Below are 57,671 nucleotides of genomic sequence, written 5' to 3'. Positions count from 1 at the left end.
ATAGGAGGAAACAATAATACTACACCTAGACTCGAAACAATTCGCGTTCGGAATGATACAGATCAATCTATTCGTGCAGAGTTCACACTCGTCTACGCGCAAAGCAATACTAACCCGGACCAACCAATCCGTAGAATTCAGGAAATACCAAGTGGCGGAAAAATACTCACTATCGATGACTTTGAGGGAACCCCAGGATTCTATAGTCTGACAATCTCGCCCGAAGACAGTGACAAGACCGAGGTCATCGCATTTAATTCAGCTGGAAACAGCGTGGATGTAGAAAACGTTCAATTCGAGGTTGTCTTCCAACAAAATGGCGGTATTTTTGTGAATCTAGATCAGGCTGGATCAGATATTACACTCCCCTAACCCGGCTTTATCTTCACCCACTATAGTAGTTGCCCGTACGGTTCGCGAGCCAATATGGTGAGCAGGCTAAGAGCCGGACGAAGAGGCACCACCTGATTTTGGTCAAGCTTTTGCTATGGAGCGAACGCCACAGCAAGGTCGGTGTACAGCAGACTATCGATATGGGAATTCGTTCTCCTCATACTGTAAGTTACAAGTCAAGCCCATCTTCTGAGATTGTGCCGCTTCTCTGCAAAAAGCACACAATATACGACGCCATATTGTCATATAGAGATAGCACCAAACTGCTATCAAGCGAGAAACGTTCCGTAAACTCGAAAGGAACAAGCGGTTAGTGGTCGGGGCGCGGCGCGGTCCCGTATCGCTTGATGGTTTCAGTCTTCTCGAGCTGGCGTAGACCTCTGCTAAGGGAGCAAGCAACCCTCGTTGGTTCGCTATTGCTCCCCTACGGCTTTAATAGGTCCCACAACCAAATACGGGTACAACCAACACCATGACAGCCAACACCTCGAGTTCGAAGATACTCATGAACGAAGACCACTGGATCACGCTCGTCGCTGCGATCGTGACCGTGGGCGGACTTGGACTCCTATCCGATCTCCCGTGGTTCTGGCTATTGGTCGCTGGGATGGTCGTCTCAGGAGTAGTTGAATTCGTGATTCGAGAGATACCCCCTGATAGGGATAACTACGATCCAGCAAAGTACCGGCTGTGGGACGCTGGATTCGGCCAGGACTCCGAAACCAACAACGATAACAACTGAAAAAGTTCGCATTCTGCGATCCAGTCAAAGTGGGGTGCATCAAATCCAATACTCCATACGTCGAAATCCATGGGACGATAACGGCAACCACTCGGCTGATTCGAACTACAAGAAAGACTAAATTGCGAGCATCACACGTTTTAAATTGGCCAACGAGATCAGTTAGTCACCTTGTTCCACCCGTTGTCGTTGTCTTCGAAGTATCAAGAATGCATCAATGAATCCAAGTATCCACTGGAGTACGACGACAGTCACAATTCATTCTGGCTGGTGATGGACAGAAAATACTGCGGAGACGACAAAGTAGCCCTCGTCAGTACCGACAGATTCCTGAGCGCCGCTTAGTTCGTCGCTGGTCACATATTTGCCTTGGGAGATCGCGGTTCTGACGCCAAGTGAAGCCTTGGAGAATGGCATCGCAACATAGTCGACCACCTCCTCTTGTGGGACTGGCTCGAGTCCGTATCTCACGGTCCCGTCTTCCCCCTCCGTGGTAGTGGGCTGAAAGAAACCGGACTCCCAGATGTAGACGTAGGCATAGTCGTGACTCATGAAGTTTGTCGGAGGGCCGTCAAAGGCGATGGCACCATTTGCGTGTATCGCCCGTTCATAACTTCAGTCAGTCCCAAATTTCATTTTTGGAGCCGTACATTAGGTCAATATGGAATCGCGTCGGCAATATCTTGTTGGGCTAGTTGGAGTGATTTCAATAAGTGGTTGCTTGAGTACATCGTCTCCGTCAGCAGAAGTCACACGCATACAGTTAATCAATAAAACTGAGCGTGAGCATGATTTCACCGTTACCCTACGCGAAGACGGACAAAGAGTCTATCAAGAATCATTTACTGTCGCATCTGAGGAGGGGAATAGGACAGCTATGATAACCGAAATTCCCTCTAATAGGGGCCGGATTGAGGTTGAAGTTGCTGTCGCAAAAGAAGAAGTCAGTTCGTCGATTGAATATACAGAGAAAGAATGCTACGATATGATTATCACTTACTCACAAAGCGGGTTTGACTTCTATTCTAATTCATCTGGGGACTGCTGAAGAGAGATCAAGCAGAGTCTGGATGACCCTACCTTACTCACTCCCTTCTTTGGACGCTCCTTGAGTCTCCTTTGATTCAGAAACGTCAGCATTGATGTCACGCCGAACAATCAACGGTTCACCGTCAGCTAGTTCCTTTAGTACTTCGTGCTCAAGTTCTTCTGGTTGAACGGTTTCGGTATTAGAGGAATTTGGATCGAGTTCAGCTGGCGAGACATCCGCACTATCCCAATTAAAATCATATTGCCAAGCGGCGTCTGGACCCGCATTTTTAGCGCCTTCCGGTGTAGATGTAGCGCTCCCGATAGTAACATTTGGAAGCGTGGAACCATCAGATCGCACGAAGAAATCACACCAGAGTGCTTCGAACTTCGTGTATGTGGCTGGGTCCCATTTACCGTCGTGTGGCGACCACATATACTCGTTGTCTGTGTCCGTGGCTACGTTACTTCCACTAACTAGTTCATCTATAACAGTTGCTGCAGTGACCGCAACTGAGCCAGAGATGGACGTAGCTGAGAGGCCTGCTTTTGCGAGAGTGAAAGCAATATTTTCAGCAGTATCGTCGAAATCATGGTCAGAACCAATCTCTTTTGGATAGACGCCACGGCCACCTGGACCATCTGGGGGGTAAAGTGTTCCAGATTCTACTCCGATCTTCATCGTGCGAGCATCAGATGCGTTGGAATTATCGCCTAATTCACGCCCTATATCGCTACAAGAGAGATCTTCAGTATCAACAGTAGTGAGAGTGCGGAAATTGAATCGGGTTAAGACTGCACACTCGTATACACGGGTGTCTGTTCCTGGGCTTTCGTAGGCCTTCCTAATGGCGAAGGTTGTATCGATAAATAACTTACCGTCTATATCACCATAGCTGGAGAAGCAGCTCGTTTCTGTTTTTGTTTCGTGCCAAGCGTATTCGTCGATTTTATCGGTGTATGGAATCTGTTCTGGAGTTGTACTTATCGAGGTTGCTGAGGCCGTATTATTTGAGAAAACTCCTAGTAGACTTGATCCTGTAGCGAGACCACTTAGGCCTGCTAATACTGTTCGACGGCTAGTATGGTTATTATCCAATTCGGAATTGGATTTTTCGTCGTCGTTTTGCATTGTACTGCAAAAGTAGCAACTCTCGCAGGGAATTAGTATTTTTATACTAATCATAATAAAGAGGTTTTTATATTGCTATTTGCGGAATTAAGAATCAAGCAGTAATTGAGTGTTCACCAGTTGAACATCGATATCAATGTTGCACAGCCTAACTCGAAGTTGCTCGCTTCTCTTACCCGCCAACCGACTTCGGCGTCATCTAGGAGAATATAACTGGAAAAATATGTTCGCCGTCTCTTAGAGTCGAGGTCCGCGACAGCCGGTTCGCCACCGTAGCGTTTGGTAACTCCAGTCGTCGTTCTAGTAACTCTCCTCGACTATTTTCGTGTAAATAGCGTCCTCACGATAAACCGGTACATCTTCTTCTTCATCAGTCCACTCGGTTTCTCCGTCTGTACGTCAGCTACTACTACAAACAGCAGTCCACCGAAAGGAAACTACTTCCTGAATGGGAAATTCATCTGCATTATGCCCTTCACCCCATTCCACCTCGGTCCGCCCCTCCTTCTAGGAGTTATCCTCTACAAATGGCTTGACCTGCCAGCACTCTTAGTCGGAAGCGTTATCATCGACGTTCGTGCGGCGCTTGTCGTCTTCGGGCCACTCAAACCACCAATCCACGGCATCCTTACGACATTCATCGGCGGCACTATCATCGCAAGCCTACTCGCAGCCGCGTTCTCGGTACTCCCCAGCTCTATTGAAGACCTGCTTGTCCGCCTTCGGCTAACCGAAAACACGTCTTCCAGAGCGATTCTCGCAGGCAGTCTTATTGGCGTGTATTCGCACGTAATTCTCGACTCGATCCTGTATACTGACGCGCGTCCGTTCTCGCCAATCGCATGGAATCCATTCTTCGTCGACGGTGTCCGGTTCATCCCCGTCTACGCCGGCTGCACGCTCGCTGGTATTCTTGGCCTCCTCGCGCTCGCTGTGAAATGCCGATCCAAGCCCTGAATCCCACTCTCACAGCGGAAATAAGGTCAGCAGTGGTTCGTATGCCACCACTCGACGTAGGTCCCCCAGTTGAGTGTCGGCCAGACGTACCCAGCAATTTCGGGGTTCGGTTCGGGAATCTGCGGTCCCTCATAGGCTGTGAAGGACCTCGCAGACGTCTCCCACGACTACGTTGGGGGCAATCTTCGACACAATCAACAACAATCCCGACTCGTGGAAGGACGACGACGATGTCACCGATGCGACCGAGAAACGTCCTCGTGAAGACGGGGTACTACAACAAGGGGTTCCTCCAGGAGATCTTCTGAGGCCTCACATCGAACAGAAAGTATTTATCACACGCACGTCACTTTTTCGAGCATGAGTAACACAGCCACCTCCAACCGCAGACGTATCGACGCAGCAATCGCTGGGTCCGCCATCCTCGGTATCATCCTAGCCATCATCGAAGGGTTGGGAATGCTCGACTCCGGGAATATCGTGTTCGTCCTCACGATCGGGTTCCCGGCAGCCATCGCGACCCTCGCGTACCTCCACTACTATCCCAACGAAGAACTCGCCGTCGCTGGCGTCCTCGGAATCTGGGGCGCTATCGCGAGTGCAGTTGCCCTCTTCGGCACGTTCTTCATCGTCATGGACAACCCAGACCTCGTCTCTGATGCGTCATCAAGTTCGTTGCTGTTCGTGAGTTCAGTCACGAACTTCGCGTTCTCGGTGATTGCCCTCTCAGGACTGTACGCCATCGCAGGCCACTACAAGTCACGGGCAATCGCTGTGGTAGCTCCGATAACGCAGTTCATCGCGTTCGTCATCGCATCATACCTCACCCCGATGATCGCGTAACCGATGGCTCACTCACTCGCCAATTCGTTTTCTCGGCGACGGGTTATCACCGCAGTTATCGCAGGAGTAGGTGGCAGTCTGGCTGGCTGCCTGTCCGCCACTCCAGAAGGGTCCTCGGACCTCATCTTCCTCAACCACAACGAGAACCCGATAACTATCGACGTGACTGTGACTAACGAGGCCGGTGAAGCACTCGTCGAGAAGCAACTCGAGGTCCCCGTCGTAAAGCGGAATACGGAACCAAATGCGTCAATCGACGACGTCTTCGAGAGCGATGGTCAGTACACCGTCTCCGTCAACGTGACAGATGGGCCTTCAGCGACTGAACAATTAGACATTACTGGCACAGAAGACGACTCTGAGACGCACTCGGTATCCATCGATGGCGACGAAATCACGTTTTCTTAACCATCTCAGATTAGCAATTCAATAAGCACACCTAAGAGAAATCCCGAAACATGCCCTCCACCACGATCGCACGAACGGAATGCCGGCGGTATCTCCGTGGAAAGACCACGTGGCTTGCCGCCCTGGTGTTCATCGTCTTCAGTCGAATCGTGGCCCGACCCAGCCCAGAGGCCACCCGAATCATCGGCAACGCCGTCTCATTGGCTCACGCCCAGGCCGCAACTGTCCTTATCGTCCCGTTTGCTGCTGCCGCTCTCGGCTTCCGAGCCATCACCCGCGAACGCGAATCCGGCACAGCCCGTATCCTCCTCGGCACCAAAACAACCCGACCTCGCCTCGTTCTCGGAATGGTCCTCGGACGCGGGACAGCCCTCCTCGTCCCAATCCTCACCGCTACCGTCCTCGTCGTCGGATACGACATACTCCGGTACGGCCAATTCTCCCCGGTACTGTTCCTTGGGTTTCTCGCCTTCTCGACAGCGTACGTGTTCGCGTGGACTGGATTAATCGTCGGACTCTCGGCTGCCAGCTCGTCGACGACTCGCGCAGTCATCTTCGGGACCATCGTGACTATCGGCCTCACGCTCTGGAACGGCATCACGCTCCCACTCATATGGCAGTTCACGACTGGTACCACTCCCGGAAGCGAGCTCGCGCACCCCAAGCTGTTCGAGATAGCCGGCTGGCTCTCACCCAGGAGTGCGTTCCTCGTACTCACGAACTGGCTGTTCGGCGTCCCCATCGGCCCCAATGTCGCCATCACAGAGGTTGCCGATGCGCTACGCCAATCAGCAGAGTTCGCCCCAACACCCCCGCCAATTTCCTCATGGTGGGCGTTCGGGTTCCTGCTAGCGTGGCCGGCGCTCGCGCTCGCGGGTGGTATTACGACATTCCAGCGCGGCGACCTCGCCCCACATAGTCAGGGCGGGCTATTTCGCCGCCTCGTCGACGCGATACCATCCCTGCCCCCGCTCCCGCCGTGAATTCCATCGGCTCGCCCGCAGTCCACTCGTCTGGCTCGTCGGTGGACTCGTGTTCGTCGCTGCCGTCCTCAGTCTCTCACAACCAACGTACGTTCAGGAGGCGCTCGGCTCACGCGTCCCGCTAGCTGCCCTGCAGACACCGCTGAATATCATTGGCGGGTTCGGCGTGCTCTTCGGGACGTTCCGGGCCGTAATTCGCGATCGGGATACGGGCGCGATTCGCTTCACCGCTGGCACCGCAATTTCACGCACACAGACGCTCATCGGATTCACTCTCGGCCGCGCAGCCGCATTCGCTATTCCATTAGTTCTCGCGGTCGTCCTCACGTGTCTGGTCGCTGTTCCCCAACACGGCGTCGTTCCGCTCGATATGTTCGCGGTCTTTCTGGCGTACAGCCTGTTGTTCGTCGCTGTGATTGCTGGGATTGGCGTCTCGCTGTCGACGATTCTGCAGAGTCAAACGGTCGCCGGATTCACAGTCCTCGCCTTCGCCGCCGTTTACATCACGTGGTTCCAGATCTCGAACACGCTCTACGGGACGCTCTCAGGTACGACCGTCTCAGGGTTTTCTCCATCGACCAATCCACTCTACTTGGTCGTTCGCTGGCTTCCACCATTCCGACTCTCAACCGTCGTAACGAATGCAATTCTCGGCGTTCCGAACTCCGCAGCCTCCGCTACCAACGTTATCAGTGAACTACAGCCAAATCAAGTCTCCAATCTGGTCGTCGTCCGAATACAGTACGGATCTGACGTGCCCGTCTGGTATCTGCATCCGTCCGTCGCCCTGGTCGAATTGCTCCTGTGGGCGCTCGTCCCCTTCGCGGTTGCTGTCGCGCTCTACCGTCATCGAAGTATCGACTAGTCAGCTCGGGCGTCAGCCAGCTCGACGAAGGCGTCCTCGATCGTTCCTTGCTCGACGTCGAACGACCGAATGCTCATTCCAGCTCCTTCCAGCCTCCGTAGCACTTGGTAACAGGCGGTCCGTGGACACGTAACCACGAGTTCGCCGGCCTCGTAAGTGGCGTCCTCGACGCCGTCGAAATCACGGATACCTTCCTCCGCCAAATCCTCATCAGCCGTTTCTATGTGAAGCCGGGTTTTCACGCCAGCCACGTCTCTGAGCTCGGTCGGCGTGCCTTCGGCAATCAATTGGCCATCGGCGAGCAGGCCGACTCGGTCGCAAACTCGTTCGACTTGGTCGAGAACGTGACTGGAGAAGAAGACGGTCGCCCCCCGGTCACGTTCTGCCTCGACAACGTCTCTGACAAGTCGGACGCCGTAGGGGTCGAGGCCGGAGAACGGCTCATCGAGGATGAGAAGCTCGGGTTCGCCGGCGATCGCCATCGCAAGCCCGAGTCGTTGCTGCATCCCCTTCGAGTAGCCGCCGGCGCGCTGGTCGATTGCGTCGCCTAGGCCAACGCGGTCGAGAACCACTTCGGGGTCTCCGGTGGCGTCGTTGGCGTCAAGGACGTATTCGACGTGTTCGAGCCCGGTGAGAGTACTGTAGACGCCGAACCGATCAGGGAGGATGCCGGTTTGAGCGTGAATCTGGCCAGCGTCTTCTTGCGCGTCCAATCCGAGAACCCTAAGGCTGCCCGTGGACGGGCGCGTATAGTTCATTAGCATGTCGATGGTGGTGGACTTTCCCGCGCCGTTTGGTCCGAGGAAACCGTAGACGACACCGTCTTCGACTGTAAGGTCGAGATCCGCAACAGCCGGTTCACCACCGTAGCGTTTGGTAACTCCAGTCGTCTGAATCGCAGTCATCGATATACCGCCTCCTGTAGAGGGTCGAGACCACGAATCGAGTGGTGGACGTTTATTCGGAGGGCCATGCTCTCGAATACACCGGATTCGTGTAAAAATTTTGCCGTTCGATATACTACCAATAGCGAGTATTGTCTTGGAAACACCTCGAATAAAAATGACGCAGGGATACTTGACCTCCGGTGCAGTCAGCTGGTCGGCTTGTCCCTTTCGAGCACTTCGTACTCGCCGTTCTCCTTCCCTTCCGTGACGAGCGTGGCTTCGCCGCCACGTTTGGCACCGAATAGTTCGAAGGCGTACTTGGCCGACAAAGTTGCGGTGAACGACGAAGCGCCTTCGTTGATGTTGTCCTCGGTCTTCCCTTGGAACGTCGCGTACGGGCCGGGAAGCTTGTACTGGAGCTGCTGGGAGGCATTCTTGTAGTCGTCGCCACTGTAGTCCCAGTTGAGGATCTGCTTGTGGACGTAGACCGTGCCTTGGACCGGAACCTGCCCCTTGGCTTCGAGGGTCTCAGTCGCGGTGGTGTAGCTGTCGCTAGTCTGGAGACCTCCAGAGTTGGAGTACGTGGTGACTTCCAGATCAGCATTCATGTAGAGGTCGACGATCGCCTCTTTCTGAGCCTTGGAGAGGTCTTTGGCGTACTCCTTTTGCTTTTGCTCGGAGAGGTCGCTGACGTCGTTGAGGAATCCTCCGACTTCCTTGGGTTTGTCGGGGTTGAAATCCGTGTCGACGCCGTCGTCGGCTAGGGCTGAACCCGCACTCGCACCACCGATACCGACGGCAGTTGCGAGCGCGATACCGCTGGTCCTCAGGATGCTTCTCCGGGTGCTTTTCGGCCGCTCGTCTTGTCTGTTGGGACTTTCGTCCGTCATAGCTCTTTTCTTGTGTTCGGGGGACCCGAACACATCTCCCACCAAGGAGAGTAGTATCATATCGTTAACTTCTAGGATTTTATTCACAGTCTGAAACAGAGTAACTCACTTGAATATTGTTCAACCAATTATAAAATTAAACCCGATGAACAGAATGGAAACTTTTGAGCTTCCCTGTTTCTGGTGATTATTCTCAGAGCAAATTGAAAAGTAGCTAACCTAACAGTAGTTGCTAGCGCGGTTTCTTTATTCAGAACAGGTACTGAAACTGGGCGACTGAATCGGTGAGTGAGTTTTGCGGATCTAATGCACGGGCAAGCGAGGCATTCGTCTCTAGATGTATCCGCTTCATCCGTAGGCTTTTCAGTTATGTGACGAACGGGGTTTGCATATGGATTGGTCCTCCGTCACGCAATACTGGGGTGAAGCCGCAATCGTTGTTGGCTTCATCTTGCTTTTGAACCCGCTCATCGTGGGCGCGTTTGACATCGGTGACCCAGACAGGTATCGATACGAGGCCAGTGAAGTCTCGTTCTCCGCGAATGGGACCTACACGTTCTCGACCAATCCCGTTCCTCTCGACTCCGAGGTGGCGTGTTTTGGTGATGCCCCGAGTCGTTCTTGTGTGCTTGAGCGAGCCATCCACACCAAAGGAGGAATCACGTACGATGGCCCCACGGAGCTGTTCATCCACGACGAATACAGCTATGTCCACATCTGGGAGGAAGGATTCTTCCAGCCCGTCAGCGAGGAGCGGGAAAACGGGACTGTCTGGTACGGACTTGAGGCCGTCTCACAAGAGGAGGCGCTCAAATATATCGCAACTCCCGTAGAACGAACTAACAAAGGCATCCGAACTGCGATCGAAACTGGCTCCTACGAGACGTCTGACGAACTCGCCGGCGCTCACGATCTCGTTCAGGCCGACGACAGCTACTACGTCGTCTATCCAACCGTAGTTCAAGAACATGGGAGGAGAGAGCAGAGCCTCACAGTCATCGTCCTCCAGTGGCTGCTGGGAATTGCTGGTGCAATACTGATTCTCCGTGGACAACGTCACCGCCTCGAATGACAAACAGCCGGATACCAGCCGCCTGACGACCCGAAGTATTGGTCGTCTGGACTCCCCAAAGCTACTCCCCATCGGGATGGGTTCTCACCAGTTAATTCGAAGTGAAACAGCCGCTCAGTAGGTATGCGAACGTATCGTTCCGTAACTCAGTCTATCGCAAATTCGCCCCATTGTTGAAGGATAGCAATACCAATCAGTGTCAATGCGAGCCCACCAATCGCCCCAGCGAGATTGGCAATCCCAGAGAGTGTTCGAGTCAGCAACCACGCCGACGATTCTGCTCTCGTTGACCTATCCGGCAATATGGACCGTCCCTCAGCGAGGATATAAAATACTGGTTTTAATTATCAACATAGCTAATATAACCACAAACAATTGTGCATCTATGTCGGATAACCCGGCAAATAGTGTTAGTCGCCGTAGTGTACTCAGAACAACTGGGCTCAGCATCGCAAGCCTTCCTCTCATCGGTGCGTTTACCGACGAGGCAGCCGCGGCCGACGATCTACCATACGATAAAATTAACAACAAAGAGAATTCGACAACAATTCGATACACGAAAAATGCTCTTTGGCACAATTACATCAAAATCGGAGTGAGCTCTACCCTCCAGCATTTCGGTTCCGATTGGACGGATGGTGATGAACGGTGGAATCACAAATTCGGAATCAACACACAGGCCGTCGCGTACCACACGCAAGATGAAAAGCTCCGTCCGAACATCAAAAGCCAGTCAACAAAAGCGAAGAAGATTGGTGACTCTTCGCTGATTCTCAGCGGTCAACCTATCGGAAGCCCGTATGTTGGTGCGACACCCTCAAATAACAGTGAAGATCTTGAGCAAATATTCACGACTGCTCTCGAAGCAACTGCTGGACTGCTCAGCGCCAAGTTCGCGGTCGCAAGTGCCGCGACATCCATAGCGAACAGTCTCAAAGAAGCTGGATCACGCACCTGCAAGGAGGCCAGTGACTGTGAGCAGTATGAGTGGACCTATCTTCAGGACAAAAAGGAAGTCTCACATCAGGCCAAATGGTGGGCTACAACCGAGAAAGATGAGTGGGGAAACTTCGAGGTGGCAACACAGGCTGACTCTGAAACAGCCATTTCCTTTGTTGTTGCTGTCGGCCCAGACTATGGCGATGTTGCGCCTGGTGATCCGCCCTCGAGGACTGGAGCTCAGGACGTAAAATCAGCAGAAGAGCATCCATACTACATGACGCGGGACGAGCTGGATGATCTCTCCGGCAGTGACCGTCTTCCTAACTCAGGAATCCCCTCCCCTCAGAGTATGGATGGTACTACTGCCGACAAATTTGGCGTGCAAAAGTTAGATTCGCCGAAAATAATCACCGTTGATGGCGAAGAAAAGGAGGTAACGCACGTGGCGAAGAACATGCCAACACAGATCTTTGGCCTCGAACCCAAGAACGAATCTGAGTAACGAGCCACCACATTTTCATCTAACAGTGGATGAACAAAGTGAAAAACGACTACGTCATATAATCAGGTGATGGACCGTCGCACGTTCCTACAAGGTGGCTGTGGTGTACTCGTCGCAGCAAGTGGGTGTTTAGGGTTTACCAGGAGCACGCCACCAGTGACAGCCCGAGAAATCAGTATCGTTAATCAAGGTTGTGGCGATAAACAAAATACCGTTTCTTCCGATTACGATGCATCTGCTAACCAGCTCCATATTGATGGGACGCTCTCTGGAACACAACTATGTGGGGGTCTTGATATTACGTATGCTGGCAGCAATCCAGAGGATCGAATTATAGTCGAAATTATTATAACAGAAAGTGAGGCGTGTGACTGTACTCGGTACTACGACTACGAAGCAACTGTAACATTCCGAGAAACGCCTGGTGTCGTCGCGGTTGCTCATTCTGCTCCAGAAGAAGTCCTTGATATGCAAGCTATCGTACTGGACGAAGAAACCACAGTAGACTCTGCCTGAACTCAACCGCCAACTATGTTCGACTCAACCAATCCAACGCTCTCCCGGCGCACCCTCCTCAGTGGTACCGTTGTAGGCCTACTCGGTAGCGTAGCAGGCTGTATCGAGATGGGGGGGATCAGGAGCAACTGATGCGTACATTACCAACTACACCGATAGTACGCAGACGCTCTCGTTGTTGATTGAAACCGCTGAAAGCGGCCATACCGAGATCGATACGGAAGTGACGATTCCGTCGAATGAACACCGGAATCCGACTGCTCAAGACAAAATCACGTGGGGTGGGACGTACACAGTTTCAGTTAGCGCAGAAGACGGGCCAATGACGACATACACGTGGGAAGACCCACGGGACCCGCTCTATATCGCATTCCGTGCTGACGGATTCTCGTTCAAGACGATGAAGGGAACGCCAGAATCCTGGAACACCACCAGCAACTAACTTAGAGACTACTGCTAGAATCGCATCCGAACGTAGTATTCGATTGCAGCTACCACTCCGATAACGACGAGGAAGAACGGCCAGACGCCGAAATAGAAGCTAGTGAAGTCCTCCATTGAGCCGCCAGGTAATCTGTCTGCAAGACAGTACCCGGACAGCAGGATTGTTAGCAGGGGGCGCTGAGTAGGTTGTACTCCAAGTAGAGATAGATTGGGACTGCTCCAAGGAGGAACGGGCCGATAATCCAGTACGCCCACGCTCCAACCTGGGTTGCAAGAGTAGTTTGGGGGCCTGGTCCGCTTGCACCTAAAACAAAGGTGGACCACCAGTTGAGGAGTGTGGTGTTCAGTACTCCGGCGGCGATCGCGAGGGTGAGTCGATTGTTTGGGGGAGTCATCGGTGGAGTCTCACCGCAGCCGAACGTAGTACTCGATTGCAGCTATCACTCCGATGACGGCGAGGAAGACCGGCCAGGCGGCGAGATAGAAGACGGTAAATTCCCCCGCCGAGCCTCCTAGTCTGTCTGCGAAACAGTACGCGGTGAGCAAGATCGTCAGTAGGGGAGCGGTGAGTAGGTTGTACTCGAAGTAGAGATGGATTGGGATGGCTCCGATGAGGAAGCCACCAATGATCCAGAATGACCACGCTCCGATCTGGGTGGCGAGCGTGGTTCGTGGGCCAGGACCGTGCATACCTATCACGAAAATAGCCCACCAGTGGAGGGTTGCTGTGTTCAGCACTCCGGCGGCGGTTGTGAGGGCGAAACGCTTGTTTGGGGAGGGCATTGTTTACAGATTATTAGGTATCGGCATAAATGTATCCGATTTTGCCGTCGTGGGTGTCCCAGTTCGGATCGTTATCCCTCAATATCCACAAGAAGAACTTGCCCTCGTTAATGGCTACTCAGCGGAGTTCGTGTACGTGACGAAAGCATCCTCGATCGTCCCGGATTCGATATCAAATACTCCAATTGGCATGCCCTCCTCGATGCGTTCTAGGACGCGCCAGCGAGCCGTCGGGTCCGAACACACGACCACTAGCTCGTCCCCGTCGACTTCGACGCCAGCAACACCAGTCGTCTCCTGAGCGCGCATAACTGCTTCCTCTGGCGGAGCTTCTCCATCAGCAACCTGCACGTAGATACGTGAGACGACGCCGGCGTCCTCTCGGATCTCTGTTGGTGTTCCCTCTGCGACGAGTTGGCCATCTGCGAGCAGGCCAACACGGTCACAGACTCGTTCAACTTGGTCGAGAACATGGCTGGAGAAGAACACGGTTGCCCCACGTTGGGTTTCCGTCGCGACGAGCTCTCGGACGAGCCGGGTTCCGTGTGGGTCCAGCCCGGAGAATGGCTCATCCAGAATAAGGAGGTCTGGGTCCCCGACTAGCGCCATCGCGAGTCCGAGTCGCCGCTGCATCCCCTTCGAGTACGTTCGTGCCGGCTGGTCTGCCGCATCAGCAAGCCCAACACGAGACAAGAGTTCATCTGGGTCGTCGTCGACATCGTTAGCGTCAGTGATAAACGCGACATGCTGGCGGCCAGTCAGAGTCGCGTAGACACCGAATCGGTCCGGGAGGATTCCGACGCGGCTGTGGACTGCTTCCGTCTCGGTTTGTGCGTCGAACCCGAGAACGGTTGCCCTCCCATCAGTCGGACGGATATAGTCCATCAGGAGGTCGATTGTCGTTGATTTCCCCGCTCCGTTCGGCCCGAGGAACCCATACACTTCGCCGGTGTGAACGGTCAAATCGAGGCTGTCGAGTGCAGTCGTTGAACCATACGTCTTCGTGAGATTCGTGGTTTGAATTGCTGGCATCGTTCTGTTAGGTGAGGTCGATTGTCTGGAAGCGGTACATGCTGGCTGCGAGAACGACACTAATTCCCGCTACAAGTAGGAGGATTGCCACCCACGGTGCGAGTACAGCTGGAATCAGGTGGCCGTCAAAAGTAACGTCGACGACGAGACCCGGAGAGATTAAGAAGTGGTTGGGGTTGCTTGCAGCATCCTTGATGCGGAGCGCGTTCGCGTACGTAGTACTGGAGTTCCCGACGCCAAGCAGCCAGTTCGAGGCAACGTTGAACAGTTGGCGTGGGGAGAGCCGCCGAGTGAGGAAGTACAGTGTGTCCGGTGGGGGATTTTGGAGGGGGTACGAAGCGTCAACGAAGAGGCTATAGATCGACCGGTGGATGAGCTGCCAGAGACCGGTAACGGCGAGGTAAGCGAATCCCAGTGTCGCCGCGCGCGTGCTCGTAGACGCGAACGTGGACAAGCCGACGACGGCTGCTGCGTTGAACGCGAGGTACAGGAACGCTACAGCGAGCACGCCGACGAACACGACCGGAGAGAACGGCCCGTATCGGAAGATGCCGAGCGTGCCGCCGATGATGAGGCCGTAGCTGAGTGGTATCGCGACGGCGAAAGTGAGTGCGATGATTTTCCCAAGGATAATCTGTGAGCGGGAGATCGGGGTGCTGGTCGTATAGCGGATTGCACCGGTTTCCCGTTCGTGAACGATACTTCGAAACCCGATAAACACTGTCGCGAACAGACCGAGCAACGCGATGGGGACTTGGAATGCTGCAAGAGTCAGGTTCGCCCCGAGTGTTTCGTGGGCGATGGGAAGTGCGCCATTCAGTTGCCAGACGACCGCGAGAACGGTGAGAGCGAAGACAACGGGTGTTCCGAGTGACTGTGCTTTGACGGTGAATTCGCGGCGGGCGACCGGCGTCCACGCAAGCCAGCGGGATGGTAGATTCAGCTTCGAGAGTGCGGTGAGAACTATCGTGAACGGTGTATCGACGAGTTTCGTCCAGAGACGTCGGAGTTGAATCGGGAGCAAGTGTGCGAGTCGGTCGGAGAACGTTGAGACAGGTTTTGTAAGGTCGATTCGTTCGAAGTGAAGTGCAGCAAGGGCGAGGGGCGCGACCGCCCAGAGAAGTAACGTGAGGGCTGCAAACCAGGAGGTGAGGTAGAACGGGGGATTTGAGCCAAAGACTTGCTTGACCGCGAATCCAGTCGTCCCGTTGGAGGTCGCTTGTAGGGCGTTGAGGAAGTAGGTGTGCGTATTCGGGAGGTCGAGCAAGGCGTTCACGACAGCGCGGTATGCGTCCAGTGGGAACAACCGTTGACTGAGAAAGAGGAGTGGGTCGGCTGGTGGGTTGCCGGTGCTGACGGCTTGGCCAGTGAATTGCTCGTAGAGGTTGAGTGTGCGGCTACTAGCCTCGCCAAGCAGCCAGACGGTGAGGAGGCTGAGTACGGCACCTCGAAGCGTTGAGGAAACGGTGGCCGAGATCGCGGTGACGAGGTTACTATAGATTACCGCAAGCGCGAGAGACGCGAGGAGGAATCCAACGAAGGGAGCAATTGGTGGGTGGCCGTATCGTGTTCCTCCGAGAATTGTTAGAGCGAGGATTGCTAGTCCGAGTGGGAGTGCAAGGGCGAGTCCACGGCCAAGTGCTTTTCCGACGAGGATTTCGGTTCTGGAGAGTGGCGTGCCGGCTGTAATGCGGATACTCCCGGATTCGCGTTCACCGATAATCGAACGGAAGCAAACGATAATCGAAGCGAAGCTAAGTATTGTTGCAGCAGTAGAGGCAGCACCAATAGTAAGTCGTGGATCTGGAGCGGCGCTTGTCGTGAGGAAGTTATTGCCGACCCAGAAGAAAGGCAGAGTGAGAACCCAGAGCCATTTAGAGCGCGCAAGAAGAGCGAACTCACGACGGACGAGCGGAGTGACGTGCATCAGGAGATATCTCGCTACGTGAATATTTAATTGGATTGGGTTTTCTCAACACGAGTTCGTGAAAGACAGCCAGCGCGGGAAAACAAGCAGAAGCGTAGGATACCTTAACAGCAGGTTTCAGACCGATTCACCAAGATTCGAGGATGGTTTTGGACTCCTCAAACGTACCGTCAGCGTGCCCGACGAGGTTGATCTTGGGGTACTCGGTATCGATGTGTTGGCCAGCGACCGAGTGCGTGAATTTTGCGACAGCAGTGTACCCCATCGATGTTTCAGTATCTACACCTGATTCCCCGTGAACCAGTTCCTTGTAATGCCAGGTCGAAGACGGAGTGGAACGGTCGAAGTTCAGTCCACTAATGGTTACGCGCCAATTCTTCGAAGCAACACCAATTACCACTCCAACTCGCCCAAATCGAGAGCAGACACTCCTCAGAGCGTTATATCGTATTCGTTGTTCTTGTGGAACCAAGCGTGGCCCGCTGCTTTCCGCCCGATGTCGCGCTCTTCCCCGACACACGACTTGGAATCGTTGATATTCGTCGCGTGCGTCGTGTGCCCGACCAGGACCGCGTACTTCACCCCGTAGATATCCTCGATACGGTACATCGGGCCACCGGAATCGCCATCGCCGACATCGAGACCGTTCAAAACCACACCTCGACCTTCGAGGTTGGTGCAACCGTTCCCGACCGTCTGGTTCATCGCATCAATTGTCCCGGTAGTCTTCCCGGTCGTAACGCCCATCTTGTGGACGGGCTTCCCTTCTGCGACGAGTTCGCTGACCGCTTCTTCCGGGAACCACCCCGAGACATCTTGTATCTCGGACTCCTCGAGAATTTCCGAGGAGAGGTTCAGAGAGTCGTTTGTTTTCTCGACAAGCGCGAAGTCCGGCGCGACCTCCGATTGAGCAACCTCACCGAAGTCTTGCGTGTACTGGGTTGCTTTCTCGCCTTTGCTCGACGTACAGGATTTGTTCTCCCAGAGATGGTCAGCCGTGAGCAGACGCTCGTTCCCATCCCCGTCTTTAACTGGGTAGCCAGCGGTCCCCCAACCAGTGTAGGATTCGCCCCCATCTTCCCAGCGTGCTTCGATCGGGAGACCACCAACGACGTCGTCGCGAGTTTCGTAGTGGCAGGCATTCTGCCAGTCCTGTTCGTCGACAGTCTCAACTTCGACACCCTGGAACTCGGACGGCGTAACTGACTGCGTTCGTTCGTTAGCTGCGACCTGGATTTTGAGACCGGGTTTACCGCCGTAGGTGTCCGAGGAGCGGGCGATTCCAGCAGACTGACTGCCGGACGCCGGGGATGGTTGTTTTTCGAAGTCAGCCTTTGCTTGGAGGACGTTGCGGACGTGTTCGAGCCACGACTGGGGGACTTCCTTGTGCTTAAGGACCTCGTCGTCGGTGACGACGTACGGGATTTCTGTGGTGTCGCTGCCCTCGACGACAGCTGGAACGGTTGGAAGCGTTAGTGCAGCGCCGATGCTCGCGATGACGCCTCGGCGTGTCGAAGAGTACGTGTCTGTACGACGGTGGTCATCGTTGGACGCCATATCCATCTACGACTCGTCAAGGAATTGTACTTGCATTATCTAGTGAAGAATTGAAAACCGAGGATATTTTCTAAAAGTAGATGAGCGTATGTTAGGGAGTGATGCATTGTTCACATCGTGATTTAAAGTGGGAGGTGGAATGCTGGCGGGTCCGGGTAGGGGGTTGCGATTGTGCTAAGTAGGGAGAGTGTCTCGGGGGTGAATGAAACCGATGACTTCGATACGCGAACTCGCGCAAAACGAACGCCCTCCTGATGAAGACGGGACGCTCAGGGTCGTCGATATGAATGACGAACAAGCAGTCTCCCTGTTCAAGACACTTGGCGACGAGACGACACTGAAGATCTATACAGCCATCCAGCAGGAACCAAAGACGCCGCCTGAGTTACAGGAGCTGACAGAGACGACACTCCAGAATACGCACTACCATCTGAACAAGCTCGAGGACGCCGACCTCATCGAGCCGGTCGATACGTGGGTGTCCGACCGGGGGAAGGACATGAACGTCTACGGGCCGACGAACAGCCCGTTACTCATAAGTTTCGCTGCTGAACAGGATGCACCGGGTATTCGCTCACGAATTGTGAGTGTCTTGGGGATGGTCGGCGTTGTCTCACTCGTCAGTCTGTTCGTTGAGTACGCTGTTGATCTGTTGGTGGAGCCAGCTTCACAGTGGCGGCAGGTCGGCGCAGGGGGGTATGGCGAACAGGAGTCACTGACGGCGATTTTCCTCCAGTATCCTGGTCTCTGCGTGTTTGCATTTGGTCTGTTAGGGATTTTCGCGTACCTGATTTTCGTGTCCTCAACAGGTGTTAAGACGTTCAAGTCGTGAACATCAAATCAGGATTTGAGGTACCTCAGTGTTCATTTCGGTTCGCTCACAGACGTATGGTATGGCATCATCGGTTTCTGAAATCGCCGATGTTGTTCTGAAACGCCGGAACATCCTCGAGTATATCTGTGAGTATCAGCCGGACAAGCGAACGGTTGTTGAGAATCTCCCGGAATCCCGGCCAACAGTTGACCGAGCAATCCGGGAATTAGAAGACCACGACCTCGTTGAGCGCACTGATGGGGTCTGCAAGCCGACGTATACTGGGATTATTGCGTGCGAGCTCTGCGAAGACTTCCAGGATTCATTCAAGATGTTAACGGAGACGGGCGCTGAGCTTGCCTCTCTCCCCCTTGACGCTGAGTTAGACACATCGGTTTTTCTCGACGGCGACGTGTTCCATCCGCCCGATTACGCTCCCTACGAGACGATAGAGCCAATGGATGAAGAAATCCGGGGCGGGGAAGAGCTCGTGGCCGTTTCGGAGGTGCTGATTCCGCATATCAATACAATTCTCGAGCAAGGGATGATTGACGATGTTGATGTTACCCTTCTCGTGAATGATGAGGTGTTAGACGTCCTTCTTGAGAACCAACCGGATAGTATCATTCCACATATCGAATCGGGGGATGCGGTCTACCGGGGAATCGACGTGTCCCGGTACAGCCTCTTTCTGATTGACGGTGAGGTGCTGTATACGGGGATTTATTCGCAGACGAATCACCTCTCATCGGTTATTCGAAATACGAACAGTCAGGCGATTCAGTGGGCGAAAGACCACATTTCGGGGCTAAGGGAGGGAGCCACACTACTGACAGTATAACACACTACACCGCATGCCACATGGCGGACACAATGAGGAGAACTGGACTCGTATACCAATGGTTGCATGTTATTTCCATATTTTCCATTTGGTGCAGGAGTGTCTAACTTCTATCGCAGTTTTATTTCGACGTGTGTCACCGTCCGGGGAAACTAGAGTAACGGTAAATGATACAGTTGCCTGATTCGGGTGTGTTTGGTTCTCTTGGATGTTGGTAAGGCGATACTGGAAGTTTTCGAGGGCCGAGATCTCCGCGGGCGTGTGTTCAGATATTGGACTGTGTCTGTGTAGAAGTGCATTTGCTGTATCAGCGTCTCCATCATACACCGCCTCATAGTATGATCGAACGACTGTAGTGGGAGTCTCTGTTGGCTGGTTCGTCGCAAGAGTTTGAGAGCTAATTTGGTTGGGAGTGGCTGTGGAGCAAGCGGCGGTAGAACGGGAAGATTCGGAGATTCGTGTCTCTGTTGCTACCAGATCGCGTGATGTAGAGTTACCATCAACCATCAAACAGCCGCTCAAGGTCGCCACCAAACCTAGGCCACCAGAAAGATAGCCACGCCGCTTCATTGTTTCAAAGATAGGGTGAATTCAATATAAGTTCCGGGGAGATTTCGCTGGGAGTGAGATTACACACATAGAAATGTAAAGGGGTGTTAGAGACCATTGGCCGAACAGATAGGGACACAGCCAAGTAATAACCCATGAATAGCACAATATAACCAGAATGTCTAAATGCCACAAAGACTTGGTTATCTCATCAAAAATAACAAATTATGGCTATATACACAAATATTTCTAGTTCAAATAGGTTTATTTAATATATAAGTATAAAATAAGCTTTTATTTTTATCAGATAGAACATACTATATCGTTTTTCAATAGATTAGAATTGTCCTAACACCCCAATTCTATTTAGTGTCCATCTTAGATTGGTCCAAACAAGATCGCTTGGAGTTGTCCCACGAGACGATCGCTTGGAGCGGCTACTCCTGAGTCTTGACATCCTCCCACCCCTTCAGGGGTGGGATGAAGCCGACAACTGAGAATCTGTCTACGCTCGTAGGCACGGTTGCGGTTGGATACCTGCATAACATCTTTAGGTGAATAGTTTCTATATACTGACGATGCCTCGTGGGTTCGACAGGGAACGTACCAACATCCACAAACTCCAGTACCACTTCATCTGGTGTCCGAAGTACCGCAAATCGGTACTTGAGGGCGAGGTACGTGACCGTCTCGAAGAACTCATCGAGGAGAAAGCCGACGAACTCGGCCTCGAAATCTTGGAGTTGGCGATTCGCCCCGACCACGTACACTTGTTCATCACGGGCGACCCGACACTCGCCCCGAACAAAATAATGCAACAGGTCAAGGGCTACTCCTCGCGCCACCTCCGTGACGAGTTCGACTTCGGCCTCCCGTCGCTGTGGACGCGCTCGTACTTCGTCTCAAGCGCGGGCGACGTATCCAGCGAAGTCATCAAGGAGTACATCGACGCGCAAGCAGGTGAGTAGTATGCAACGGAACGTCTCAACCACGGTGCGGGTCAAACTCCACTCGCTGACCAACAGGAAAGCCGACCTGCTCGCCCGTGAGTATGAGGCGTTCCAGACCGAAGTTCACGGCGGAGACGCCGACCTCTACTCCGCGACCGACCAACAGGCGTCGAAGGTGCAACGGCAGAAAGACCCTAATCCCGACACCGAACAGCCTGTCGTTCTCCGTAACGACGTATTCGACGTGACCTACGACGAAGATACCGTCCTCTCCTCGTGGTGGGTGAAAGTTCCCGTCTACGACCCCGAGCGTGGACGGGGCAACTCCATCTGGTGCCCCGCCCACGTCCCACAGAAAGACGAACAACTCGTCTGTGAGGGTGATATTCGGGACAGTGAACTGGTGCGCCGTGACGGTGAGTGGTACGTACATCTCGTCGTGAAGCGGTCTGTGACCGTCCAAGACGAGTACGACGACGTGCTGGCTATCGACATGGGCGCACGGTGGGTCGCCACCTGCACGTTCCTCTCCGACCGAAAGACCACATTCTACGGCGAGGAAGTGCGCCGTATCCGCGAACACTACAAGCAACTGCGGAAGTTCATCGGGAAAGCGAAACCCCGACAGGGACAACAGGTGGTTGAGCGCATCGGTGACGCTGAGACACGGAAGGTGGACGACCGACTCCACAAGATTGCCCGACAAATCGTAGAGAATGCCGAGGAACGGAATGCGGTTATCGTCGTGGGCGACCTCGGCAGGATTCGTAAAGACAACGACAAGGGGCGGTACATCAACGACAAGACCCACAAGATGCCGTTCGCCCGCCTGCTGAACTACATTGAGTACAAGGCCCACGACGCAGGCATCGAGGTGCAGTTGGTCGAAGAATACGACACGTCGAAGACATGCAATCGGTGTGCCTGCGAGGGTGTTCGGGCAACACAGGGACGCTTTGAGTGTCCTGAGTGTGGGCTGGACGACAACGCAGACAAGAACGGTGCGCTGAACATCGGCAAACGAGCCTTGGGCAAGTTCTCGAAACCGCTGTCTGAGGCGGGGGCTGTACTGGCACAGCCCGAAACGCAGGTCATCGTCGACCGTGACGACGAACCTGCGAACCTCTCCGTTTCCGTGGGTTCAACCCCCAGTGGAGGAACCCCACGGCGTTAGCTGTGGGAGGATGTCAGGCTGGTCCGGCAGTGGTACCAACGTGAGAGGGCGCGCGTACAGGGCGGTGCTGGTCGCCGCCGTGTTGGCCGCAGGCGTGGTCCGCTTCGAGTGGGGGCCTCACCTCCTGCTGTTCGTGTATTGGATGGAAGCAGGCGTCGCGGCCACTCGTGGAGCCGTCCAATCCCTGTTCGCCGCACTGCCGCCGTCAGCGGCGTACAGGCCGACGGCGACGAGGATGCCGTTCCCGCTGGAATCGCTCGCAGACGTCCGTGGGAGTATCCGGCTCAGCAGCCGGCTCCCGCCCGTGTACCCACGGAGCGTGCCGTACGTGCTGTTGGCGGTGATTCCGCTCGCTGCGTTCTGGCCGCTGGGCGGGCTGCTACTGACGGGAGCCGTCGCGCCGTTCGTCGAGACGTTCGCTCCACCCGCGACGCTCGCGCTGGCCGTCCTCGTCGTCGTGGTCGATCAAGCGTCGCGATTCGTGGGCTGGCTGCGCTCCGGAGCGTACGAGTCGACGGCCGCCACCGGTGGCGACTCCCGGAAGTACCTGGTGCTCGTGTTCGTGCTCGTAGTCGTCGCCCCGCTCGCGGTCGACGGCGCCCAGGCCGCGGGCGTCGGTCGCCTCGGTCTCGGGCTCGCGGCCGTCGGCGCGCGAGCCGGATACGACCTCGTCGAACTCCGGTACCCCGGATGGCTCGAATCGATGGTGTTCAGCGACGAGACCGTCGGAACGGAGCGGGCGGTCGAAACCCCCGACGGCGAACCGGTCGAAACGTTTGACAGCGACCGCCGCGGCACGCTCGCGGCCGCGGCAATCAGTGGAGTCCTCGCCTCGGTGCTGGGGCTGATGCTGTTCCCGGTTCTGTTCGGTGGACTGGTCGGGTCGCTGGTCGGCGGAGAGGTACTTGGAGCCCCGTACGGCCACGTTGTCGGCGCCGCGGCCGGCGCCGCGGCGGTCGTGGGCTGCCGGGTGCTCGTCGAGCTCGTGGTCGGATGGGTCGTCAGCGGGCACGTCGTCTATCGCATCTACCCGGACGCGGTCGTCGCCTACAACGAGTTGACCGGTGCGGCGCAGTGGTCGGTTCGGCGGGACGAGATAGCGGAGGTGACCACGTCCTCGGACCTCTTCGCCGCGGTGCTGCCCGAGTGGTACGACACGCTGAAACTCAGAACCGTCGGGGGCGAGACCCACAGGCTGGGGTACTTCGAGGATGTCGACTCGGCCGCGAGGCTGCTCGACTGCGAGCGCACCCGCTGACTCCGCGCGCGTCGGTTCAGTTCAGGTACCAGTTCGTGACTGCGGCACCGAACCCGATGGCGTCGTCGGTCACACGCGACAGGTGAGGTGCTCGCGGACGGTGCGTTGGGCGTCAGCGCACAGGGTCTCCACGCGGACGCCGGCCGCAAGAACGGGGAAGACGACGGGGAGGTCGGCGTAGAGGTACCGGACGAGCATTCGATGTTGCATCCCGGCTTGGCCCGCGTGCTTCGTCGACCGGTGAAGGAACGCCTGTCGTTCGGCGAGCAGTTGCGCGCAGCGCTCGCGGTGGGCGGCGAGTTTCGCGTGGCGGGCGCGCAGTTGGTCGAAGCCGAGGTCGGTGAGCGGCGTCTCGTCGGCGTCGTACAGCCACGTCAGAATCGGTTCGAGGGTCTCGGAGGCGGCAGCCAGTTCGTCGAGTTCGGCATCGAGTCCGGCCTGCATCACGTGGGCTTCGACGCGTCGAGACTCCACGGCGGCGACGATGGCGTCCCGGAGGCTGCTCGTGAACCCGGCGTCGGTCGTCGGCGCGAGCGCGACCGCAATCGAGTCCGAGAGCTCGGAGCGAATCGTCTCCAGCAGCGGCTCGTCGTTGTCGATGTCTTCGACGCTGTACGGCCGGATTGTGTCCCGGAACGCCGCGCGGACGCTCGCACAGCCGGTTTCCGTGCTGGCCGCCGACCCGGAGGACTGGGCGCCGCCCGCGGGGAGCGCGGGCGCTCGCTGTCCGGGGTGGCTGGACTCCAGCGGGAGGTCTTGCACGCGGGCGACGAACTGGTCGTAGGCGTCGAGTTTCCCGCGGACGGACTCCCGTTCGGCGCGGGCGAGGTCGCGCGCGGCGTCGAGGTGGGTGTCACTCGGCATGGTTCGTGATTGGAGCGGTGGTGAGGCCGGCGGGCTCGGCGGCGGCGGCGAGCGTCAGTTCGAACGTGTCGTCGCCGACGCGGGTGACCTCGGCCACGGTGAGCGAACGGCCGCTGTGGTGTCGCAGCATCGTGACGGTAATCGGGAGCGTCGGGAGGTGTGTCTCGACGGGCGCGAGCGCGTAGTCCGTCACGGAGACGCGACACCGGCGTTCGTCGTCGTCGAAGTCGACGCGCCACGGGGAGAGCGCGTACTCCCCGATGAGGTCGTTGGCGGCGAGCCGGTCGAACGCCGTCGCCAGCGAGGGGTCGGCTGTCGATTCGTCGGGGAGGTGGGTGGTAGCGTCAGCGAGCACGGCCGCCTGCTCGGCGTCCGACAGGCGCGCGTCCAGTTCCGCGGCCATCTGTTCGAGGAGCCGCGAGCAGAGGCGGTCCCGGGAAGGCGTGGTTTCGGCGGCGTCGAAGTACGCGTCCATGACGGTTCGCTCGACGTCGTCGTGGCCGTGATTGGAGAGCGCCTCGAAGAGCGCGCCGGCGACGCGGTGGCAGAACTCGATGCGGCCCGAGGAGGCCTCGGAGTGCGTGGCTGTTGGTGGGAACGCCCAGTCCTTGCTCGCCGATGGCGCCGGGGAGCGTTCGAGCGCGGGCGCCTCGCAGACGACCGGGTCGTAACACGGCACGCGCGGGTCGTACCGGCGGAGCGTCGCGCGGTACTGTTCGGCGATTTCGGCCGCATTGGCAGCGGCCTCGCGGTCCGGAAAGCGGTGGCCGTCCACGGGGACGATGCGCTCTGCGGTCCGCCCGCAGACCACCTCGTAGGGGCCGTCGTCGGCCGCCAGCCGTTCGATGCGTGCCCTGAGTTCGGTGAGCGTCCGTCCGACCACGTCACTCGCCCTCCGTTCGTCGGGAAGCGGCGTCGTCGCGCTCGTGGGAGCGAGTGTCCGGTCGGTCGTCGTCTTCAGCGCCGTCGAAGATGCGGAGGTACAGCCCCGTCCAGAGGCTGGTGCGCTGGCGGCGCGTCGACGTCGGGAGGGAGTCGTCGAGCATGCTATCCCTCGTTCGCGGGCGGTTCGCGCCCGGGAGAGCGTTGCGCGAGGCGACCGTCTCGCGAGGGCAGTCGTGGTGAGTCACTCTCAGCCATTGCTCTTTAGGCCCGCCTAAAACAGCATAAACGTTCCGGCTTGCAAACGTGACTAAGTTGGCAGATAGTGTTGTTGCATAACGCGCGTGGGCCGCGCATCTCTGAGGAGTCCGGCGGGCCGACCGTCGCAATCCGGAGACGGCTAGGCTTTTCACAGTGTACGGGCGAGTGACACGTGGAGGCAACACGGATGGACGAGGCGAACGACCCGCCGACGATAGCTCGCCTGACCGACCACATCGAGTCGGGCGCTCACGAGGCCGCTGTGGGCGGCCTCAAAGCGTACGAATCTGCAGCGGCTGACCGGCGACGGGAGGCACTGCAGGCGCTGAGCAGTCTCGCGGACGACCACCCCGCGGCGTTCACGCCGGTGCTCGCTGAGCTGGTGCCGTTCCTCACGGACGACGAGCGCGCGGTCCGGCTGACGACCGCGAAACTGTTCGTCGCCGTCGCCGACGCGGAGCCTGCGGCGGTCGGCGCGGTCGCGGAGCCGCTGGCCGAGCGGCTCGCCGACGACGAGGAGTTCTACTACGTCCGCGCTCGGGCCGCCGAGGCGCTCGGGTACGTGGCCCGCGACGAGCCCGACGCCGTCGACACGCCTGAGCTGCTCGCGGAGCTACGCGTCGGGCTGGACTTCGACGAGCCGGAGGTCGTCGAGAAGCTCGCGAAAGCCCTCGAGTGCGTGGCGCTGGGCCAGCCGCACCGGCTCGGCCACCACGCGCCGGCGGTCGCTTCCCACCTCGACGACGACAGCGAACTCGTCCGCTACCACCTCTGCACGGCGCTCGTCGCGGTCGGCTGTGAGCGCCCGGCTGCACTACAGGACTGCCGGGACGCCCTCGTAGAATGCCTCGAAGACGAGAACAGCTACGTTCGTGGTCGCGCCGCAGAGGCCATCGGGCTGCTCGTGCGTGCCGACAAGCCGGGCGGTTCGCTCCCGAACGAACGGCTCGTTGCGTTACAGGACGAGGAGCCGTCGTTCGTCGCGGACCGAGCGCAGTTCGCGGTCGCAGAGTTGGTGGATGAAACCAGCGACGCGAGGAAGTGCAATGAAGTCGGGTCGCTCGAAGGGGTGCGGGCGGAGACCGAAGCCATCGTCGAGGACATCACGACGCCGGACGAGGAGGGAACGTGCTCGCAGTGTGGTCACGTGTTACCCGAACACGGCCCGCCGCTGTGTCCGCGCTGCGGGGGACCGCAGTAGCCTTTTAGGCGAGCCTAATATTCGAAACGCCTATACGTGATTAGGCGAGCCTAAAACTCATGAAGCAGGATTCCCCAACGCGGCGCGACGTGGTGAAGTACGGCGGAGCGATGCTCACGGGCGGGCTGCTCGCCGGCTGCACCAGCGACGACACGGCATCACCCACCGCCACCGACGGGGCGACCGACACGGACACGGCCGGCACCAGTCAACCGACGGCCGACGGCTCGTACACCGTCACGATGGAGCCCGTCGGCACCGTCGAGTTCGAGTCAGTCCCGGAGACGTGGGTTCCCTACACCGCCGACTACGCCGACATGGGCGTCGCCCTCGGCCACGGCGACGACATGGCCGCCATCGGCGTCAAAGCCCGGTACGGCACCCACCTCTACGACAACCTCCCCGGCGTCTCGGTGAACAAGGACGACCTCACGGAGCTCTGGGAGAACGGCACCGGGAAAGAGATTTACTACGAACTCGACGCCGACGTCCACGTCACCGACCCGAACTTCATGGTCAACCGCCTCCAGTGGAGCGAGGGCGACGTCGAGGAAATCAGCGACAGCGTCGCGCCGTTCTTCGGGAACACCATCTTCTCGCGGGCGTACGACTGGCACGACGACTACCCCTACTACTCGCTGTACGAGGCCTTCGAGAAGCTCGCGGCGGTCTTCCAGGAGCGCGAGCGCTTCGAAGCCTTCCAGCGGCTCCACGAGGACGTCTTGGCGACCGTCGAAGAACGCCTGCCGGAGGAGACGCCAGACATCGCCTTGCTCTACCCAGCGGAAGTCCCGCCGGAGTCGTTCTACCCGTACCTCGTCGGCGGCGGCACCCAGTCCAAGCACTGGAACGACCTCGGCGTCGGCGACGCGCTCGCCGAGCACGGCGTCACGGACGCGCAGGCCGGCGGCGGCACCATCGACTTCGAGACCCTGCTGGAAATCGACCCGGACGCGCTCGCAATCAGACTGCAGGGCGAAATCTCGGAGTCGTACTTCGAGGAGAACATCCGCTCGCACCTCCAGAGCCACGACGCCGTCAGCCAGCTGTCGGCCGTCCAGAACGACCGCGTCATCTACGGCGGGCTCACCTACCAGGGCCCCATCATCCACCTGTTCCAACTGGAGCGGGCGGCGCAGGGACTGTACCCGGAGGCGTTCGGCGGCGAACAGCTGTTCGACCGCCAGCGCGTCGCGAACATCGTCAACGGGGAGTTCGACGAATGAGCGCCGACGAATCCACCGATGCGGCTTCCACACGCGAGTACGACGTCGTCATCGTCGGCGGCGGGCCGGCGGGCTGCTCGACCGGCGTGTTCACCGCCCGCGAGGGTCTCGACACGGTCATCTTCGACCGCGGGCGGTCGTCTCTCCGACAGTGCGCGCACCTGGAGAACTACCTCGGGTTCCCCGCGGGCATCGACATCGAGACGTTCTACGACCTCGCACACGACCACGCCAAGACTGCGGGATGCGACGTCGTCGCGGACCTCGTCGAGTCGGTGACGCGGGCGACCGACGGCGGCTTCGTCGTCGAGACGCAGGAAGACCGTACCGTCCACGCGGCCCGGGTCGTCGCGGCGACTCGCTACGGGAGCGAGTACCTGAAGCCGCTGGACGACGCCGACGAGATGTTCGTGACTCACTCCCACGGCGGCGAGGAGCACGAGCACTTCGACCGGACGTACGCCGACCGCGACGGCCGCACACCAATCGAAGGGCTGTACGTCGCCTCACCCGTCGAGAAGGTGAGCGAGCAGGCGATTTTGGCCGCGGGACACGGTGCGCTTGTGGGCCGGCACGTCGTTGGGGATGCACGGCGCGAGGAGGGGTACTGGGACGAGATTGCCGAGCGCATCGACTGGCTTCGCCGAGAACGAGCGCGCGACGACGAGTGGGGGGATCGGGAGCGCTGGCGCGAATACTTCCAGAACAACCTACCCGACGATCACGGGCTCTCGGAGGACAAGCTGGACGAGCTCCGGGAGCAGGAGATCGACGATCGCCTCGACGCGTACGTCACCGACGACGAGATCGACCAGCGGAAACAGCAGGCACATGACGCGATTCTGGAATCGCTGGACACGGACCGGATCCGGGCGTATCTCGACCGCGTCGATGACACGGGGGACTCATGAGCAACACTGATCCATCAGCGGCGGCGGAGGAGTTCAAGTCACGACGGGCCGAAGAAGGACGGCTAGCGTGGGTCCAGGACCCATCACTGATTACACTCTGTCTCGCCAGCGTCGGCATCGTCGTCCTCGCCGGACTGGTACAGATTAGTTTCGGCTCCTACACGATGCCGGTCAGTCAAGCATGGCAGGCCGTCATCGATACCGACGTGTTATTTGACGCACGGTGGCTACTCCAGTTCTTCCTCGGGGAGGAGCTAATGCGTACGGTCACCGGGTTCCAAGGAGAGCTTCCGGAGCTAGCGACTGGGACGCTCATCGTCTGGAACATCCGGCTGCCGCGTGTGGTCGTTGCGGTCTTCGTCGGGATGAACCTCGCTGTCTCGGGGGCAATCTTCCAAGCGGTCACGCGCAACGAGCTGGCGAGTCCGTTTATTCTCGGTGTCTCCTCGGGTGCTGGACTAATGATTCTGCTGTCGCTGGTAGTGTTCAGTAGTCTTTCAACGGTACTCCCGCTAGTTGCCGCGCTCGGCGGCATGGCAGCGTTCCTTATCGTGTACCTCATCGCGTGGAAGAACGGCACAAGTCCGGTCCGGCTCGTGTTGGCAGGCGTTATCGTCTCGACGGTGTTCCAGTCGCTGCAGACGGCGATGTTCTTTTTCGCGGACGACCTCGGCGTCGTCCAGACGGCGATTCAGTGGACGACTGGCTCGCTGACCGGCGTCGGCTGGGCGCAGGTCCGTATGGCGCTGCCATGGACAATCATCTCGATGTTTCTTGCGGCACTTAGCTCGCGGCAGATGAACGTCCTATTGCTCGGCGAACAGACCGCGAAGTCCCTTGGCGTCTCGGTCGAGCGCGTGCGGTTCGCGCTGTCAAGCATTGCGGTGCTGGCGGCGGCCGCGAGCATCGCGGTCGCAGGCATCGTGAGCTTCGTCGGGCTCATCGTCCCGCACTTGGTACGGAACATCGTCGGAACCAACTACAAGAAGCTCGTCGTCGGCTGCCTATTCGCCGGCCCCGCCCTAATGGTCGGTGCCGACGTCGGCGCGCGCCTCGGGATGATGGTGGTGACGGGAACGAATGGCGGTCAGCTACCGGTCGGAATCGTAACTGGACTGGTCGGCGGCCCGTACTTCCTCTACCTGATGCGGAAGAAACAGGAGCTAGGTGAGATCTGATGTTCGAGAACACGAATCTCATGTCGACGTCGACAGACAGTGAACAGGTGGCCGCGGAAGACGACGCCGGCGACTTGCTCGCGGGCGACCGCGGTGCGGGCGAGCTCACGGGAAAGAACCTCGTCATCGGCTATCCGGGGACGGAGACACCGGTCATCGACGGTGAGACGATCAAGGTCGAGCCGGGGTCGGTAACCGCACTTATTGGCCCGAACGGTAGCGGGAAGTCCACTCTGCTGAAGACGCTCGCCCGGCAGCTCGATGCCGAGGCCGGCTCCGTGCTCGTCGACGGGATCGACATCCACTCGCTGGCGCCCAAGGAGATGGCGAAGAAGCTAGGGTTGCTCTCTCAGGAGAGCGCCTCCCCGAACAGCCTGACCGTCGAGGACCTCATCTACCACGGCCGCCACCCCCACCGCGGGTTCTTCGAGCAGGTCACTCGAGAGGACCAGGCGGCCGTGAATCGCGCGATGGAGCTGGCGGGCATCGGCCACCTCCGAACGCGGGAGCTCGGAAGCTTGAGCGGCGGCCAGAAGCAGCTGGCGTGGATCGCAATGATTCTCGCCCAGGAGACGGACATCCTGTTGCTGGACGAGCCGACGACGTTCCTCGACCCACATCACCAGCTGGAGGTCCTAGAGATCGTCGAGAAACTTCACGACGAGAGCGACATCACGGTCGTACTCGTGCTCCACGACATCGAGCAGGCCGCCCGCTACGCCGACCACGTAATTGCGCTCCGGGACGGTGAGATTCAGGCGCGCGGTGCGCCCCAGGAGGTCGTGACCGAGGAGCTGCTAGCGGACGTGTTCCGTATCGAAGCGACAGTCGAGGCGGGCACGCACGGGCCGACGGTATCGATGGAGAGCCCGCTCCACGACGACGAGTAGCGAACATCGGCGCCGATCGTGCGTCCGGTCCCGGAATCGTGGTTCTTGAAAGGAACCAACATGGATAGTAACAGTTATGTATTTTTAGGCTAGCCTAAAACTATGGCGCAGGACGACCACACACACGAGATACCGACGCGGAGAGACATCGTCAAGGGCGGCGGCGCACTCGTCGGTGGCAGTCTGCTTGCTGGCTGCACAGGCAGCAGCGACTCAACGGCTACCACGTCAGAGACGAACGAGACGACCAGCAATCCGACGACGGAACCTGAATCATACACAGTAACGATGGCACCAGTCGGCGAGGTCCAGTTCGACGCCGTCCCCGAACAGTGGGTGCCGTACAGTGGTGGATACGCCGACATGGGTGTCGCGCTCGGACAAGCCGATGGACTGGCAGGGATCGGTGGCGGGGACCGCTATTACACGTACGTCTACGACGAACTCCCGGGCGTCGATGTCGACCAGGCAACGATCGAACAGAATCCGGAGGTCCGGACGAAAGAACAGTTCTACGAACTGGACAGCGACGTCCACCTCTATGATCCTCAGATGCTTATCAACTGGTTTGACTGGTCGCAGTCCGACATCCAAGAGATCACGGATAACGTCGCCCCGTTCATCGGGAACCTAATTTTCCGGCGGTCGGATCAGTGGCACGACTACCGGTATTACACGCTGTATCAGGCCTTCGAGAAGGTCGCAGACGTGTTCCAACAGCGAGAGCGCTACGAAGCGTTCAAGCAGTTCCACGACGACTACATCGCAGGCATTCAGAGCCGGCTTCCACCGACAGAAGAGCGTCCGAACGTTCTGTTGACGTTCGAGGGGACCGACGAGCCGACGTCGTTCTCGCCGTACCGGCTCAACGACCAGGGGACCAGCAAGAAACAGTGGCGCGACCTCGGCGTCACCGACGCCCTCGCGGGTACCGACATCCAGAACCTCAGTACGACCAACCGCGGCGAATACGACTACGAGACGCTACTGGAAGTCGACCCAGACGTCATCCTCATCCGTGGCCACGAACGGAAGTCAGCCAGTGAGTTCCGCGACACCGTTCTGGAGTTCATGCGGAACCACACCGTCGGTAGCCGGCTGACTGCAGTGCAGAACGGGCGTGTATATCGTGGCGGCTATCTCCGGCAAGGCCCGATTCACAACCTCTTCCTCACCGAACGAGCAGCCCAACAGCTCTATCCCGACGAGTTCGGAGACGTGACCTCTGACACCGAACTCTTCGACCGCCAAGCAGTCGCGGACATCGTCAACGGTGATTTCGAATGAGCGACTCGGATAGAGTCGAGACTCCAACGCGCAGAGACTACCTCAAGGGCGGCGGCGCGCTCCTCGGTGGCGGCCTGCTCGCGGGCTGTCTCGGTGGGAGTGACAGCGAGAGCCCGGAAACGACCGACCAGACGACGGTCCAGAACACCGCGACGGAGACCAGCACGGACAATCAGTCGTACTCGGTGACGATGTCGCCGGCCGGCACCGTGGAGTTCGAGGAGCCGCCGGAGAGCGTCATGACGATTCTCCCGCACCACGCGGACATGGCGACGGCCGCCGGCCACGGCGACGCCGTCTCGTCGATGCTGTACAACCCTGGGTACAACGACACTCTCTGGAACAAGTTCCTCGAACGGCTCCCCGGCGTCTCCGTCGACTGGGCGGATCTCTCTGGTTCGTGGAACCCGAGCAAGGAGTTGCTGTACGAACTCGACAGCGACCTCCACCTCGACGACCCTGCGTACATGACGACGATGGGGGGCTGGACCCGCGACGACATCGACGAAATCACCGAGAATGTCGCGCCGTGGTTCGGGAACACGTTCAGCAACGCGAACAAGCAACCGTCGGAGGCGTGGGCGGACAACTACGAGTACTACACGCTCTGGGAGATTTTCCAGAAGGTCGCGGCGGTCTTCCAGGCCGAGGAGCGCTACGAGGCCCTCCAGTCCGTCCACGCGGAACTGCTCTCGACCATCGAGTCCAACCTCCCGCCGGAGGACGAGCGCCCGACGGCGGCGATGATTATCCTGAACCAGAGCCAGGACAGCATGTACGTGTACGCGCTGAACGAGCCAGGATTCCTGACCGCTCACACTCGGCCGCTCGGCGCGACGGACGCCTTCGCCGGTGTGGCGACCGAATCGTCGGTCGACTACGAGGCGCTCGTCGAAGCCGACCCCGACGTCATCCTCTGTCTCGCGGGGATGTCCGAGTACCGCCACGTCACGAAGACCCGCGACCGCCTGAGCGACGACTCCACGACGGCTTCCGTGTCCGCCGTCGAGAATGGTCGCATCTACACGCAGGGCGGCCGCAATCAGGGACCGATAATGAACCTTTTCCAGACGGAGATGGCCGCCAAACAGCTCTACCCCGAGCAGTTCGGCGAGTGGCCGACGTACACGGAAGGTCCCTACCCCGAAATCCCCGAGGACGAACAGCTATTCGACCGCCAGCGCGTCGCAGACATCATCAACGGAGATTTCTGACAATGGACGATGACACCACTCGATACGAGGCGCCGACCCGGCGTGACTACCTGAAATTCGGTGGCTCACTCGTCGGTGGCGGCCTGCTCGCCGGCTGTACCGGACAAACAGACTCAGAGTCACCGTCGACACAGACGGCCGCGGACGACACCGAAACCGCGACAGAGACCACGTCGTCGGGGAGCGAGAGCTACTCGGTGACGATGTCGCCAGTCGGGACCGTGGAGTTCGACTCGCCGCCGGAGAGCGCGTTCACCGTCCTCGTTCATCACGCCGACATGGCGCTCGCCCTCGGATACGGCGATGCAATCAACGCGATGTACGCACCCGAACTCTTCGGCGGGCTCTACAACATGTTCCTCGACCGGCTCGACGGCGTCCCGGTCGAGTGGACGGACCTCATCAATTCGTGGAACATCGACAAGGAGACGCTCTACGAACTGGACAGCGACGTCCACCTCGCGGACCCGGCGTACATGACCGTCATGGACAGCTGGGATGCTGCCGACGTCGAGGAAGTCCAAACGAACATCTCACCGTGGTTCGGAAACGCATACAGCGACCGCCACGGAGAACCGCCGGAGGCGTGGGCCAAGAACTACGAGTACTACACGCTCTGGGAAATCTTCGAGAAGGTCGCAGCCGTGTTCCAGCGCGAAGACCGGTACCAGGCATTAGCAGCGATTCACTCGGAGATTGTGTCCGAACTCGAATCGAATCGCCCCGCGGAATCTGAGCGGCCACGAGTCGCCCGAGTGCAGATGGGGATCTCCGATGGGGCTCTCAGCATCTACCCGTTCAATCTCAACGACCCAGGCTTCGAGCAGGCGCATCTCCGCCCGCTCGGTGTCGAAGACGCGTTCGCCGACGTAGAGGGGTACACACAGGTCGACCTCGAAGCGCTCGTCGAAGCGGACCCCGACGTCATTCTCGCCACGCACGCCCTGGGCCCGGAACGCAACTTCGACGAAATCAAATCCCACCTCGAATCGGACCGCGTCGCCCAACAAATCACCGCCGTCGAGAGTGGCCGAGTCTATCCGATGGCAATCCGGTACGGCGGCCCGATTGCCAACCTCTTCCAGTTGGAGATGGCTGCAAAGCAGGTGTATCCCGAGCAGTTCGGCACATGGCCGGACTCCGCCGGCACATCGTATCCGGCATTCTCGGTGTCAAAGCAGCTATTCGACCGGCAAGCGGTCGCAGACATCATCAACGGAGACTTCTGACAATGAGCAACGACAACCAGATTCGACACGGGATTCGTACGCGCAGAGACTACCTTAAGGGCGGCAGCGCGCTCCTCGGCGGCGGCCTGCTCGCCGGCTGCCTCGGCGGGAGCGACGACGACAGTTCGACCGCCGCGAATACCACGACCGGCACGTCGGCCGGCGAATCCGCGAACACGACCACAAGCGGGTCGTACACGGTGAGCATGGCGCCGATGGGCGACGTCGAGTTCGACGAGGTGCCCGAGAGTATCTTCACGCGGCTCACCCACCTCGCGGGGATGGCGTTCGCGCTCGGGCGCGGCGACGACGTGAACGCGATGCACGCGCCGGACTACTACGACGCGCTCTGGAACCAGTTCACGCCCCGCTTGGAGGGCGTCTCGCTGGACTGGACGGGCCTGTACTCGTCGTGGAACCCGAGCATGGAGACGCTCTACGAGCTGGACAGCGACGTCCACCTCGCGGACCCGGCGAGCGTGTTCGCCCTCTCGGACTGGAACATGGACGACATCGAGGAGGTCCGGGAGCGCATCGGGCCGTGGTTCGGGAACCAGTTCAGCGACACGCACGCCCAGCCGCCCTCGGAGTGGGCGGACAGCTACGAGTACTACGGCCTCTGGGAGATGTTCGAGCGGGTCGCGAAGGTGTTCCAGGCGGAGGACCGCTACGAGGCGCTGGCGGCGGTGCGCAGCGACCTGCTGGACACCGTCGAGTCGAACCTTCCGCCCGAGGACGAGCGCCCGGCAGCGGTGATGGTCGGCGCCAGCGACCTGCAGAGCATCTACGCCTACCGGCTCGACGACCCTGGGTTCCTGACCGCGCACACGCGGCCGCTGGAGCCCAAGAGCGCGTTCGGCCCCGGCGTCGAGTCCTCGACGACGGTAGACATGGAGGCGCTGGCGGAAGCCGACCCCGACGTGATTCTCGCGCTCGGCGGGATGCACCCCTCGACGGACATCGAGGCGATTCGGTCGGGGTTCCGCGAGAGCGAGGTCGGGCAGAAGCTCGGTGCCGTGGAGAACGACCGCATCTACGCGCAGGGCGCCCGCTACCAGGGCCCGATTCTGAACCTCTTCCAGATCGAGATGACCGCCAAACAACTGTACCCCGAGCAGTTCGGCGAGTGGCCGACCTACACGGAGGGGCCATACCCCGAAATTCCCGAGGACGAACAGCTGTTTGACCGCCAGCGCGTCGCAAACGTCATCAACGGGAACTACTGAGCGGCGGGCGCAGTAATTCCCATTGTCTTTAGTGCTGGGTGGTGAATTATGGGTGATGACTGAGATTCCTGATTCATTGCGGACGCTCTACGAGACGACGCTGGAGGAACATGATGACCAGTACGTGGTTTCGGTGCCGAAGGAAGTGGTGACGGACAGTTCGCTGGAAGTCGGCGATGTCTATCGGGTCGCGCTTCTGCGTTCGCAGGTGGGCGCTGAGTCGGGGGGCGCAGCAGCGTCGCGGAGCGAGCAGCCGTCTGAGGAATCGTCGACCGGGCGGGGGCAGGTGCAGGAGCCACCGGTCGAGGAGGGCGAGGTGCGAACGGTGACCATCGACACGCTCGGCGACCAAGGCGACGGCATCGCGAAAGTCGAGCGCGGATTCATCGTCATCGTTCCAGGCACCCAGCCCGGCGACCGCGCCGAGGTCGAGATTACGGACGTCAAGGAGTCGGTCGCGTTCGCGGAGCCGGTCAGCGAACCGGAAGTCCGGTAGACTGGTTTCTGCGGTTCATCGTTTGCGTTCGCGACTAGAGTCTAGTGTTGACACCCAATACAGCCATCTAGTAATGACATTCATTACTGGTATTCAGTAGTGGCTTTCATTGACTGTGTTCATTAGTTGCGTTCAGGGCATACATTCATTGATTATGTTCACTAGAGAGTTCGTTCCCGTTCAACAATGAATGAACACACAGAACTTTCAAGATGAGTGGTGTCCATGAAGTGAGTATGTTAGCGTACTCGACGTACAGCGAGGCCGGCGGGGTCGGGAAGACGACGACAGCCGCGAACCTCGCGGTCGCGCACGCACGAGCGGGCCTGAAACCGCTCGTCGTCCCACTCGACCCGCAAGACGGCGACCTCTCCCGACTCTTCGGCGTCGACACGGACCGCACCGAGTCCGTGGACAACATCGTCCGACACATGATTCGGCGCCCCAGCGGCGACTTCGACGACCTCGTACGGACTGTCGAAGGCGTCGACATCATCCCGGAGCACAACATGCTCTCGGACCTCGCCGAATACCTCCAACGCGAGAAAGACCAAGCCGAAGCGATGGGAGAAGCCTTCGGGATGCACGCGCAGCTGCTGCGCGTCCTCCAAGACGCCGGCGTGCCCGACGAGTACGACGTCCTCATCTGTGACCCGCCCGCGACCGAAGGGCCACACCTCTACAACGCGATTCACGCCACGCGCTCGCTCGTCATCCCCGTCGAACCGAGCGCGAAGGGACGAGCCGCCGTCGAAGGCCTCGAATCGCTGGTCGCAGGGCTGGAGGACCAACTGGACGTCGAGGTGGGCGTCCTCGCCGCGGTGCCGGTCGGGTTCAAGAACACGCGCGACCAGCGCACGATTCTCGACGAAATCGACTACCCCATTCCCGAGGTCATCGGCGAGCGGGCGTCCCTGATGGAGGGTTGCTGGATGCAACAGTGTTCGGCGTTCGAGTACGTCCGGAACCACCGCGACCGCCGGCGCGACTACGAAATCGAGACGCTCGCCCAGTTCGACCGGATTGCCCGCCACCTGGAAGAGCAGGTCGGGCTGGAAGCGCCGAACCCGCCCGAGCCCGGCGACCTCGACCACGAGGTGCTGTCCGCATGACGGGGATGAAAGAGGGCGCGGGCGAGGACCCCTTTGCGTCGAGCGACGAGAGCGCAGGCGGAGAGGAGACAGCGACGGAGGCGTCCACGACCGAGTCGGGGACCGAGGAGCGCGAGCGCGCGACGGGCGGGACCACGGAGTCGTCTCGGCAGCAGCGCTCGATGCAGATTCCGTACAAGTTCCGGCGTGACGGCGTCCAAGACGGCCGCGAGCGCGTCCCGCTGTTCCTGCAGAGCGACACCAAGAGCGGCGAGCGTGACGCCCAGCGAGAACTCGAAGACCGCTTCGACGACGACGTCTCCCTGACTGACCTCCGGGAGGCGTTGATGAAGACCGGACTAGACCATCTCGACGAAGTCGAGGAGCACCTCGAAGAGTGGGGCTACGGAATGACCTTCGACGAGTAGCGCAGTCGTGGGAGTTGCTCTTCTGATAGGGGACTTGCTAAAGCCGATGTTGATATAGGCAACCCATCAGCGTCGTCGTGAGTGAGACGCGCTACAGAACGTCACGAGGGCCGGCTGCATCGAGTTCGGCGGTCAATTGGTACTGTGTGTCGAGACCGGTGTGGAACCGACTGATAACTTCAGATTGATGCTCGGGACAGGCGAGAATCGCGACAGCGCCACCTTCGACCGGGACAAGCGGCTGCTGTGGCGTATGTGCTGCGAGACCGCAGCTGGGACAGCTCACCCCGCCAGCAGGGCGGTGGTCGAGGAGTTCAGCGGATGCCTCCGTCGTGTATCCACAGATCGAAGCGAACTGCTGTCGGTGGTCGTCACAGCCGATAAGTGGAGCTGTAAGCTGGTCAAGAAGCAGAAACGACAGCGAATGTCGTTCTGGGGACTGGAGTGCTGACTCGCACGCGTCACACTGCATCTGTGGAAGATCTTGGTTTTCATCTGATTCGTGATGCAGCGATTCTCCGAGATCCATCTGGGGACGATTGACGGTTGCGACGCTAGACTGGTAAGTAGTGGGGAGAACCGAGACGTTAGCCACCCCCAGAAAGGGTTTAACCAACATCTGGGACAGTCCACTCAGTTTGTTGGTTAAGTTCGGGTCATCCCATAATTCGTGGATGGCGTCGGTCGAACGTTTGAGAGTGGCTCAAACAGTTAGTTCGACATCACGGAAGTCTTCGACGGTGTCCCGTACATGGTTCGGTACGAGGGTGTCGAGGAACGTCGGAAGGACTGGATGACGGTTCTCACTCGTTTCGACACCGAAACTACCGAGCGGTCCCCGCTGTCGAACCTGCTTGAGACGATCATCCAAGCTGACGGCGCTGTGCTCTTCCAGGTCGTGTTCGAGCCACGTGCCGACTGGTCGCCGAAAGCACAACGACAGAAAGGCCGCCTCAAGCGCGGTGTTCACACAATGGCCGGAATGGTCATCCGAAGTGCCCTAGATGGAGTGTTGGGGGTGTCTGATGAAGAAAAACGTGAGCGGCATCGTGGAGACACGCCGGAGGAAGTCGGTGGCACGATCATGGATTCGCAGGTTGATGGCCAACGTGCTGGGCAGAGTCGCATGGCGCAGATCGACCTGAAGAACCCGAGTCACACGTACAACGTGTCGCTGCGTGCGGCGGCTCAGTCCCAGCGAATCGCGGAAAATTTACAGGACTCACTCAACCAGATGAGTGGGCAGTTCTACTCCGTCGACGGAAAATACCTCGGCAAGAACAAAAACGAGTACAAGCGGATGCTGCACCACGGCATCACGTACTCCAACGGCTGGGAAATGATGACTCGTCGGAAGCCGCTGCTCGTCTGTAACATTGAGGAGCTTGCCAACGTCACACGGTTCCATCGATCGCCGAAATCTCTGATTCACTCTCAGACGAGGGCTTCGGCGTCTTCCACGGTCGTGAGTTCATCACGCTCCGTGAAGACGGCCGGCTTGCCCCGAACTCAACAGTCGCTGAACAGTACCTCGAAGACACCGAAGCCGTCATTCTCGCGTACAACGACAGTGGGAACGAGATCGCAATTATCCCGCTTGAGCAAAACTACGACCGGGGAGATGTCTACGCCTACCGCTCCGGCAAGACCCACACAATCTCGGCGCGAGGCTTCCTCAAGAACAACGACATCATGCCCGACGAAACCATCCGCTACACGCCAGAGTGGGACGACGACCTCGGCGGCAACCACGTCGAAGGCGGCTTCCGACTTGATCTCGAACAGGAGGGCGAAGTCGTAACCATCGACTCATCCACCGAGGAACCCGTCGACGACACCAGCGACGACACCGGCGACGACACTACAGCGCCCGCCCAGTAACCGCCACCAGGACATCCCGAGTCGGTGCCGCCCACCGCTAGCGCACCATCCGACTCCCCACGCTGTTCTCTACTCGCGCAGTCTCCTACCGGCACGATCCGTTACGAGCGCCACAACGAGCACACGCCACGCCCAGGCGCACGACACAACGACACCACAGCCACGACGAATGAACGCCACCAGTACAATCGATGGCTCTCCACACGACTTCGGGAGCGATGCACGGCGCAACCCGCACAGGAGAATGCCGAACACGTCCTCCAGCAGCCACCACCCCGAATTCGACACGATACGGGTGGCGTGTACTGGTCGCGAGCAGTGGGGTCGAACCCGCCAAATCTGAACTAGCGTCTACACCGCCAGCTTCGGCAGTATACCCCTCCCACAACGAGCCCACACGCACGAAAGCCGAACGCAGTAACGTTTCTACAACGACGACGGACGTGAGAAACCTCAACGACACCCCAATCCCACAACCAGCACACCACCAACAACGAATCATCCACAGAGACGCCCAATACCGAACGCAAGTATTCACCAGTCGTCACCCGAGCTCAACCCACGCTATCTCTGGGTCGTCTCGCCCGTGATCATCGGCGGTGTTCTCCCACCGCTATCACCATACCTACCACATTCAATATAGTTTAGCCGGTGGTTTTCGGTTCTAAGTACACGACAGGGGTCGGATTCGGGGGTCTCATGTTTACTTCCGTAATTGCCAGATGGCAGTCGAATTCCGGGGGGTGCGTGTTTACTGCCACAGTAGAACTGCGACGCAGACAGCAAATCACGTAAGTACCAGACGGCGTTGGGATTACGGGGTGTCTGTGTTTAATCCCGTAAGTACCGGACGGCACCAGAATTTCACGGGGGTTGTATTTACTTGTTCAGAGCGCCCTCACAGAATCGACTCGGCACCCTAATCACCAGACGGCGGTCGGATTCCGGGGGATGTATGTTTAGTACCGTAATCACCGGACGGCAGTAGGATTCGGCGTGTCCGTGTTTAACTCTTGAACCGGCTTCAAAACCCCGTGTAATCACCAGACGGCAACCGAATTAGCGCTTCCATGTTTATTTATGCTTTCTACCTGTTAGTTTGTGTAATCACCAGACGGCGGTACAATTCAGGGGGTAATCTGTTTAATTCGCCACCCCCGAAATCGAGCGTGTACGTTCAGACACGCCCTTAGATTGCTTTACAGAGGCTATAGTGTCATCTACTATTGTCGTGTACGACCAGCCGAAATTACACAATTAGGGTTCAGGAAAGTTGAAGTTCCAGTTGGTGGTCGCGTGGCGGATGATTCAGGCAGAGCCGAGTTGGAGGCGAGGGTGAGGGGTGGAGTGGGAGCGTAGGCGATAGAGGTACTACCAGATTGTTGATATTGGTGGGAACCCTGGGGGAGCGCACTGGTGGAGGCGGGGCAGAGGCGCGGCGAGGCGGGGAGGACAGGAGGCGTCAACGGCGAGGTGTGGCGTGGACGAGCTCGGCGGCGGCGACTGGCGAGGGACTGAGTTGAGAAGACAGCGAGGAGCGAGGAGGCAACCGGCGGCTTCGGTGGACGACGTCTGGTGAGTGGAGCGGCGGGGGAGATCGTCTGGCGAGGGGTGGGGCTACGGGAGTCGTCTGGCGAGGACCGAACAGCGAGGATGGGTGGCTGGCGAGCGAGTGGCGAGGTGGTGGGTCCATCGTGGCTCGGCATGGGCGGGGGACTGATGCGGTCGCGCCGGGGGCGGCGATTCGGGGAGTGGTCTGGACTCGGCATGATGGGGAGTCAACATCGCGGCGAACAGCGATGGAGAACGAGCGAGAGTCGGGGCGGCGAGAGGGGGCGGCGTCTCGAGAGACGATGGGGTTTGGGTGGAGCGAGAACAGCGGAAGCACTGGGGTCCGGGGGCGGCGGCGACAGCGACGACATCGACGTCGACGACGAGGGCGATGGCGATGGCGGTAGTCGGGGAGGGGGTAAGCGGGAGCGATAGTCTCCTCTGATGGACAGTTCGAGATTTCAGTCGAAGACGAATTGTGGGACGAATCGAATTGAATCGAGAAACGCGTATGCTGCTATGACAACGTCTTCTAATTGCCGTAGAGACGACGGCTGGGCTCACCCGTATATTAGATTCGCATATCCATTTAGGGGATGGTTCAGCTGCGGAATGGTTGAACCAATAGGATTTCAACAAAGCCATCCGGTCCAATACCCGCGCCGAAAACCGTAATGGCAGCTGGTAACACATAGTAGGAAAGATGGTAGTTCCCGTCGACGACCTCACAAATGACGACCCATACCCGGTGAAGCCGGATACGAACGAATACGAAGCACTCAGCTTCCTCGTCGCACACCACCAGTACGGCTTCACGCCCAGTGAAATCGCAGCACGAACAGACCTCAGCGAGACAAGCGCATCAAAAGCGATGGCTCGCCTCTTCGAGGATCGGCTCGTCGAACGAGCAGAAACGACCTATTATATCAATCCGCATCGAGCCGATGAACTAAAACAACGACTTGCGTCGCTCGATTCAGCCGCTCGAATCTTTGAGAAAGCACCTGACGACGCCTACGCCAAGCAGGGCTGGGAACACGAAGTCCCCAGCCTCGATCGAGATGAGAGTACAGAGCCGACAAGCGACCACTCCAAAACTGCAGAAGAACGAGCACAAGCCATTATCGAAGATATCGAAGACCGCCGCGCAGAGGAGTGACCCGCCTCGGAGTTAATCCCGGATGTAGTCAGCCTGTACGGCCTGTATATGCCGTTCTTGACTTTTTCCGCAACTGACGGTGTCGGATTGTGCTGGCCACAGACCGCCATCCCCACGGGAGAGCTTCCTGGTCGAATTCTGGGCTGAGCCGGTATGGCTCCCGAGTGAGACAGCGTCTTTGGTGGATTTGCCTCGGACTTGGCATCCAAACTACCAGAAGAGATGTCAACTAAAGCTTACGCGCTTCATCCCACGGCTAACGCCGTGGGGTTTCGCGCTGTTCTCGCTGTAATATCGAGCCGTTCTCGCACCTTCTTTTGGAGGACAATTCGCCTGTCCGAATCTTAGCCAGATTCCAATATAAATTCAGAGGATCGTTTTGGGCAGCATACGAACTTCGCCAGTGCCTCACCTCATTCACCACGATTCGACTTACCGAAGGTGAACTTGACATCCTCAGCGCCATCATGTCAGGTATATATTGAATATAGTGAACCGTGGATATATAACTACGAGGTGGATTGGTCACACATAGCATGAATTCACGCGGGTGTGTCTCCACGGAGGTGTTGGAAAACAGCCGCTGGCAATCAATTCTGGCAGACTTTCCGACGCTACACGCCGGTAACGGGGACCAAAAATGACGCTGCTTAACGTTAATGACCTAGTGGTTCGATACGACACCGAAGAAGGACCACGACATAGTGTTAACGGCGTCTCATTCACTATCGAGGACGGCGTTAACTACGCACTGTCGGGCGAATCAGCCTCAGGGAAATCGACAACTGCGAAGGCAATTCTAGGGCTGTTACCAGACTGTGCAGTGATCGAATCCGGGGAAATCGAATTCGAGGGACGAGACCTGCGGTCGATGACCGCGGCGGAACGCCGCGACTTCCTGTGGGAGGAAATCGCGTTCATCCCCCAGACGGCCATCGACGCACTTGACCCCGTGATGACGGTCGGCGCGCAGATCCGGCAAGCCATCCAGACGCACCGAGACGTGTCCGATCAGCACGCTCAGCGCCGCTCGCGTGAGCTTTTCGAAACCGTCGGACTGGACCCCGAGCGAATCGAAGAGTACCCGCATCGCTTCTCTGGCGGGATGCGCCAACGCGTCGTTATCGCGATGGCGCTCGCACTCGACCCGAAATTAATCATCGCCGACGAGCCGACGACGGGACTCGATGTCGTTGTTCAGGACCAGATCATCGACAACATCCTCCAGATTCAGGAGGAGACGGACAGCTCGCTTCTCCTGATCACCCACGACCTGAGCGTCATCGCCGAGGCCTGCGACGAAATGTCCGTGCTCTACGGTGGGCAAGTCATGGAACAGGGCCACGTGGATAACGTCCTTCTCAACCCATCGAATCCGTACACAATGGGGCTAAAGCAGGCCTATCCCACACAGGACGACGATAGCAACGAACTCATCTCGATGTCCGGCGAACCGCCGATGCTGGACGAAGCCCCCACTGGGTGTGCGTTCAACTCACGATGTCCCTTTGCAGACGAAGAGTGTGAGACTACGCAGCCGCAACTGGAGAAACTTCCCTACCGGAACCAGCGAGTTGCCTGCCACCACACTGAGCGCGCGACCCGGATGAGAAAACAGGCTGACGATCCATCGACGTGGGGCAGTCCCGAGCACGACGCAGGGTCCAGCAACCGCGAGGTCCTCCTGGAGGTCGAAGGATTGAGCAAATGGTACGAGAGCGACACCTCCCTCCTCGGCAGGCTCCCATTAGAAGGGGGGTCACCCTCGATTACGAGAGTTGCGAGTACGCTTCGTGACGCGTACGAGCGTCAGGGGAATGTCCTCCGTGATGTCTTCGACAGTACGGGGACACGGGTTCGTGCCGTCGATGACGTGTCATTTTCCGTCTCGCGCGGCGAAATCCTCGGCGTCGTCGGTGAATCCGGCTGCGGGAAATCGACGCTCGCACAAACACTGGGGCTCCTCGAAGAGCCCAGCGCGGGCACATTCACATTCGACGGCAACTCCCACGACCACTATCAGGACGGGAACCTCCAGTCGTTCCGCGAGCGAGTTCAGGTCATATTCCAGAATCCATACGACTCCCTGAACCCCCGGATGACGGTCAAACAACTCGTTAAGGAACCACTGACAATCCACGGATACCGCCTCGACGAGCGGGAGCAGGCCGTCAAGGAAACGCTCGAACGCGTCGGCTTGGCGCCAGCCGAGCATTATCTGGACGCATACCCGGACGAACTCTCCGGCGGCCAGCGCCAGCGGGTGGCGCTTGCACGAGCTCTGGTTATTGACCCTGATCTGTTGATCTGTGACGAACCCGCCTCGATGCTTGACGTCTCGCTGAAAGCAGATGTGCTAAATCTGCTCCGTGAGTTAGTTAACACAGAAGAGATTGGCGTTCTGTACATCTCTCACGACCTGCCCAGTCTCTCCTATATTGCCGATCGCTTGGCAATCATGTACCTCGGTCAGTTCGTAGAGCGAGGCGACACGGAACGCATCTTCAACAGCCCGAAACACCCGTATACGGAGGCGTTGCTCGCGGCAATCCCGGAGATGGATCCACGCGGGACCCGCGACCGCGTCACGCTTGAGGGGCAGCCAGCCAGCCCCGCGACGAGAACGACTGGCTGTCGGTTCGCCTCACGCTGTCCGAAGTCCACCGACCAATGTTACAGCGAGGAACCCACGCTTGACACGTGGGTCGGGGAGAACCACGAAGCGGCGTGTTTCCACCCAAATGAGGAATCGCGCGACGAAACTCAACCGAGAGACAGTCCAATCGAAAACGACTGACGGGCCACCTCACCATGACAGCGGTGGTCGTTATCGGGTGGCGCGGAGCAACAGTTTGAGGTTCGCGAACGACTCGAGACCATCTTCTGCGTCCGTGATTTCAAACGCCTCAGTTGCTTCGGGGGGCCGATCGGCGAAGGTTGCTTCGAGGCGTTTGCGGCGCTCGGCGGACAGGTCAACGTTTGCGACCCATTCGTCGTAATCGAGCGTCTTCGTGACAACACGTGAGGTCTCGACAGTCAGACCCGCACCCTTGAACCAACGGAGCCAGTCGCTTACGCGATGCGAACGGACGTGCGTTGGGTCACGGATTCGTTCGACGCGGTTGAGAAAGTTGTCGAGCGCCTCATCATCGGGTGCGACGTTGTCTTCGAAGGCAAGCGTTCCACCAGGTTTGAGGACGCGAGCAACTTCCGCCACGAAGTCCGTCGGTTCGGGGAAATGGTGTGCAGCGATACGGCACGTCACCGCGTCAAACGAGTTTGTGACGAACGGCAATCGTTCGGCATCACAAATCACACCCCGTACGCCGGGAAACGCTTGCGTCGCCGTGGCGACCATCGTCGGTGCGGCATCAGTCGCAACAACCTGAGTAGCACCGCCTTCAACAAGTGCGCCAGCCGTGTGGCCTGCGCCTGTGGCGACGTCTAGTGCGCGATCAGCGGCACCGACCCACTCGACCAGCTGGTCGAGGTCGTCTCCGGCTCGGTGGACACGACTATCCAGATAGGCCGCGGCTTGTTCGTCGAACAGCGCGGCTGTCGACCGCTTCTGTTCGGTTCCGTCGTCCATACGTTCGCATTCAACCAAGCTGTCAAAGACATTCGGGTGCCGATAGCACAGATATTGACGACACTGATGGGCTCCGAGAACAGACGGAGTCATCGAGTTCGGATCCGATGGGAAACTGGCGATTCACCCCGATCAAGTCGACGACATCAACGACGCGTTCACGCCCGCCCCCAACGAGGTCGACTTGTCTCCGGTGCTCTCGCGAGTTTCTGAATCCGACTTCCCTACGCTATCCCAGGTTTTCTCCGAATTGCTTGGCTCGACTGAGTGCAACGCCAGACATTCCCCCGTATATAAAGAATGAATGTGATTGTCCCTGTTCGGGAGTATGATATTGCCCTCAAGAGGGGAACCCGATTGTATGTTGAGCGACGAAGCGGATGATGAGGGGAATTCGTCTACTGAGTCGGTGTCGGCTCCTGAGCTGGATCCGCTGTTCGACCCCGAGTCGGTTGCGGTCGTCGGCGCAAGCCCTGACTCATTCTACTCCGGGAACCTCGTGGAGAACCTGCTTGAGTACGGGTTCGACGGGACGCTCTATCCGGTCAACCCCGGACGAGACGAAGTCTGGGACCGGCAATGTTATGACCACATCTCAGACATCCCCGAGACAGTTGATCTGGCAGTTGTCAGCGTCCCACGAGAACACGTCGTCGATGTCGTCAAGTCTGCGGGAGAGCGGGGCGTCCCCGTCGCCCTGGTTCTCACCGCGGGGTTCGCTGAAGCTGACGACACAGGCACCGACCTCGAAGCACAGCTAGCCGCCACAGCGACCGAAGCCGGGATTCAGGTCGTCGGGCCGAACTGTATCGGTGTCATGGCCAGTGAGGGCGCGACGCTGACAGCAACCTGTTCGCGGGAACCACAACCTGGCGGGATTGGTCTCGTGAGCCAATCCGGCGCGCTGGCGTTTACGACGTTCTTCGAGCGCGCAGCCGATAGTGACGTCCACTTCAGCCATATCGTCTCGACCGGCAACGAGGTCGACCTCACGGCTGCCGACTACGTCGCCTATCTCGCTGAGCTAGACGATGTCGACGTCGTCTGCACGTATATCGAAGGAATCGATGACCCCGAACGATTCTTGCGGGTCGCCGAAAACGCCGTTCGTAACGGGACGCCGGTTCTCACGGTGAAAATCGGCTCCTCCGAACTAGCCGAAGCAGCGACATTGAGTCACACCGGTTCGCTCACCGGCGATGACGACGCTTGGACAGCTGCATTCAATCAGGCGGGAGTTGAACGTGTCCCCGACATCCCAGACCTGCTGGCGCGCGCAAGCGCCCACACTGCGTACGGGAATCCCGATCGGGACCGGGTCTGTATCGCCTCAACTAGTGGTGGGCTTGCCAGCCTGTTGGCCGATATGGCCGCCGAACGGGACCTCTCCCTTCCGGATATCGATGGCGAAACTGAACAGCAGCTCCTGAACATCGAGGAGCTGCTGACGTACGGCGGGTTCAACAACCCCGCTGATATTCGTGGCTACGGCGCTCACGTTCTCCCTGAGATTGCCGATGCCGTGCTTGACGACGACGCGTTCGACGCCTACGTCTTCGCCATCGGGCTGCCCGGCGTCGACGAGCGTGCCGAGACCATCGCCGATGATCTAGCAACTATCGCCTCAGAAGCTGACGACCCCGTGTACGTGCTTTGGACTGGACGCAAGGAATCCGATGATCCGACGGCGACACCGCCGTACGCACGCCTGCGAGAGTCCCTCCCCGTTTACGAAGATCCTAGCCGGTGCTTGGACGCTCTCGCGTCGACGGGCGACTTCGTCACTGCACAAACCCGCTTGACCAACCAGCCGTCACGAACCGACCTCGTTGCCGACGCGCGCAAGAACGCAACCAACGTCGACCTGCCACGTGGCCAAGTACTCACGTGGCAGGAATCCGAACGCTTGCTGAACGTCTACGACATTCCAGTAGTCGAGACCCGTCTGGCGACCGATGTCCAGGAGGCCGTCGCAGCGGCTGAGGACATTGGATTTCCAGTCGTCCTCAAAATTGACTCGCCAGCGCTCCCTCACCGTACCGATGTCGGCGCCGTAGAACTCGGCATAGACTCAGCCGAAGCCGTCCGTGCTGCCTACGAAGACGTGATGGATGCTGCACTTGCAGCCATCGACGAGGACGATATCGAGGGTGTGCTTGTCCAGCCGGTGGTCGACGACGGTGTTGAGGCGATTACGGGTATCGCGCCCGACGAAGTCTTCGGGTCGCTCGTCTCCGTCGGCCCTGGTGGCGTTCTCGTGGAAGCGCTCGATGAGAGTGCCACACTCGTCCCGCCATTCTCACGAGCTGATGCCAGAGCAGCGGTCGAGGAGACCGCGCTGGCGTCGCTCCTCCGGAACCGCCGTGAGGGAGACGCGCTCTCCGTCGATGCTATCGTTGACTTCCTCATCCGTATCGGTGAGTTAGCAGCTGGTGTCGACACTGTCGCGGAGCTGGACCTCAACCCCGTCGTCGTCACCGAGCATGGGCCCGTGGCTGTGGACGCGCTCGTCCGGACTCGTGAGTAGCCCATCGATGCAAGTCGCACCTGACTATCGGCGAAGGTCGAACGCGAACGGCGGACAGCGCTGCGTCTTGACCACCGGTCGACGGAACCATCCACTCGTGCTATGACGGCCGATGACATCACAACGGGACGTCTCGGTTCGCTGTCCCGCTTCCGTCGCTACGACGCGCTGGCGCTGACCGCGCTCGTGTGGTTCCTCGGCAAATTCCTGCGGTACGCATTCCCGCCGCTGTTCGGGCAGTTCGAGACGATATACGACGTTACACGGACTGACCTTGGACTAGCGTTCACGGGACTCATGCTCGTGTACGCCGCGATGCAGTTCCCATCCGGGTATATCGCTGACCGGTCGGGGTCAGTAGGCGTCATTACGGTCGGTGGCGTTGTAACGGGAATCGGGGCGCTTTCGCTGGTGGTGGATGCGCCGTTCGCGGTGTTGGCTGGTGCGATGTTGCTCGTCGGTGCCGGCACAGGGACGTACAAGACCGTCGCGATCGAGTTGCTGTCTCGGATTTACCCCACTGAAACCGGGCGGTCGCTGGGCGTCTTCGACACGGTCGGTAGTCTCGCCGGCGTCGCAGCACCTGCTGCAGTCGTGGCCGCGACCTCCTTGCCGGGAGTGTTCGGAGCGCCGTGGCGGACACTGTTTCTGGTGGGGGGTCTCGCAGCGCTGGCGGTCGCTCTCGCGTTCCTCGTCCGCGTGCCTCGCCACCTCGAGCGAGAGCCCGCCGCCACGGAGCGTGACGGGTCGCCCCAGCTTCGAGAGTACGTCGACTTGTTCCGCCAGCCGAAGTTCTCGGCGTTCGTCGTCGTCACGATTCTGTTCTCGTTCGTGTACAACGGCCTCGTGGCGTTCCTCCCGCTGTATCTCATGGGCGCAGGGAATCTCCCGTCGGTAACCGCTAATCTGTTGTTCAGCGGTCTGTTCGCGGTCAGTCTAGTCCAGCTGGTTACCGGGGAAGCGAGCGACCGTGTCGGCGTTTTGCCGCTCGTTGTGGGTACGCTCACCGCGGCGACGGCGGGACTCGTCGCCCTCGTTGTGCTGTCGGGGACCGCGGGGGCAATCGGGCTCGGGGCGACGGTGATTGTGCTCGGCGTCGGCGCTCACGGATATCGGCCCGTACGCGGCGCGTACCTCGTCACTGTGTTACCGGAGAGTATCGCGAAGGGGTCGCTCGGAGTCGTCCGGACGCTGTTAGTTGCCGCAGGCGCTGTCGGCCCCGCGGCGGTAGGATACCTCTCTGATGTGCGTGGATTCCGGGTAGCGTTCGGCGTCTTGGCGGTGATTCTCTGCATCGCGACGGTGATCACGGTGATTCTGTGGGTGATCGACTAATGGCGGAGAGCACAACTCCGCCGATGAGAACGCTCCCTGTTCCATATACGGACTCAGGCGATATCCGGCTCCCACAATCGGGACATGGTCTAATGTCGTTGATAGAGGACCGTGTCCACTGTCAGCAGGTGATATCGGTATTCAGCGGTTGCTACAGCTCGGGAGAATCGCACCGTACGACCGATCGACAGCGATCATCCGACCACAATGACTGAAGACCAAACAACAACGACGTATGACATCGAACTGATTCCCGGCGACGGCATCGGCCCAGAAGTCCTCGACGTGGCCCTCCCGCTCTTCCAGGACGTGGCCGACGACTACGGGTTCGAATTCGATTTCACCCGGCGTGACTGGGGAACCGAGTACTACCTCGAGCATGGGGAGATGATGCCGGAGGACGGACTCGCCGAGCTGGCCGACGCTGATTCGATTTTCTTGGGCGCTGTTGGCCACCCGGAGGTCCCTGACCACGTGACGCTCCACGGGCTCCTGCTCCCGATTCGGAAAGGGTTCGACCAGTACGTCTGCAAGCGGCCGAACGTCCTCTTCGAGGGTATCGAGAGTCCACTCAAGGGGTACGGGGCCGGCGACATTGACTTCGTAGTCTACCGCGAGAACACGGAGGGTGAATACGCTGATATCGGCGGCCGTGAACACCGCGGTCTCGGACACGAGACGGCCGTTCAGTCGGCGCTTTTCACTCGGCAGGGAACAGAACGCATCGTGCGCGCGGCCTTCCAGGCCGCGGCCGAACGTGAGGGACACCTGACGAGCGTCACCAAATCCAACGCACAGGCCCACAGTATGGTGTTCTGGGACGACATCGTCGAGGAGGTGAGCGAGGAGTATCCCGGCGTCACTGTCGAGCGATTGCTGGTTGATGCGGCCTCGATGGACTTGATTCGGCGACCTCACGAGTTCGACGTCCTCGTCGCTTCGAACCTTTTCGGAGACGTCTTGACCGACATCGGCGCCCAAATTACTGGAAGTATGGGCCTCGCACCATCCGGGAATATCCACCCGGGTGAGGAGTATCCGTCAATGTTCGAGCCCGTCCACGGGAGTGCACCCGACATCGTCGGTGAGGGCGTCGCGAATCCGCTGGCGTCCGTCCTTTCGTGGTCGATGCTGCTCGAGGATGTCGGAGAGGAGGCCGCCGCAGATGCACTTTGGAGTGCCGTCATTGGGCAGATATCTGACCAGTCCGCGCCACGGACTCCAGACCTTGGCGGTGATGCGGGAACTGAGGCGGTCGTCGAGGACCTTCGCTCGCGCCTTTAGTCCGGCGTAACGGACTCTTGAGCCGGAATTATCGGCATAGGTCGGGGCATGTTATAGCGGCGCTGTTCACGTCAGTTGGTTGCTCGATTACCGCGAGAGTCGTGTTGAATATATAATAATACTTGAATAGGTTTATTGCGTATCGTGAGAACGAGACCGATAGCGGCGAGCTAAGGTGATTCAATATTCTTCGCATCGAATTTGAGACGAAGCGGTCCGGGGTTGCTGACCTGCTCGCGTCACAGCTCCCGGAAACCCGGCGTATCGAGTTCGAAAACGCCTTTTACGCTGCCGAAGGCGACTGGATCGAATCGCTACTAGTTATTTCGGAGAGCACATTCGATCCGGAGACAGCGCTGGCATCCCTCTCACGGGTCGAGCTATTCTACTCCGAGCGCGTCTCCGACGACCAAAGCGACCAGCAGGCGTACCGTCTGACAGTAGTCTCTCACGAACCGTATCCATTCCTCCTGGGGCTGATCCTACGTGAGAAGGCGATTCCGAATCGGTTGGTGCTCACTCCGGAATGTTTCAATGGTGTCGCTACGGTCGCTGAGTGGGACGATTTCCAGCGGCTCGCCGATAAACTGCAAGAACAGTTCGGGGAATTCGAGCTCTTGAGCGTGAATCAGGTTGAGACGACGGGTGCGCCGCTGGGGAGTGGTCAGCTCGGCCGCGTGGTCAGAAACGAACTCTCCCAAGATCAGCTGAACGTCCTCCAGACGGCCCACGAGTTGGGATACTTCGAAACGCCGCGTCGGGCCTCGGCAGACGATATCGCGACTGAGCTTGACATCGCCCAGTCGACGCTTAGTGAGCGTCTGCGACTCGCGGAAAACCAGTTGTTCGACCTGATCTTCTCTGGCGACCAGGACGTGAACGAAGGCGGTTGACTTCGCGGGTGTGGCGTACCTCGTTTTTCGCGACGGCGAACGCGTACCGTACATGCGCTGAGTGTTGTTGCGGTGCTGCTGTTGCTGGGTCCGATGGTTGAAACGCGGGAGCGGAGGCACCTGTAGTGCCATCGAGCCAGTTGTTTGCGTCGATTGACGGCTGTTGATGAGGGCTGTGTGGCCCGTCGGGCCTCGGCTCGCGCGCGCGTGAGTGACTGACCTCTATCTGGGGTGGTATTCGGGTGTGGTTGTTCCATGATACACTTTCCCATATAAAGAATGATGATGATTGTCGGGTTTCGGGGCCAAGTTCAGGCAGGTATGGGGGAAAGAGGGGAGTGGAATGTCGCGAGAAAAACCGTTCGAAGTCACGAAAGGTGAGGTGTCGCGTCGACGGTTCCTCAGCATCGCGAGCGCAGCGGGAATTTCGGCGTTAGCCGGCTGCGGGGGCAACGGCAACCAGAGTAACAACGGTGGGACTCAGTCCAGTGGCGATGGTCGCTCCATCGAATCGCGGTTCTGGGAGGAGTGGCCCGTCGAGACGAAAGGCGAGTCAGTCAACGACGAGGCCGTCCAGTTCGAATACACGGCAGTCGAGGGGCAGTCAGTCCCGTCGGTCACGACCCATTTCGCGCAGTCGGAGACGCCGTGGATGCGCGAGTTCGCCTTGACGGTCCAAGATTCGTTCAACTCCGTCGGGGTGCCGGTCGACCTGGTCAACGTCCAGCCCAGCACCAGGTACGGTGAGTTCTGGCGGGCTGACATCGGCCACCCGGTGCCGGTCGTGATGAACCTCCACGGGCCCGACCCGCAGCGTGGCCTCGACCCGAACCCGTTCCTGATGCGTGCCCACCCGGAGACCGGTGGGAACTACTACAATTACAAGAACGACGAAATCACCGAGCTGCTCGACGAGCAGGCGCAGACGATCGGCGACCAAGAAGCGCGTGCCGAGCTCTGTCAGGAGATTCAGCGCAAGCTCAGTGAGGACGCCTACCTCATCGCCGCAAACTTCCCTGACGTTATCAACGTCGCCAACACCGCAGACTGGGAAGGATACGTGCCGACACCCGGCAACGGGACGACCCGGGACTCGTTCATCTGGACGCAGGTGAACCTCCAGCCGCAAGGTGACTCAACGACGTGGGTCAAGGGCGTCACCGCTGGCATGCAGGGGACGAATCTCCCCTGGTCGACTGGTGGACTGGAAGAGAAGCGTCTGCTGAACGTCTACGACGGGCTCTACGACGCCTCGCCGCAACTGGATATCGTCTCCGGCTTGGCGACCGGCCACGAGGTCGTCGACGATACCACCGTCGAGATGGACCTCCGGGAGGGAGTTACGTGGCACGACGGGGAACCGTTCACCCCAGAGGACGTCAAGTTCAGCGTCGAACAGTACAAACAGCACACTGCGCCCCAGCAGGGTCCGTTCTACCGGACTATCGAGAGCGTCGAAGTGGTCTCGACCACCGGCGGCGGCCGCGTGAGGTTCAACCTCACAGAACCCGACGCCTCGTTCGTCACCCAGCGTGCTGTCCGTAGTTCCATCATTCCCAAGCACCGCTGGGAGGATGTCGATAATCCCTCCGAGTACAACCCCGACAACCCCGTCGGGACTGGGCCATTCCAGTTCGAGAACTGGTCGCAGGGCCAGGAGCTGCGCCTCTCGAAATACGAGGACCACTGGCTGTGGGACGACGATACTCGCCGGGAACTCATCGGCGAGGAGTACTTCGTCGCCGGCGACGGTATCGACGAGATGGTCGTGGTCAACGTCGGGAACGTCTCGACACTCATCGGCTCGATGCAGTCGGGCGACATCGACGCGATTGGGATGACGGTCTCCAACCAACAGGCCGATCGAGCTTCACGAGCGGATGGCGTCGAGAAACAGACCTCGCCCAACTACGTGCCCACGGACGTCCACCTCAACCACATCGTCCCACTGTTCCGGGACAAAACGTTCCGAGTTGCGTTGAGCCACGCCTTCGACAAGCAGAGCTTCGTCGACAACGTTCTCACAGGGCAGGGGGAAGCGATCGACGGGCAGAACCTCCTCACGCCGCTGATGACGCCGTTCCACGGTGAGACCGAACCCTACGAATACAACCCCGAGCAGGCCAAGACGATGCTCGAACAGGCTGGCTACACGTTCGACAGCAACGACATGCTCGTCTGGCCGGAGGGTGACGCCTGGGAAGCCTTCGACGAGCGGGTCGAGCACGGCCACGCAACGCGCTCCGAACTCGACCAGCCGGACTTCTCGTAAGAATCACCCCACACCATGAGCTTTCGACGATTCCTGATCAAACGGACGGCGATCGCCGCGATATTGACTCTGGTAGCGGTTAGCATCATCTTCGCGACGCTTCGGTTCCTGCCCAGCGACCCGTTCAGCGGGCTCGTCGCCTCCGGCTCACTAACGCCGGAACAGGTCGCTGAGTTGCGTGCGATGTACGGCCTCGATGAGCCGATCTGGATTCAGTACCTGAAGTACATCCAGAACCTGTTCACGTTCCAGTTCGGTCTCTCGCTTACCGAACAGCGGCCAGTCTGGTCGATTCTCGGGCCTGCGTTGCGGAACACGCTGGTATTGCTCCTACCCGCACTGGTGACAACTGCAGTCGTCAGTTCCCTCGCTGGGATGTACGCCGGCTGGAACCGCGGGTCGTGGTTCGAGCAGACGGGAATCATCACCACGACGTTCTTCCGCGCCACCCCGATCTTCGTCACCGGCATCCTCCTGCTCATCATCTTCTCGTACGGGCTGGGGTGGTTCCCAGCGTTTGGCATGCGGAGCCCGGTGGCCAACCCACAGGGGGTGACAGAGACGTACCTCTCGATGGACTTCCTGAAACACTACATCCTCCCGTTCACGGCGACAGTGCTGTTCTACAGCGGGGACTTCCTGATGCTTGCGCGGAACTCCGTCGTCGAGCGCAAAGGGTCGGAGTTCCTCAAACTCCACCGCGCAAAGGGACTATCGGAGATGGAACAGCTGGCTCGCGCTGGCCGAAACTCGCTGCTCCCGCTGGTGACGTACTTCGCGCTCCGGACAGGCATGCTCTTCCAGGGAGTCATTACGCTGGAAGTGGTGTTCGCGTGGCCGGGAATCGGTCGTGCGCTCGTCGATGCGATCCTCAATCAAGACTATCCGACGGTCCAGGCCGCGGTGTTCATCATGGCGCTGGCTGTCATTGTGATGAATCTGGCCGCGGACATCGCCTACGCGAAACTGGACCCGACCGTCGAAGCGGGTGATGTCTAATGTCTGGGTACGCACTTGACGTCGAAACAGCGAAAGATCGCCTGCAAGAAGAGCTGTCGCGGGCACGTCGTACACTGAGCGTCGTCCTTGAAGACACCTCAGCGAAAATTGGGTTCGCCATCATCATGGCGTTCGTCTTCGTGGGCTTGTTCGGCCCGTATCTGGCGCCGCACCATCCCATCGAGCATACGATGCGCTCCGGTGGCTCGATGATGCGTCTCGAAAGCCCCACCGCGAAGGCACCGATGGGGACGACCTCCTTCGGGAAGGACGTCTTCAGTCAGTTCCTCGCGGGTGCACGCCCGACGCTAATCGTCGGCCTGTTCGGTGGGATTGGCACCGGCGTCCTGGGCTTCCTCGTCGGTCTCACGAGCGGGTACTTTGGCGGCCGCGTCGACGAGGCGCTGATGCGGCTGACCGACCTGACGTTCGCACTCCCGTTCCTGCCGATGGCGCTGGTCATCCTCTCGTTCGTCTCCCCGAACATCTGGTTGATCACCGCCGTACTCGTCGTGTTCCTCTGGAAGATGCCCGCACGAGTCATCCGGTCGGAGGTCATGACGGTCAAAGAACGGACCTTCGTCAAATCAGCACGAGCACGCGGGGCAGGCCACCTGCGGACGATGTTCCTGCACGTCGCTCCGAACGTGCTCGGTATCGGGTTCCTCTACACCGCCTACGCGTTCGGGTGGTCAATCGTTGCCGGCGCCTCACTGGCGTTCCTCGGCTTCGGTGACCCGACGATGACCTCCTGGGGGCGGATGCTCGAGCAGGTCTTCCGCGCAGGTGCCATGCGGGTTGCGTGGTGGTGGGTCCTCCCGCCCGCCATTGGTATCGCTGCCGTCACCACGGCTGTCTTCCTGGTCGGCCGGGCGTTCGAGGAGCTAGTGAACCCAGATCTGCAAACGGAGCAAGAATGACCCTACTCGAAGTCAACAACCTCAAAATCACGTACGAAACCTCGGAGAAGGACATTCACGCCGTCAACGACGTCTCCTTCTCCATCGGCGAACAGGACAACTACGGCCTCGTCGGCGAGTCCGGGTGCGGGAAATCAACCATCGCAAAGACCATCCTCGGGCTACTGGACGACAACGGTAAAGTCCAATCGGGGAGCGTCCAGTTTAAAGACCGAGAGCTGGTCGACCTCTCAGAGAACGAGTGGCAAGACGTCCGCTGGGAGGAAATCTCCTACATCCCACAGAGTGCGATGGACTCGCTGGACCCTGTGATGACCGTCGGGGCGCAGATTCGACAGGCAATCCGCAAGCACAAAGACGTCTCCAAAGCGGACGCCGACGAACGCGTCGCCGAAGTCTTCGAGATCGTCGGTCTCGACCCGGCTCGGACGAGCGACTACCCCCACGAGTTCTCTGGGGGAATGCGCCAACGCGTCACCATCGCGATGGCGCTCGCGCTCGACCCGGACCTCATCATCGCCGACGAACCGACGACCGGCCTCGACGTCATCGTGCAGGACAAGATCATCGACAAACTGCTCGAGATTCAGGACGAAGTGGATAGTTCGATGCTCCTCATCACCCACGACGTCGGGGTCGTCGCCGAGACCTGCGACGAAGTGTCGGTGCTCTACGGCGGGAAGGTAATGGAGCAGGGGGCGACGCATGACGTGTTCACGAACCCGACCAACCCCTACACGATGGGGTTACAGAACGCCTTCCCGGAAGTCGACGAATTCGACGAACAAGCGATCTCCATCCCGGGGTCACTACCGGACCTAACCGCGGAACCGTCCGGATGCGTCTTCCGCAATCGGTGTCCGTTTTCGACGACTGAATGCGAAGACGGCCATCCACCGTTGACCGCAAACGGCGGGCAGCTGTCGGCCTGCTATTACCCCGAAGACGTCGACACCATGCGTGAGGCGGCCACCGACCCCGATACGTGGGGTATCGACACGGGCGGCGACGATGAAACGGCCCGCGACACGGGAGACGTCATCCTCGAAACCGAGAATCTGGAAAAGTGGTTCAAACAGACCCAGTCGCTTGTCGACGACTTGCGCGGCGCCGAACCGGACTACGTCAAGGCCGTCAACGGCGTCGACCTCACAGTCCGTGAAGGCGAAATTCTCGGCGTGGCTGGCGAGTCCGGGTGTGGGAAATCGACACTGGGCGAAGTCATCGCCGCGCTACAACCACGGACTGGTGGTGACATCCACGTTGACGGTACGTCTGTCGATGACCTGCTCGAGGAGAGCACCAAGAAGTTCCGCTCGCAAGTCCAGTTCATCTTCCAAGACCCGTTCGACTCGCTGAACCCACGCCAGCGTGTCAAAGACGCCGT

At 58.9% G+C, this 57,671-nt stretch carries 51 protein-coding genes (2 of these 51 only partly in view); 39 read left to right on the top strand and 12 right to left on the bottom strand.

The window, feature by feature from the left end; all coding sequences use genetic code 11:
* Together HHUB_RS16860 and HHUB_RS14620 are read left to right on the top strand one after the other, a co-directional pair.
* Nucleotides 1-372: the 3' portion of a hypothetical protein gene (locus tag HHUB_RS16860; RefSeq protein ID WP_143416437.1), read on the top strand. It extends 87 nt beyond the left edge of the window; only the last 372 of its 459 coding nucleotides appear in the window; its start codon lies off the left edge, out of view; its stop codon occupies nt 370-372.
* Nucleotides 373-865: 493 nt separating this feature from the next.
* On the top strand, nt 866-1,135 hold the full coding sequence (locus tag HHUB_RS14620; protein WP_059058792.1) for a hypothetical protein: 270 nt from the start codon (nt 866-868) through the stop codon (nt 1,133-1,135).
* Nucleotides 1,136-1,393: 258 nt separating this feature from the next.
* Here the strand turns inward: HHUB_RS14620 and HHUB_RS14615 are convergent, their stop codons facing one another.
* Complete coding sequence (locus HHUB_RS14615; protein WP_059058791.1) at nt 1,394-1,687, bottom strand: hypothetical protein; 294 nt, start codon at nt 1,685-1,687, stop codon at nt 1,394-1,396.
* A 529-nt stretch (nt 1,688-2,216) separates the two neighbouring features.
* The gene (locus HHUB_RS16855) at nt 2,217-3,296 is read right to left on the bottom strand and encodes a hypothetical protein (protein ID WP_143416439.1); all 1,080 of its coding nucleotides are present in this window, start codon (nt 3,294-3,296) and stop codon (nt 2,217-2,219) included.
* 468 nt (nt 3,297-3,764) lie between these two features.
* Between HHUB_RS16855 and HHUB_RS14610 the strand changes: the two genes are divergently transcribed.
* From HHUB_RS14610 to HHUB_RS17430, 5 genes are all read left to right on the top strand, one after another.
* Nucleotides 3,765-4,253: a DUF4184 family protein gene (locus HHUB_RS14610; RefSeq protein WP_059058790.1), complete on the top strand. Its 489-nt coding sequence runs from the start codon at nt 3,765-3,767 to the stop codon at nt 4,251-4,253.
* A gap of 360 nt (nt 4,254-4,613) precedes the next feature.
* Nucleotides 4,614-5,096 carry a hypothetical protein gene (locus HHUB_RS14605; RefSeq protein ID WP_059058789.1) on the top strand — a complete coding sequence of 161 codons (483 nt, stop codon included), beginning with the start codon at nt 4,614-4,616 and terminating at the stop codon, nt 5,094-5,096.
* Nucleotides 5,097-5,099: 3 nt separating this feature from the next.
* Nucleotides 5,100-5,504, top strand: a complete 405-nt coding sequence (locus HHUB_RS14600) for a hypothetical protein (RefSeq protein WP_059058788.1) — start codon at nt 5,100-5,102, stop codon at nt 5,502-5,504.
* A 50-nt stretch (nt 5,505-5,554) separates the two neighbouring features.
* Nucleotides 5,555-6,487 carry an ABC transporter permease gene (locus tag HHUB_RS17435; protein ID WP_238324092.1) on the top strand — a complete coding sequence of 311 codons (933 nt, stop codon included), beginning with the start codon at nt 5,555-5,557 and terminating at the stop codon, nt 6,485-6,487.
* Between the two features lie 49 nt (nt 6,488-6,536).
* A complete protein-coding gene (locus HHUB_RS17430; RefSeq protein WP_238324090.1) occupies nt 6,537-7,352 on the top strand; it encodes an ABC transporter permease in 816 nt (271 codons plus the stop codon).
* Here HHUB_RS17430 and HHUB_RS14590 read toward each other — a convergent pair.
* Both HHUB_RS14590 and HHUB_RS17425 read right to left on the bottom strand, forming a co-directional pair.
* On the bottom strand, nt 7,349-8,257 hold the full coding sequence (locus HHUB_RS14590; RefSeq protein ID WP_059058787.1) for an ABC transporter ATP-binding protein: 909 nt from the start codon (nt 8,255-8,257) through the stop codon (nt 7,349-7,351). The genes HHUB_RS17430 and HHUB_RS14590 overlap by 4 nt on opposite strands.
* 188 nt (nt 8,258-8,445) lie before the next feature.
* Nucleotides 8,446-9,216, bottom strand: a complete 771-nt coding sequence (locus HHUB_RS17425; protein WP_218778823.1) for a hypothetical protein — start codon at nt 9,214-9,216, stop codon at nt 8,446-8,448.
* Nucleotides 9,217-9,520: 304 nt separating this feature from the next.
* Between HHUB_RS17425 and HHUB_RS14580 the strand changes: the two genes are divergently transcribed.
* The 3 genes from HHUB_RS14580 to HHUB_RS16235 all read left to right on the top strand — a co-directional run bounded on the left by HHUB_RS14580 (nt 9,521) and on the right by HHUB_RS16235 (nt 12,161).
* Nucleotides 9,521-10,201: a hypothetical protein gene (locus HHUB_RS14580; protein ID WP_059058786.1), complete on the top strand. Its 681-nt coding sequence runs from the start codon at nt 9,521-9,523 to the stop codon at nt 10,199-10,201.
* Nucleotides 10,202-10,586: 385 nt separating this feature from the next.
* Nucleotides 10,587-11,645, top strand: a complete 1,059-nt coding sequence (locus tag HHUB_RS16850; protein WP_143416440.1) for a hypothetical protein — start codon at nt 10,587-10,589, stop codon at nt 11,643-11,645.
* Nucleotides 11,646-11,801: 156 nt separating this feature from the next.
* The gene (locus tag HHUB_RS16235; RefSeq protein ID WP_218778824.1) at nt 11,802-12,161 is read left to right on the top strand and encodes a hypothetical protein; all 360 of its coding nucleotides are present in this window, start codon (nt 11,802-11,804) and stop codon (nt 12,159-12,161) included.
* Between the two features lie 849 nt (nt 12,162-13,010).
* Here HHUB_RS16235 and HHUB_RS14570 read toward each other — a convergent pair.
* From HHUB_RS14570 to HHUB_RS14555, 4 genes are all read right to left on the bottom strand, one after another.
* Nucleotides 13,011-13,388, bottom strand: coding sequence for a hypothetical protein (locus HHUB_RS14570; RefSeq protein ID WP_059058784.1), 378 nt, complete (start codon nt 13,386-13,388; stop codon nt 13,011-13,013).
* 114 nt (nt 13,389-13,502) lie between these two features.
* Nucleotides 13,503-14,420: an ABC transporter ATP-binding protein gene (locus HHUB_RS14565; RefSeq protein WP_059058783.1), complete on the bottom strand. Its 918-nt coding sequence runs from the start codon at nt 14,418-14,420 to the stop codon at nt 13,503-13,505.
* A 7-nt stretch (nt 14,421-14,427) separates the two neighbouring features.
* Complete coding sequence (locus HHUB_RS14560; protein WP_082687286.1) at nt 14,428-16,347, bottom strand: ABC transporter permease; 1,920 nt, start codon at nt 16,345-16,347, stop codon at nt 14,428-14,430.
* Between the two features lie 432 nt (nt 16,348-16,779).
* Nucleotides 16,780-17,904, bottom strand: coding sequence for a chymotrypsin family serine protease (locus HHUB_RS14555; RefSeq protein ID WP_169793427.1), 1,125 nt, complete (start codon nt 17,902-17,904; stop codon nt 16,780-16,782).
* Between the two features lie 211 nt (nt 17,905-18,115).
* Here HHUB_RS14555 and HHUB_RS14550 point away from each other — a divergent pair, with 211 nt between their 5' ends.
* From HHUB_RS14550 to HHUB_RS14530, 5 genes are all read left to right on the top strand, one after another.
* On the top strand, nt 18,116-18,736 hold the full coding sequence (locus tag HHUB_RS14550; RefSeq protein WP_169793426.1) for an ArsR/SmtB family transcription factor: 621 nt from the start codon (nt 18,116-18,118) through the stop codon (nt 18,734-18,736).
* A gap of 61 nt (nt 18,737-18,797) precedes the next feature.
* Nucleotides 18,798-19,559, top strand: a complete 762-nt coding sequence (locus HHUB_RS14545; RefSeq protein ID WP_059058776.1) for a transcriptional regulator FilR1 domain-containing protein — start codon at nt 18,798-18,800, stop codon at nt 19,557-19,559.
* A gap of 1,127 nt (nt 19,560-20,686) precedes the next feature.
* On the top strand, nt 20,687-21,076 hold the full coding sequence (gene tnpA, locus HHUB_RS14540; protein ID WP_059058773.1) for an IS200/IS605-like element ISHhu3 family transposase: 390 nt from the start codon (nt 20,687-20,689) through the stop codon (nt 21,074-21,076).
* A gap of 1 nt (nt 21,077) precedes the next feature.
* Nucleotides 21,078-22,232, top strand: coding sequence for an RNA-guided endonuclease TnpB family protein (locus HHUB_RS14535; RefSeq protein ID WP_059058772.1), 1,155 nt, complete (start codon nt 21,078-21,080; stop codon nt 22,230-22,232).
* Nucleotides 22,233-22,272: 40 nt separating this feature from the next.
* Nucleotides 22,273-23,490 (top strand): DUF6498-containing protein, encoded by a 1,218-nt coding sequence (locus HHUB_RS14530; RefSeq protein WP_238324088.1) that lies wholly within the window; start codon nt 22,273-22,275, stop codon nt 23,488-23,490.
* Nucleotides 23,491-23,559: 69 nt separating this feature from the next.
* Here the strand turns inward: HHUB_RS14530 and HHUB_RS14525 are convergent, their stop codons facing one another.
* Genes HHUB_RS14525 through HHUB_RS16845 form a run of 3 tightly spaced genes read right to left on the bottom strand, consistent with a single transcriptional unit; the run spans nt 23,560 to nt 25,400 of the window.
* Nucleotides 23,560-24,354: a DUF7260 family protein gene (locus HHUB_RS14525; protein ID WP_059058768.1), complete on the bottom strand. Its 795-nt coding sequence runs from the start codon at nt 24,352-24,354 to the stop codon at nt 23,560-23,562.
* Nucleotides 24,344-25,237, bottom strand: coding sequence for a DUF7551 domain-containing protein (locus HHUB_RS14520; protein ID WP_059058766.1), 894 nt, complete (start codon nt 25,235-25,237; stop codon nt 24,344-24,346). Before HHUB_RS14520 ends, HHUB_RS14525 begins: the two co-directional genes overlap by 11 nt.
* Nucleotide 25,238: 1 nt before the next feature.
* Nucleotides 25,239-25,400, bottom strand: coding sequence for a hypothetical protein (locus tag HHUB_RS16845; RefSeq protein ID WP_157534026.1), 162 nt, complete (start codon nt 25,398-25,400; stop codon nt 25,239-25,241).
* Nucleotides 25,401-25,684: 284 nt separating this feature from the next.
* Between HHUB_RS16845 and HHUB_RS14515 the strand changes: the two genes are divergently transcribed.
* The 16 genes from HHUB_RS14515 to HHUB_RS14445 all read left to right on the top strand — a co-directional run bounded on the left by HHUB_RS14515 (nt 25,685) and on the right by HHUB_RS14445 (nt 45,262).
* A complete protein-coding gene (locus HHUB_RS14515; RefSeq protein ID WP_059058837.1) occupies nt 25,685-26,698 on the top strand; it encodes a HEAT repeat domain-containing protein in 1,014 nt (337 codons plus the stop codon).
* A gap of 59 nt (nt 26,699-26,757) precedes the next feature.
* On the top strand, nt 26,758-27,924 hold the full coding sequence (locus tag HHUB_RS14510) for an ABC transporter substrate-binding protein (RefSeq protein ID WP_059058764.1): 1,167 nt from the start codon (nt 26,758-26,760) through the stop codon (nt 27,922-27,924).
* A complete protein-coding gene (locus HHUB_RS14505; RefSeq protein WP_059058762.1) occupies nt 27,921-28,835 on the top strand; it encodes an NAD(P)/FAD-dependent oxidoreductase in 915 nt (304 codons plus the stop codon). The genes HHUB_RS14510 and HHUB_RS14505 overlap by 4 nt, the downstream gene beginning before the upstream one ends.
* Entirely contained in the window at nt 28,832-30,013 is a 1,182-nt protein-coding gene (locus tag HHUB_RS14500; RefSeq protein ID WP_059058761.1) for a FecCD family ABC transporter permease, read from the top strand. The genes HHUB_RS14505 and HHUB_RS14500 overlap by 4 nt, the downstream gene beginning before the upstream one ends.
* Nucleotides 30,013-30,903 (top strand): ABC transporter ATP-binding protein, encoded by an 891-nt coding sequence (locus tag HHUB_RS14495; RefSeq protein ID WP_238324087.1) that lies wholly within the window; start codon nt 30,013-30,015, stop codon nt 30,901-30,903. Before HHUB_RS14500 ends, HHUB_RS14495 begins: the two co-directional genes overlap by 1 nt.
* 102 nt (nt 30,904-31,005) lie before the next feature.
* Nucleotides 31,006-32,190, top strand: coding sequence for an ABC transporter substrate-binding protein (locus HHUB_RS14490; RefSeq protein WP_059058760.1), 1,185 nt, complete (start codon nt 31,006-31,008; stop codon nt 32,188-32,190).
* Complete coding sequence (locus HHUB_RS14485) at nt 32,187-33,404, top strand: ABC transporter substrate-binding protein (protein ID WP_179204603.1); 1,218 nt, start codon at nt 32,187-32,189, stop codon at nt 33,402-33,404. Before HHUB_RS14490 ends, HHUB_RS14485 begins: the two co-directional genes overlap by 4 nt.
* Nucleotides 33,405-33,406: 2 nt before the next feature.
* Nucleotides 33,407-34,633: an ABC transporter substrate-binding protein gene (locus HHUB_RS14480; RefSeq protein WP_059058759.1), complete on the top strand. Its 1,227-nt coding sequence runs from the start codon at nt 33,407-33,409 to the stop codon at nt 34,631-34,633.
* 2 nt (nt 34,634-34,635) lie between these two features.
* Complete coding sequence (locus HHUB_RS14475; protein ID WP_059058758.1) at nt 34,636-35,859, top strand: ABC transporter substrate-binding protein; 1,224 nt, start codon at nt 34,636-34,638, stop codon at nt 35,857-35,859.
* Nucleotides 35,860-35,914: 55 nt separating this feature from the next.
* Nucleotides 35,915-36,355 (top strand): TRAM domain-containing protein, encoded by a 441-nt coding sequence (locus HHUB_RS14470; protein ID WP_059058753.1) that lies wholly within the window; start codon nt 35,915-35,917, stop codon nt 36,353-36,355.
* Nucleotides 36,356-36,591: 236 nt separating this feature from the next.
* Nucleotides 36,592-37,467: a ParA family protein gene (locus tag HHUB_RS14465; RefSeq protein WP_059058751.1), complete on the top strand. Its 876-nt coding sequence runs from the start codon at nt 36,592-36,594 to the stop codon at nt 37,465-37,467.
* Nucleotides 37,464-37,874 carry a hypothetical protein gene (locus HHUB_RS14460; protein ID WP_059058750.1) on the top strand — a complete coding sequence of 137 codons (411 nt, stop codon included), beginning with the start codon at nt 37,464-37,466 and terminating at the stop codon, nt 37,872-37,874. Before HHUB_RS14465 ends, HHUB_RS14460 begins: the two co-directional genes overlap by 4 nt.
* A gap of 187 nt (nt 37,875-38,061) precedes the next feature.
* Complete coding sequence (locus HHUB_RS17595) at nt 38,062-38,325, top strand: hypothetical protein (protein WP_059058747.1); 264 nt, start codon at nt 38,062-38,064, stop codon at nt 38,323-38,325.
* Nucleotides 38,326-39,566: 1,241 nt separating this feature from the next.
* Entirely contained in the window at nt 39,567-39,755 is a 189-nt protein-coding gene (locus HHUB_RS16835; RefSeq protein WP_059058745.1) for a hypothetical protein, read from the top strand.
* 2,254 nt (nt 39,756-42,009) lie between these two features.
* On the top strand, nt 42,010-42,465 hold the full coding sequence (locus HHUB_RS16220) for a MarR family transcriptional regulator (protein ID WP_082687285.1): 456 nt from the start codon (nt 42,010-42,012) through the stop codon (nt 42,463-42,465).
* Nucleotides 42,466-43,105: 640 nt separating this feature from the next.
* Entirely contained in the window at nt 43,106-45,262 is a 2,157-nt protein-coding gene (locus HHUB_RS14445) for a dipeptide ABC transporter ATP-binding protein (protein ID WP_059058743.1), read from the top strand.
* A gap of 30 nt (nt 45,263-45,292) precedes the next feature.
* Here the strand turns inward: HHUB_RS14445 and HHUB_RS14440 are convergent, their stop codons facing one another.
* Nucleotides 45,293-46,054, bottom strand: a complete 762-nt coding sequence (locus HHUB_RS14440; RefSeq protein WP_059058741.1) for a class I SAM-dependent methyltransferase — start codon at nt 46,052-46,054, stop codon at nt 45,293-45,295.
* A 361-nt stretch (nt 46,055-46,415) separates the two neighbouring features.
* On the opposite strand from HHUB_RS14440, the gene HHUB_RS14435 reads away from it, so the two are divergent.
* The 8 genes from HHUB_RS14435 to HHUB_RS14400 form a co-directional block, all read left to right on the top strand.
* Nucleotides 46,416-48,581 carry an acetate--CoA ligase family protein gene (locus HHUB_RS14435; RefSeq protein WP_059058740.1) on the top strand — a complete coding sequence of 722 codons (2,166 nt, stop codon included), beginning with the start codon at nt 46,416-46,418 and terminating at the stop codon, nt 48,579-48,581.
* A gap of 102 nt (nt 48,582-48,683) precedes the next feature.
* A complete protein-coding gene (locus HHUB_RS14430) occupies nt 48,684-49,916 on the top strand; it encodes an MFS transporter (protein ID WP_059058738.1) in 1,233 nt (410 codons plus the stop codon).
* Between the two features lie 207 nt (nt 49,917-50,123).
* On the top strand, nt 50,124-51,200 hold the full coding sequence (locus HHUB_RS14425; protein WP_059058736.1) for an isocitrate/isopropylmalate dehydrogenase family protein: 1,077 nt from the start codon (nt 50,124-50,126) through the stop codon (nt 51,198-51,200).
* 512 nt (nt 51,201-51,712) lie between these two features.
* Nucleotides 51,713-52,093, top strand: coding sequence for a helix-turn-helix domain-containing protein (locus HHUB_RS17410; protein ID WP_238324086.1), 381 nt, complete (start codon nt 51,713-51,715; stop codon nt 52,091-52,093).
* Between the two features lie 343 nt (nt 52,094-52,436).
* Nucleotides 52,437-54,365, top strand: a complete 1,929-nt coding sequence (locus HHUB_RS14415) for an ABC transporter substrate-binding protein (protein WP_082687284.1) — start codon at nt 52,437-52,439, stop codon at nt 54,363-54,365.
* Between the two features lie 15 nt (nt 54,366-54,380).
* Nucleotides 54,381-55,364 (top strand): ABC transporter permease, encoded by a 984-nt coding sequence (locus tag HHUB_RS14410; protein ID WP_059058732.1) that lies wholly within the window; start codon nt 54,381-54,383, stop codon nt 55,362-55,364.
* On the top strand, nt 55,364-56,284 hold the full coding sequence (locus HHUB_RS14405) for an ABC transporter permease (RefSeq protein WP_089649848.1): 921 nt from the start codon (nt 55,364-55,366) through the stop codon (nt 56,282-56,284). Before HHUB_RS14410 ends, HHUB_RS14405 begins: the two co-directional genes overlap by 1 nt.
* Nucleotides 56,281-57,671: the 5' portion of a dipeptide ABC transporter ATP-binding protein gene (locus HHUB_RS14400; protein WP_059058730.1), read on the top strand. It continues 733 nt past the right edge of the window; only the first 1,391 of its 2,124 coding nucleotides appear in the window; its start codon is at nt 56,281-56,283; the stop codon falls past the right edge of the window. The genes HHUB_RS14405 and HHUB_RS14400 overlap by 4 nt, the downstream gene beginning before the upstream one ends.

The sequence above is a fragment of the Halobacterium hubeiense genome (assembly GCF_001488575.1).
Taxonomy (GTDB): Archaea; Halobacteriota; Halobacteria; order Halobacteriales; family Halobacteriaceae; genus Halobacterium; species Halobacterium hubeiense.
The sequence above is the reverse complement of the archived record's forward strand: the minus strand, read 5'-3'. Positions and strand labels throughout refer to the sequence as shown.

What these genes read in the sequence shown, in the direction of transcription:
- HHUB_RS14620 (WP_059058792.1), top strand. Translation starts at nt 866, where the DNA reads ATGACAGCCAACACCTCGAGTTCGAAGATACTCATGAACGAAGACCAC.
- HHUB_RS14615 (WP_059058791.1), bottom strand. Translation starts at nt 1,687, where the DNA reads ATGAGTCACGACTATGCCTACGTCTACATCTGGGAGTCCGGTTTCTTT.
- HHUB_RS16855 (WP_143416439.1), bottom strand. Translation starts at nt 3,296, where the DNA reads ATGCAAAACGACGACGAAAAATCCAATTCCGAATTGGATAATAACCAT.
- HHUB_RS14610 (WP_059058790.1), top strand. Translation starts at nt 3,765, where the DNA reads ATGCCCTTCACCCCATTCCACCTCGGTCCGCCCCTCCTTCTAGGAGTT.
- HHUB_RS14605 (WP_059058789.1), top strand. Translation starts at nt 4,614, where the DNA reads ATGAGTAACACAGCCACCTCCAACCGCAGACGTATCGACGCAGCAATC.
- HHUB_RS14600 (WP_059058788.1), top strand. Translation starts at nt 5,100, where the DNA reads ATGGCTCACTCACTCGCCAATTCGTTTTCTCGGCGACGGGTTATCACC.
- HHUB_RS17435 (WP_238324092.1), top strand. Translation starts at nt 5,555, where the DNA reads ATGCCCTCCACCACGATCGCACGAACGGAATGCCGGCGGTATCTCCGT.
- HHUB_RS14590 (WP_059058787.1), bottom strand. Translation starts at nt 8,257, where the DNA reads ATGACTGCGATTCAGACGACTGGAGTTACCAAACGCTACGGTGGTGAA.
- HHUB_RS14580 (WP_059058786.1), top strand. Translation starts at nt 9,521, where the DNA reads ATGGATTGGTCCTCCGTCACGCAATACTGGGGTGAAGCCGCAATCGTT.
- HHUB_RS16850 (WP_143416440.1), top strand. Translation starts at nt 10,587, where the DNA reads ATGTCGGATAACCCGGCAAATAGTGTTAGTCGCCGTAGTGTACTCAGA.
- HHUB_RS14570 (WP_059058784.1), bottom strand. Translation starts at nt 13,388, where the DNA reads ATGCCCTCCCCAAACAAGCGTTTCGCCCTCACAACCGCCGCCGGAGTG.
- HHUB_RS14565 (WP_059058783.1), bottom strand. Translation starts at nt 14,420, where the DNA reads ATGCCAGCAATTCAAACCACGAATCTCACGAAGACGTATGGTTCAACG.
- HHUB_RS14560 (WP_082687286.1), bottom strand. Translation starts at nt 16,347, where the DNA reads ATGCACGTCACTCCGCTCGTCCGTCGTGAGTTCGCTCTTCTTGCGCGC.
- HHUB_RS14555 (WP_169793427.1), bottom strand. Translation starts at nt 17,904, where the DNA reads ATGGCGTCCAACGATGACCACCGTCGTACAGACACGTACTCTTCGACA.
- HHUB_RS14550 (WP_169793426.1), top strand. Translation starts at nt 18,116, where the DNA reads ATGACTTCGATACGCGAACTCGCGCAAAACGAACGCCCTCCTGATGAA.
- HHUB_RS14545 (WP_059058776.1), top strand. Translation starts at nt 18,798, where the DNA reads ATGGCATCATCGGTTTCTGAAATCGCCGATGTTGTTCTGAAACGCCGG.
- tnpA (WP_059058773.1), top strand. Translation starts at nt 20,687, where the DNA reads ATGCCTCGTGGGTTCGACAGGGAACGTACCAACATCCACAAACTCCAG.
- HHUB_RS14535 (WP_059058772.1), top strand. Translation starts at nt 21,078, where the DNA reads ATGCAACGGAACGTCTCAACCACGGTGCGGGTCAAACTCCACTCGCTG.
- HHUB_RS14525 (WP_059058768.1), bottom strand. Translation starts at nt 24,354, where the DNA reads ATGCCGAGTGACACCCACCTCGACGCCGCGCGCGACCTCGCCCGCGCC.
- HHUB_RS16845 (WP_157534026.1), bottom strand. Translation starts at nt 25,400, where the DNA reads ATGCTCGACGACTCCCTCCCGACGTCGACGCGCCGCCAGCGCACCAGC.
- HHUB_RS14515 (WP_059058837.1), top strand. Translation starts at nt 25,685, where the DNA reads ATGGACGAGGCGAACGACCCGCCGACGATAGCTCGCCTGACCGACCAC.
- HHUB_RS14510 (WP_059058764.1), top strand. Translation starts at nt 26,758, where the DNA reads ATGAAGCAGGATTCCCCAACGCGGCGCGACGTGGTGAAGTACGGCGGA.
- HHUB_RS14505 (WP_059058762.1), top strand. Translation starts at nt 27,921, where the DNA reads ATGAGCGCCGACGAATCCACCGATGCGGCTTCCACACGCGAGTACGAC.
- HHUB_RS14500 (WP_059058761.1), top strand. Translation starts at nt 28,832, where the DNA reads ATGAGCAACACTGATCCATCAGCGGCGGCGGAGGAGTTCAAGTCACGA.
- HHUB_RS14495 (WP_238324087.1), top strand. Translation starts at nt 30,013, where the DNA reads ATGTTCGAGAACACGAATCTCATGTCGACGTCGACAGACAGTGAACAG.
- HHUB_RS14490 (WP_059058760.1), top strand. Translation starts at nt 31,006, where the DNA reads ATGGCGCAGGACGACCACACACACGAGATACCGACGCGGAGAGACATC.
- HHUB_RS14485 (WP_179204603.1), top strand. Translation starts at nt 32,187, where the DNA reads ATGAGCGACTCGGATAGAGTCGAGACTCCAACGCGCAGAGACTACCTC.
- HHUB_RS14480 (WP_059058759.1), top strand. Translation starts at nt 33,407, where the DNA reads ATGGACGATGACACCACTCGATACGAGGCGCCGACCCGGCGTGACTAC.
- HHUB_RS14475 (WP_059058758.1), top strand. Translation starts at nt 34,636, where the DNA reads ATGAGCAACGACAACCAGATTCGACACGGGATTCGTACGCGCAGAGAC.
- HHUB_RS14470 (WP_059058753.1), top strand. Translation starts at nt 35,915, where the DNA reads ATGACTGAGATTCCTGATTCATTGCGGACGCTCTACGAGACGACGCTG.
- HHUB_RS14465 (WP_059058751.1), top strand. Translation starts at nt 36,592, where the DNA reads ATGTTAGCGTACTCGACGTACAGCGAGGCCGGCGGGGTCGGGAAGACG.
- HHUB_RS14460 (WP_059058750.1), top strand. Translation starts at nt 37,464, where the DNA reads ATGACGGGGATGAAAGAGGGCGCGGGCGAGGACCCCTTTGCGTCGAGC.
- HHUB_RS17595 (WP_059058747.1), top strand. Translation starts at nt 38,062, where the DNA reads ATGCTCGGGACAGGCGAGAATCGCGACAGCGCCACCTTCGACCGGGAC.
- HHUB_RS16835 (WP_059058745.1), top strand. Translation starts at nt 39,567, where the DNA reads ATGCCCGACGAAACCATCCGCTACACGCCAGAGTGGGACGACGACCTC.
- HHUB_RS16220 (WP_082687285.1), top strand. Translation starts at nt 42,010, where the DNA reads ATGGTAGTTCCCGTCGACGACCTCACAAATGACGACCCATACCCGGTG.
- HHUB_RS14445 (WP_059058743.1), top strand. Translation starts at nt 43,106, where the DNA reads ATGACGCTGCTTAACGTTAATGACCTAGTGGTTCGATACGACACCGAA.
- HHUB_RS14440 (WP_059058741.1), bottom strand. Translation starts at nt 46,054, where the DNA reads ATGGACGACGGAACCGAACAGAAGCGGTCGACAGCCGCGCTGTTCGAC.
- HHUB_RS14435 (WP_059058740.1), top strand. Translation starts at nt 46,416, where the DNA reads ATGTTGAGCGACGAAGCGGATGATGAGGGGAATTCGTCTACTGAGTCG.
- HHUB_RS14430 (WP_059058738.1), top strand. Translation starts at nt 48,684, where the DNA reads ATGACGGCCGATGACATCACAACGGGACGTCTCGGTTCGCTGTCCCGC.
- HHUB_RS14425 (WP_059058736.1), top strand. Translation starts at nt 50,124, where the DNA reads ATGACTGAAGACCAAACAACAACGACGTATGACATCGAACTGATTCCC.
- HHUB_RS14415 (WP_082687284.1), top strand. Translation starts at nt 52,437, where the DNA reads ATGTCGCGAGAAAAACCGTTCGAAGTCACGAAAGGTGAGGTGTCGCGT.
- HHUB_RS14410 (WP_059058732.1), top strand. Translation starts at nt 54,381, where the DNA reads ATGAGCTTTCGACGATTCCTGATCAAACGGACGGCGATCGCCGCGATA.
- HHUB_RS14405 (WP_089649848.1), top strand. Translation starts at nt 55,364, where the DNA reads ATGTCTGGGTACGCACTTGACGTCGAAACAGCGAAAGATCGCCTGCAA.